This window comes from Carboxydocella sporoproducens DSM 16521 (genome assembly GCF_900167165.1).
Classification (GTDB): Bacteria; Bacillota.
The window spans coordinates 1-56,643 of sequence record NZ_FUXM01000004.1 but is presented as its reverse complement, the minus strand read 5'-3'; the positions used below and the strand labels follow the sequence as shown (position 1 = coordinate 56,643).

61 protein-coding genes, 2 tRNA genes and 1 riboswitch (1 of these 64 only partly in view) are annotated in these 56,643 nt (G+C 50.9%); of the genes, 56 read left to right on the top strand and 7 right to left on the bottom strand.

Annotated elements, in window-relative coordinates; translation table 11 throughout:
• From B5D20_RS02715 to B5D20_RS02620, 21 genes are all read left to right on the top strand, one after another.
• A protein-coding gene (locus B5D20_RS02715) for a hypothetical protein (RefSeq protein ID WP_078664696.1) crosses the window boundary here: on the top strand, positions 1-271 show its end. The gene continues 395 nt to the left of window position 1, outside the view; 271 of the gene's 666 nt are visible here — the last part of the coding sequence; its start codon lies off the left edge, out of view; it ends in the stop codon at positions 269-271.
• Positions 272-317: 46 nt separating this feature from the next.
• Positions 318-1,403, top strand: a complete 1,086-nt coding sequence (locus tag B5D20_RS02710) for a transketolase C-terminal domain-containing protein (RefSeq protein WP_078664695.1) — start codon at positions 318-320, stop codon at positions 1,401-1,403.
• 31 nt (positions 1,404-1,434) lie between these two features.
• Positions 1,435-2,187 carry a thiamine pyrophosphate-dependent enzyme gene (locus B5D20_RS02705; RefSeq protein WP_078664694.1) on the top strand — a complete coding sequence of 251 codons (753 nt, stop codon included), beginning with the start codon at positions 1,435-1,437 and terminating at the stop codon, positions 2,185-2,187.
• A 4-nt stretch (positions 2,188-2,191) separates the two neighbouring features.
• A complete protein-coding gene (locus B5D20_RS02700; protein WP_078664693.1) occupies positions 2,192-2,758 on the top strand; it encodes a 2-oxoacid:acceptor oxidoreductase family protein in 567 nt (188 codons plus the stop codon).
• 18 nt (positions 2,759-2,776) lie between these two features.
• Positions 2,777-3,022: a 4Fe-4S dicluster domain-containing protein gene (locus B5D20_RS02695; protein WP_078664692.1), complete on the top strand. Its 246-nt coding sequence runs from the start codon at positions 2,777-2,779 to the stop codon at positions 3,020-3,022.
• A 124-nt stretch (positions 3,023-3,146) separates the two neighbouring features.
• Positions 3,147-3,494 (top strand): type II toxin-antitoxin system Phd/YefM family antitoxin, encoded by a 348-nt coding sequence (locus B5D20_RS02690; protein ID WP_242946593.1) that lies wholly within the window; start codon positions 3,147-3,149, stop codon positions 3,492-3,494.
• Positions 3,495-3,496: 2 nt separating this feature from the next.
• Positions 3,497-3,691, top strand: coding sequence for a hypothetical protein (locus B5D20_RS02685; RefSeq protein WP_078664691.1), 195 nt, complete (start codon positions 3,497-3,499; stop codon positions 3,689-3,691).
• Positions 3,692-3,942: 251 nt separating this feature from the next.
• Complete coding sequence (locus B5D20_RS02680; RefSeq protein WP_078664690.1) at positions 3,943-5,277, top strand: PhoH family protein; 1,335 nt, start codon at positions 3,943-3,945, stop codon at positions 5,275-5,277.
• Positions 5,272-5,407: riboswitch (molybdenum cofactor riboswitch) on the top strand. (Overlaps the previous gene by 6 nt.)
• Positions 5,408-5,472: 65 nt before the next feature.
• A complete protein-coding gene (locus B5D20_RS13980) occupies positions 5,473-5,649 on the top strand; it encodes a hypothetical protein (RefSeq protein WP_174182999.1) in 177 nt (58 codons plus the stop codon).
• 9 nt (positions 5,650-5,658) lie between these two features.
• Positions 5,659-6,918, top strand: a complete 1,260-nt coding sequence (locus B5D20_RS02675; RefSeq protein WP_078664689.1) for a molybdopterin molybdotransferase MoeA — start codon at positions 5,659-5,661, stop codon at positions 6,916-6,918.
• Positions 6,919-6,920: 2 nt separating this feature from the next.
• On the top strand, positions 6,921-8,573 hold the full coding sequence (locus B5D20_RS02670) for a molybdopterin-binding protein (protein WP_078664688.1): 1,653 nt from the start codon (positions 6,921-6,923) through the stop codon (positions 8,571-8,573).
• 1 nt (position 8,574) lies between these two features.
• Positions 8,575-9,555, top strand: a complete 981-nt coding sequence (moaA, locus tag B5D20_RS02665) for a GTP 3',8-cyclase MoaA (protein ID WP_078664687.1) — start codon at positions 8,575-8,577, stop codon at positions 9,553-9,555.
• Between the two features lie 43 nt (positions 9,556-9,598).
• Positions 9,599-10,054 carry a cyclic pyranopterin monophosphate synthase MoaC gene (moaC, locus tag B5D20_RS02660; protein WP_242947935.1) on the top strand — a complete coding sequence of 152 codons (456 nt, stop codon included), beginning with the start codon at positions 9,599-9,601 and terminating at the stop codon, positions 10,052-10,054.
• Complete coding sequence (locus B5D20_RS02655) at positions 10,042-10,482, top strand: MOSC domain-containing protein (protein WP_078664685.1); 441 nt, start codon at positions 10,042-10,044, stop codon at positions 10,480-10,482. The genes moaC and B5D20_RS02655 overlap by 13 nt, the downstream gene beginning before the upstream one ends.
• Entirely contained in the window at positions 10,475-10,972 is a 498-nt protein-coding gene (locus B5D20_RS02650; RefSeq protein ID WP_078664684.1) for a MogA/MoaB family molybdenum cofactor biosynthesis protein, read from the top strand. The genes B5D20_RS02655 and B5D20_RS02650 overlap by 8 nt, the downstream gene beginning before the upstream one ends.
• Before the next feature lie 103 nt (positions 10,973-11,075).
• Entirely contained in the window at positions 11,076-12,269 is a 1,194-nt protein-coding gene (gene dinB, locus B5D20_RS02645; protein ID WP_174182998.1) for a DNA polymerase IV, read from the top strand.
• 19 nt (positions 12,270-12,288) lie between these two features.
• Positions 12,289-12,582, top strand: coding sequence for a hypothetical protein (locus B5D20_RS02640; RefSeq protein WP_078664683.1), 294 nt, complete (start codon positions 12,289-12,291; stop codon positions 12,580-12,582).
• Between the two features lie 109 nt (positions 12,583-12,691).
• A complete protein-coding gene (locus B5D20_RS02635) occupies positions 12,692-13,366 on the top strand; it encodes an IS1096 element passenger TnpR family protein (RefSeq protein ID WP_078664682.1) in 675 nt (224 codons plus the stop codon).
• A 108-nt stretch (positions 13,367-13,474) separates the two neighbouring features.
• The gene (locus tag B5D20_RS02630) at positions 13,475-14,365 is read left to right on the top strand and encodes a DMT family transporter (RefSeq protein WP_078664681.1); all 891 of its coding nucleotides are present in this window, start codon (positions 13,475-13,477) and stop codon (positions 14,363-14,365) included.
• A 5-nt stretch (positions 14,366-14,370) separates the two neighbouring features.
• Positions 14,371-15,090 carry a PIG-L deacetylase family protein gene (locus B5D20_RS02625; RefSeq protein ID WP_159071940.1) on the top strand — a complete coding sequence of 240 codons (720 nt, stop codon included), beginning with the start codon at positions 14,371-14,373 and terminating at the stop codon, positions 15,088-15,090.
• Between the two features lie 61 nt (positions 15,091-15,151).
• Positions 15,152-17,143 (top strand): HD-GYP domain-containing protein, encoded by a 1,992-nt coding sequence (locus B5D20_RS02620; protein ID WP_078664679.1) that lies wholly within the window; start codon positions 15,152-15,154, stop codon positions 17,141-17,143.
• On the opposite strand, the gene B5D20_RS02615 is transcribed toward B5D20_RS02620, so the two are convergent.
• On the bottom strand, positions 17,124-17,717 hold the full coding sequence (locus B5D20_RS02615; RefSeq protein WP_159071939.1) for a flavodoxin family protein: 594 nt from the start codon (positions 17,715-17,717) through the stop codon (positions 17,124-17,126). The two genes, B5D20_RS02620 and B5D20_RS02615, sit on opposite strands and share 20 nt — an antisense overlap.
• Before the next feature lie 132 nt (positions 17,718-17,849).
• Here B5D20_RS02615 and B5D20_RS02610 point away from each other — a divergent pair, with 132 nt between their 5' ends.
• The 12 genes from B5D20_RS02610 (at position 17,850) to B5D20_RS02555 (ending at position 30,209) form a co-directional block, all read left to right on the top strand.
• Positions 17,850-20,075 carry an HD domain-containing phosphohydrolase gene (locus B5D20_RS02610; RefSeq protein WP_159071938.1) on the top strand — a complete coding sequence of 742 codons (2,226 nt, stop codon included), beginning with the start codon at positions 17,850-17,852 and terminating at the stop codon, positions 20,073-20,075.
• Positions 19,957-21,384: a DUF342 domain-containing protein gene (locus B5D20_RS02605; RefSeq protein ID WP_078664676.1), complete on the top strand. Its 1,428-nt coding sequence runs from the start codon at positions 19,957-19,959 to the stop codon at positions 21,382-21,384. Before B5D20_RS02610 ends, B5D20_RS02605 begins: the two co-directional genes overlap by 119 nt.
• Positions 21,348-21,959: a FapA family protein gene (locus B5D20_RS02600; protein WP_078664675.1), complete on the top strand. Its 612-nt coding sequence runs from the start codon at positions 21,348-21,350 to the stop codon at positions 21,957-21,959. Before B5D20_RS02605 ends, B5D20_RS02600 begins: the two co-directional genes overlap by 37 nt.
• 11 nt (positions 21,960-21,970) lie before the next feature.
• A complete protein-coding gene (locus B5D20_RS02595) occupies positions 21,971-22,330 on the top strand; it encodes an STAS domain-containing protein (protein ID WP_159071937.1) in 360 nt (119 codons plus the stop codon).
• Entirely contained in the window at positions 22,330-24,489 is a 2,160-nt protein-coding gene (locus B5D20_RS02590) for an HD domain-containing phosphohydrolase (protein WP_078664673.1), read from the top strand. Before B5D20_RS02595 ends, B5D20_RS02590 begins: the two co-directional genes overlap by 1 nt.
• The gene (locus B5D20_RS02585) at positions 24,486-24,893 is read left to right on the top strand and encodes a hypothetical protein (RefSeq protein ID WP_078664672.1); all 408 of its coding nucleotides are present in this window, start codon (positions 24,486-24,488) and stop codon (positions 24,891-24,893) included. Before B5D20_RS02590 ends, B5D20_RS02585 begins: the two co-directional genes overlap by 4 nt.
• Before the next feature lie 16 nt (positions 24,894-24,909).
• Positions 24,910-26,103 (top strand): pyridoxal phosphate-dependent aminotransferase, encoded by a 1,194-nt coding sequence (locus tag B5D20_RS02580; protein WP_078664671.1) that lies wholly within the window; start codon positions 24,910-24,912, stop codon positions 26,101-26,103.
• Between the two features lie 135 nt (positions 26,104-26,238).
• The gene (locus B5D20_RS02575; RefSeq protein WP_159071936.1) at positions 26,239-26,805 is read left to right on the top strand and encodes a GNAT family N-acetyltransferase; all 567 of its coding nucleotides are present in this window, start codon (positions 26,239-26,241) and stop codon (positions 26,803-26,805) included.
• Between the two features lie 124 nt (positions 26,806-26,929).
• Positions 26,930-27,325, top strand: coding sequence for an RrF2 family transcriptional regulator (locus B5D20_RS02570; protein WP_078664669.1), 396 nt, complete (start codon positions 26,930-26,932; stop codon positions 27,323-27,325).
• Between the two features lie 70 nt (positions 27,326-27,395).
• Positions 27,396-28,718 carry a cytochrome ubiquinol oxidase subunit I gene (locus B5D20_RS02565; RefSeq protein ID WP_078664668.1) on the top strand — a complete coding sequence of 441 codons (1,323 nt, stop codon included), beginning with the start codon at positions 27,396-27,398 and terminating at the stop codon, positions 28,716-28,718.
• Position 28,719: 1 nt separating this feature from the next.
• Positions 28,720-29,736, top strand: coding sequence for a cytochrome d ubiquinol oxidase subunit II (gene cydB, locus B5D20_RS02560; protein ID WP_078664667.1), 1,017 nt, complete (start codon positions 28,720-28,722; stop codon positions 29,734-29,736).
• A gap of 53 nt (positions 29,737-29,789) precedes the next feature.
• Positions 29,790-30,209, top strand: coding sequence for an Hsp20/alpha crystallin family protein (locus tag B5D20_RS02555; RefSeq protein ID WP_078664666.1), 420 nt, complete (start codon positions 29,790-29,792; stop codon positions 30,207-30,209).
• A 232-nt stretch (positions 30,210-30,441) separates the two neighbouring features.
• On the opposite strand, the gene B5D20_RS02550 is transcribed toward B5D20_RS02555, so the two are convergent.
• Positions 30,442-30,528: transfer RNA gene (locus B5D20_RS02550), tRNA-Leu, on the bottom strand.
• A gap of 6 nt (positions 30,529-30,534) precedes the next feature.
• A tRNA-Pro gene (locus B5D20_RS02545) sits at positions 30,535-30,611 on the bottom strand.
• 251 nt (positions 30,612-30,862) lie between these two features.
• Between B5D20_RS02545 and B5D20_RS02540 the strand changes: the two genes are divergently transcribed.
• The 8 genes from B5D20_RS02540 (at position 30,863) to B5D20_RS02505 (ending at position 38,826) form a co-directional block, all read left to right on the top strand.
• On the top strand, positions 30,863-31,477 hold the full coding sequence (locus tag B5D20_RS02540) for a succinate dehydrogenase cytochrome b558 subunit (protein ID WP_078664665.1): 615 nt from the start codon (positions 30,863-30,865) through the stop codon (positions 31,475-31,477).
• Between the two features lie 16 nt (positions 31,478-31,493).
• Positions 31,494-33,254 (top strand): succinate dehydrogenase flavoprotein subunit, encoded by a 1,761-nt coding sequence (gene sdhA, locus B5D20_RS02535; protein WP_078664664.1) that lies wholly within the window; start codon positions 31,494-31,496, stop codon positions 33,252-33,254.
• Positions 33,254-34,006, top strand: a complete 753-nt coding sequence (sdhB, locus tag B5D20_RS02530) for a succinate dehydrogenase iron-sulfur subunit (protein ID WP_078664663.1) — start codon at positions 33,254-33,256, stop codon at positions 34,004-34,006. The genes sdhA and sdhB overlap by 1 nt, the downstream gene beginning before the upstream one ends.
• Positions 34,007-34,095: 89 nt before the next feature.
• Complete coding sequence (locus tag B5D20_RS02525) at positions 34,096-34,407, top strand: carbohydrate-binding protein (protein WP_107753860.1); 312 nt, start codon at positions 34,096-34,098, stop codon at positions 34,405-34,407.
• 14 nt (positions 34,408-34,421) lie between these two features.
• The gene (locus tag B5D20_RS02520; protein ID WP_242946644.1) at positions 34,422-34,745 is read left to right on the top strand and encodes a carbohydrate-binding protein; all 324 of its coding nucleotides are present in this window, start codon (positions 34,422-34,424) and stop codon (positions 34,743-34,745) included.
• A gap of 12 nt (positions 34,746-34,757) precedes the next feature.
• Positions 34,758-35,135 carry a carbohydrate-binding protein gene (locus tag B5D20_RS02515; RefSeq protein ID WP_242946645.1) on the top strand — a complete coding sequence of 126 codons (378 nt, stop codon included), beginning with the start codon at positions 34,758-34,760 and terminating at the stop codon, positions 35,133-35,135.
• Between the two features lie 80 nt (positions 35,136-35,215).
• The gene (locus B5D20_RS02510; RefSeq protein ID WP_174182997.1) at positions 35,216-36,388 is read left to right on the top strand and encodes a glycosyltransferase family 4 protein; all 1,173 of its coding nucleotides are present in this window, start codon (positions 35,216-35,218) and stop codon (positions 36,386-36,388) included.
• Between the two features lie 20 nt (positions 36,389-36,408).
• Positions 36,409-38,826: a sugar phosphate nucleotidyltransferase gene (locus B5D20_RS02505; protein ID WP_078664659.1), complete on the top strand. Its 2,418-nt coding sequence runs from the start codon at positions 36,409-36,411 to the stop codon at positions 38,824-38,826.
• Here the strand turns inward: B5D20_RS02505 and B5D20_RS02500 are convergent.
• From B5D20_RS02500 to B5D20_RS02490, 3 genes are read right to left on the bottom strand one after another with little or no spacing between them, the layout of a single operon-like run.
• A complete protein-coding gene (locus B5D20_RS02500; protein ID WP_078664658.1) occupies positions 38,823-40,442 on the bottom strand; it encodes a glycoside hydrolase family 57 protein in 1,620 nt (539 codons plus the stop codon). The genes B5D20_RS02505 and B5D20_RS02500 overlap by 4 nt on opposite strands.
• A complete protein-coding gene (locus tag B5D20_RS02495) occupies positions 40,435-40,872 on the bottom strand; it encodes a DUF4912 domain-containing protein (RefSeq protein ID WP_078664657.1) in 438 nt (145 codons plus the stop codon). The genes B5D20_RS02500 and B5D20_RS02495 overlap by 8 nt, the downstream gene beginning before the upstream one ends.
• Complete coding sequence (locus B5D20_RS02490) at positions 40,841-41,476, bottom strand: DUF4912 domain-containing protein (protein ID WP_159071935.1); 636 nt, start codon at positions 41,474-41,476, stop codon at positions 40,841-40,843. Before B5D20_RS02490 ends, B5D20_RS02495 begins: the two co-directional genes overlap by 32 nt.
• 112 nt (positions 41,477-41,588) lie before the next feature.
• Between B5D20_RS02490 and B5D20_RS02485 the strand changes: the two genes are divergently transcribed.
• The 15 genes from B5D20_RS02485 (at position 41,589) to B5D20_RS02415 (ending at position 56,367) form a co-directional block, all read left to right on the top strand.
• Entirely contained in the window at positions 41,589-42,110 is a 522-nt protein-coding gene (locus tag B5D20_RS02485) for a CPBP family intramembrane glutamic endopeptidase (RefSeq protein ID WP_078664655.1), read from the top strand.
• A gap of 123 nt (positions 42,111-42,233) precedes the next feature.
• Positions 42,234-43,031 carry a basic amino acid ABC transporter substrate-binding protein gene (locus B5D20_RS02480; RefSeq protein WP_078664654.1) on the top strand — a complete coding sequence of 266 codons (798 nt, stop codon included), beginning with the start codon at positions 42,234-42,236 and terminating at the stop codon, positions 43,029-43,031.
• 57 nt (positions 43,032-43,088) lie between these two features.
• A complete protein-coding gene (locus B5D20_RS02475; protein ID WP_078664757.1) occupies positions 43,089-43,769 on the top strand; it encodes an amino acid ABC transporter permease in 681 nt (226 codons plus the stop codon).
• Complete coding sequence (locus B5D20_RS02470) at positions 43,756-44,475, top strand: amino acid ABC transporter ATP-binding protein (RefSeq protein WP_078664653.1); 720 nt, start codon at positions 43,756-43,758, stop codon at positions 44,473-44,475. Before B5D20_RS02475 ends, B5D20_RS02470 begins: the two co-directional genes overlap by 14 nt.
• Before the next feature lie 93 nt (positions 44,476-44,568).
• The gene (gene hpf, locus B5D20_RS02465; RefSeq protein ID WP_078664652.1) at positions 44,569-45,093 is read left to right on the top strand and encodes a ribosome hibernation-promoting factor, HPF/YfiA family; all 525 of its coding nucleotides are present in this window, start codon (positions 44,569-44,571) and stop codon (positions 45,091-45,093) included.
• Positions 45,094-45,252: 159 nt separating this feature from the next.
• Positions 45,253-45,897: a hypothetical protein gene (locus tag B5D20_RS02460; RefSeq protein ID WP_078664651.1), complete on the top strand. Its 645-nt coding sequence runs from the start codon at positions 45,253-45,255 to the stop codon at positions 45,895-45,897.
• A 194-nt stretch (positions 45,898-46,091) separates the two neighbouring features.
• On the top strand, positions 46,092-47,405 hold the full coding sequence (locus B5D20_RS14240; RefSeq protein WP_078664650.1) for an HD-GYP domain-containing protein: 1,314 nt from the start codon (positions 46,092-46,094) through the stop codon (positions 47,403-47,405).
• A 241-nt stretch (positions 47,406-47,646) separates the two neighbouring features.
• Positions 47,647-48,228, top strand: coding sequence for an HD-GYP domain-containing protein (locus tag B5D20_RS02450; protein WP_159071933.1), 582 nt, complete (start codon positions 47,647-47,649; stop codon positions 48,226-48,228).
• A gap of 11 nt (positions 48,229-48,239) precedes the next feature.
• Positions 48,240-48,773 carry a DUF5317 domain-containing protein gene (locus B5D20_RS02445; protein ID WP_242952034.1) on the top strand — a complete coding sequence of 178 codons (534 nt, stop codon included), beginning with the start codon at positions 48,240-48,242 and terminating at the stop codon, positions 48,771-48,773.
• Positions 48,774-48,875: 102 nt separating this feature from the next.
• Positions 48,876-51,545: a preprotein translocase subunit SecA gene (gene secA / locus B5D20_RS02440; protein WP_078664647.1), complete on the top strand. Its 2,670-nt coding sequence runs from the start codon at positions 48,876-48,878 to the stop codon at positions 51,543-51,545.
• 1 nt (position 51,546) lies between these two features.
• A protein-coding gene (gene prfB, locus B5D20_RS02435) for a peptide chain release factor 2 (RefSeq protein WP_177592992.1) occupies positions 51,547-52,657 on the top strand; the annotation gives its coding sequence in 2 pieces (ribosomal slippage) (positions 51,547-51,615 and positions 51,617-52,657; 1,110 coding nt in all).
• Positions 52,658-52,725: 68 nt separating this feature from the next.
• Positions 52,726-53,577, top strand: coding sequence for a YitT family protein (locus B5D20_RS02430; protein WP_078664646.1), 852 nt, complete (start codon positions 52,726-52,728; stop codon positions 53,575-53,577).
• A gap of 22 nt (positions 53,578-53,599) precedes the next feature.
• Positions 53,600-54,418: a transketolase gene (locus tag B5D20_RS02425; RefSeq protein WP_078664756.1), complete on the top strand. Its 819-nt coding sequence runs from the start codon at positions 53,600-53,602 to the stop codon at positions 54,416-54,418.
• Between the two features lie 15 nt (positions 54,419-54,433).
• Positions 54,434-55,378 carry a transketolase family protein gene (locus B5D20_RS02420; protein WP_078664645.1) on the top strand — a complete coding sequence of 315 codons (945 nt, stop codon included), beginning with the start codon at positions 54,434-54,436 and terminating at the stop codon, positions 55,376-55,378.
• Positions 55,309-56,367, top strand: coding sequence for a Gfo/Idh/MocA family protein (locus tag B5D20_RS02415; protein ID WP_341429542.1), 1,059 nt, complete (start codon positions 55,309-55,311; stop codon positions 56,365-56,367). The genes B5D20_RS02420 and B5D20_RS02415 overlap by 70 nt, the downstream gene beginning before the upstream one ends.
• Before the next feature lie 34 nt (positions 56,368-56,401).
• Here the strand turns inward: B5D20_RS02415 and B5D20_RS02410 are convergent.
• Positions 56,402-56,643, bottom strand: a 242-nt coding sequence (locus tag B5D20_RS02410) for a sensor histidine kinase (RefSeq protein WP_143311778.1), incomplete at its 5' end; no start/stop codon positions are given.

Below are 56,643 nucleotides of genomic sequence, written 5' to 3'. Positions count from 1 at the left end.
GACTGCTGCGGTAGCCGATATCGTTCAGCATGTCCGGGAAATGGGAACTGTTCATGGCTTGATCAATAATACCCATCTGGGGGATGAAACCACCCTGGAAGTGATCGTAGAAGGTTTACGGCTGGTGGCTGAGGCAGCTGAAATTCTGGGTATGCCCATTGTTGCTACTTCAGTAGACGAGAAATTTCGCTCTGCTTTTCCGGAAGGCAGAGACCCTCTGGGAAACCCCGTGCGTTTTTTGCGAAGACTGATGCCGAAAGCCATGTGGTAAGGGTATAAACCCGCCCGTGGAGAAGTATACAGGAGGTGTAGGTTACATGGCTGAAAAGCCCATTCAAGGGGAGAAGAAAGCATTTATGACCGGTAATGAGGTCATCGCCTGGGCGGCCGTAGCTGCCAAAGCTGACATCATGTATGGTTACCCCATTACTCCCCAGAACGAAATCATGCATTACTGGACTCGTCTTGCTCCCAAGTATGACAAGAAATTCCTCCAAACTGAAGACGAATTATCTGCCGGTTTTACTACCATTGGCGGCGTGCTGGCGGGGAAAAAAGCCTTTACCGCTACTGCAGGCCCTGGTAATGTGTTGATGCAGGAACCCATGGCCATGGCAGAAATGATGCGCATTCCCACTGTCCTGATTGTCCAGCAGCGGGGTGGCCCGTCTACAGCTACCGTTATCTACTCCCAGCAGGAAGTCACTCTGACTACATATGGTGGTAACGGAGAAGGCTTCCGGATTGTATATGCTCCTGCCACTCACCAGGAGCTGTTCGACTACACCATCAAGGCCTTCAATACTGCCTGGACCTATCGCTGGCCCACCTTTGTGCTGGGGGATGGCTACCAGGCCAAGATGCGGGAATCAGTAGTTCTCTATGATCCCGAAGAAAGAGGTATCAAGCTGGTTGAACCCTATCCGTTTGTAGGTAAGGAAGGTTCCATCGGAGTTGACCGGCAGCCCAATCATATGCGCAATACCTACAACACCGAAGAAGAATTGTATGAAATCGTCATGAGCTATGCTGAGGAGTACAACCGGGTAGCACCGGAAATCATCGAATATGATGCCCGCGATTGTGAAGATGCCGATCTGGTCATCGTCTCCGCTGGCGTAGTTTCCCGGGCCGCTCTAGGGGCTTACCAGGCCCTGCGGACTGCCGGGTATAAAGTTGGATATTTCCGGCCCATCACCCTGCGGCCTTTCCCGGAGCAGCAACTGAAAGAAGTAGCTGCCAAAACCGGCAAGCTGCTGGTAGTGGAATCCGCTCTGGGTCAGCTGGATAAGCTGGTCAAGCAGGCTATTTATGGTATCAATACTCCCATTGAAGGCCTGTTCAAACCCGGTGTGGGCATTACTGCTGAAGAAGTGGAAGAAAAAGTAAAATCTTTGCTTTAGGATCGGGTAGATAACGGAAGGAGGTTAAGCCATGTCCGTGGAATTGTTGCGTATGCCTAAATGCTGGCGGAAAGAATCCAAACCCCACAAGTTTTGCCCCGGTTGCGGTCACGGTGATGTGTTAAAGGCTCTGGGGGAAGCTATTGATGAACTGGGGATTCAGGATAGAGTAGTTTTCGGTTGTGATATCGGTTGCTCCCTGCTGGCCTGGGACTTTTTTGATGTAGATAGTGTACAGACCCACCATGGCCGGACAACTCCGGTGATGACCGGGATCAAACGGGCCCGCCCCGACCGGATTGTAGTTGCTTATATGGGGGATGGTGGCGGTTATGCCATCGGTTCTCAGCACCTTTTCAATGCTGCTGCTCGCAACGAAAATGTAACTGTTATCCTGGTCAACAACACCAACTACGGTATGACCGGTGGTCAGATGGCTCCTACTACCCTGCCGGGCCAGAAAACTGAAACTTCTCCATACGGTCGCGATGTAGAAACTATGGGTTATCCCACCCAGGGGCCGGAAGCGGTAGCCGCCATTACCCAGGATGGAGCCTATGTGGCCAGGGGCACAGTAGCCAATATGCGGCAGCTGAAGGGCTTCATCAAGAAAGCTCTGCAAAACCAGATGGAAGGCAATGGTTTCTCCTTTGTGGAAGCTCTCTCTGGCTGTCCCACCAACTGGCGGACCAATGCCCGGGATACCTGGAACTTTATTGAAAAGGAAATGACCAAGTACTTCAAAGTAGGGGAAATCAAGACCCCGGCACAGAAGGAGGGCTAAGAATATGTCCAGCAAACTGGTGAAAATCGCTCTGGCCGGTGAAGGGGGCCAGGGGGTTCAATCCGTAGCGGAAATTATCGCTGAGGCCGCCAACCAGGCCGGGCGGGAAGCCCTCTATATTCCCAACTTCGGCGTGGAGCAACGGGGTGGCGTATCCATTGCCTTTTTGCAGATCGATGATGAAAAAATTGCTGCACCCAAATTCGTTAAAGGTGATATCGTAGTGGCTTTGAGCGACCGGGCAGTAGTTCGCACTCAGCAATATGTAGGGCCTAATACCCTGTTTGTTTATGATACATCTATCGAAGAGGTAGAAGAATACCTCCCTAAAAATGCTAAGAAAGTCATGGGCATTCCGGCTCTGGAAATTTCCAAAAACGAGTTGCACCCCCGGGTTTTCAATATCCTTATTATGGGTGCAGTTATCGGGGCAACCGGGGTGGTAACTTTAGAACAGGCTAAAAATGCTATTGAAAAGAAACTCGGTTACAAGTTTGAACAAAACCCCAAACTGAGAGACTTGAACTTCGCTGCCCTGGAGAAGGGCTATGCCCTGGCCCAGCAGGCTTAACCGAGGAGGGAAAAAACAGTGGACTACTTGAAGAAGGTTGAAATCCACGAGGGACAAAAAGGGCAGTGGGCCATTTTTCCGCGCCTTTGCAAAGGCTGTGGGTTGTGCATCGAAAAATGCCCGGTTTCCTGTATTTCCTGGTCCAAAACCCTGGGTGTATATGGGACTCCGGCCGTAGTGGCTGATATGGAAAAATGCATCCTCTGCGGCATTTGTCAGACCGTATGTCCTGATTGTGCCCTGTCAGTGGAAAAGAAAAAATAGGACGAAAAGCGAAAATCGCCCCCTGTGCAGGGGCGATTTTTATATTCTCCGGCAGGAGAGAAATATCAATAAAAATATTGACAAATTTATCAATCAAACATACAATATTTTCAGGAAGTCTATTATGAAAGGGGCTGATATTATGTTTGAAAAAATCACCGTAAGCAGGGTGTTAAATTCTCTAGTGCCAATTTCCAGGTTTAATAAAGGGGAGGCTAATAAAATCTTTGAAGAGGTCAGGGAAACGGGATTTAAGATTGTGGTGAAAAATAACACTCCGGCATGCGTGCTTTTAAAGCCTGAGCTGTATGAACAAATGCTTGAAGCTATAGAGGAGTACCGTCTGTTGCTGGAAGCCGAAAGGCGTATGGAAAAAGCCAAAGAGGATGATTTTATCCCTCAGGAAAAAGTTTTATCTGATCTTGGTATAATTAGCACGGATTTAGAAAATGTAGATGTGGAGATAGAATAACTATGTGGCAGGTAGAATACTTGAAAGAAGCAATCAAGGACTTGATGCGCCTTGACCACAGCCAGCGCTTACAGGTGCTTGGCCTTCGAGTGGTATATAAGCTGGTAAGAGAAAAAGAGGTTATGAAGATTATTATTATTTCTGCCAGGGCAGATGATGAGGTTTACTTACTGGCACAGAAAAGAATAGACAAATAAAGGGACAGTAGTATAGCTTACTACTGTCCCTTTCAATCTTCAACCTCGAACTTCGAACGTCCTTAATCATGGAGAACTTATAGGGCAGCTTACGACCATCCATACGAGGATGTCGTATTTACAGTTATATTATAAGCTGTTTTTCGATAAGCGTAAAGATGGCGAAAAAAGAAATAATATTCAGGCAGGAAGGAAAAACTGCAGCTGATGGCGAATTTAACAGGAAATAGATACAGAAAGGGGTAGGCGGCTTGAAAAAACTCTTCATACTGGATACCAATGTTTTGCTGCATGATCCGCAATCCCTGTTTCGCTTTCAGGAGCATGAGGTGGTTTTACCCCTGCTGGTGATTGAGGAGCTGGATGAACAGAAAAGACGCATGGATGAGGTGGGGCGCAATGCCCGGCGGGTTGCCAAAGCTCTGGATCAGCTGCGCCAATCCGGTAAATTGCATGAAGGCATTCCCACTCCTGGTGGAGGCTTCCTGCGGGTGGAACTGGCCATCGATTTGCCCAAAATCCCGGAAATCAAAAGCCACAAAGCGGATAACTCCATCCTGGCTCTGGCCAAAATGTATGCTGACAAATATCCGGAACGGGAAGTTACCCTGGTGACCAAGGATATTTACCTGCGCATCAAGGCTGATGCCCTGGGCATCAAGACCGAGGATTACAAAACCGACCGGGTCAATGTGGAAGAGATGTACTCCGGTACCACTACCCTTAAGGTAGCAGGAGACCAGATTGATCGGTTCTATCAGGAGGGACAGCTGGTTGATTTCACCGGCGGGGAGCTGGTTGCCAACCAGTTTGTTACCTTGCTCTGTGAAGAGACGGGACAGTCTGCTCTGGGACGGTTTGACCATAGCAAAAAGGCGATTGTGCCTTTGCGCTATGGCAACAAAGATGCTTTTGGCATCAGAGCCCGTAACAAGGAACAGCGTTTTGCCATGGAATTGCTGTTTGATCCTAACATCAAACTGGTGACTCTGGTAGGCCAGGCCGGAACCGGTAAGACCCTGCTGGCTGTTGCCGCCGGTCTGGAACAGGTGGTAGAAACAGAGGATTACAAAAAATTGCTGGTAACCCGGCCCATCGTGCCCCTGGGCAATGATATCGGTTTTCTGCCCGGGGAGAAGGATGAGAAACTGCGTCCCTGGATGAGTCCCATTTATGATAATATCGAATATATACTGAGTGGAGTCAAAGAAGGCAAAAAGGAAAAGGACAGCAAACCTACCAGTATTGAAACCACTTTGCGCTATTTCAAGGAAAGGGGCCAGCTGGAGCTGGAAGCCATAACCTATATTCGGGGCCGCAGCATCCCTCATCAGTTTGTTATTGTGGATGAGGCCCAGAACCTGACCCCTCATGAAGTTAAAACCATTTTGACAAGGGTGGGAGAAGGTACTAAAATAGTCTTAACCGGTGATCCATTCCAGGTGGATCATCCTTATCTGGATTCCAATAGCAATGGCCTCACTTTTGTGGCCGAAAAATTCAAGGACCAGCCTATCGCCGGCCATGTGGTCTTCACCAAAGGGGAAAGGTCAGAGCTGGCTGAGCTGGCGGCAACCATAATTTAACTTATGTTCCGAGTCAAAGGACCTACAGGCTGTTTGCCCAAGGCCTTTGGCCAGAGCCATGCTTGAGGCTCGAGGGTAAAGGGGGAAACCCTTTTGCCTCCCGGTGGAAAGGAACAGTCTGCTGTGGATGGAAGGAAAACAGTCGGCTGACACCGGGAAGCCGGCTGTTTTATTTTGATCACAGGAGGGAGAAAGATGGACAAGGTAGAAAAATTGCGGCAATTATTAAAAGAAGCTGCGCCTGAAGGCAGAATCACCTGTGCCCAGGCCTGGGCTCTGGCGGAAGAGCTGGGCGTAGAAAAGGGACTGGTGGGGAAAATATGCAATGAACTGGGAATTCGTATTAAGGCCTGTCAGCTGGGCTGTTTCTAGGAGGTTTATATGGCTGAGTTCGGGAAGGTAATCACTGTGCCAGAGGCACTGGCCAGATTGGAACAACATTTGCAGGACTTTCGCCCTCGCCCGGAACGGGTGCCCCTGCTGGCAGCCCGGGGCCGGGTGCTGGCAGAAAAGGTAGTCAGTCCGACGGCAGTGCCGGGGTTTTACCGTTCTACCGTGGATGGTTATGCGGTGCGGGGAGCGGATACCTTCGGGGCTACGGAGGATTTGCCGGTCTTTTTGCCCCTGTTGGGGGAGGTCTTGATGGGACAGGCCCCTCCCGGGCCCCTGCCGCCCGGCAGTGCCATGGCCATCAGCACCGGTGGCATGTTACCTGAGGGGGCGGATGCCATTGTGATGCTGGAATATACGGAAATGGCACCGGGAATGGTGGCGGTACTGAAACCGGTAGCGCCGGGGGAAAATGTGGTGCGGCCGGGGGAGGATGTGACTCCTGGTCAGGAGGTATTGCCGGCGGGACGGCGCCTGCGGGCCCAGGATCTGGGGCTGTTGGCCGGGCTGGGCATCACCGAGGTTACGGTAGCGGTCAAACCCCGGGTAGCTCTGATTTCCACCGGAGACGAGATTGTGGCTCCTGAACAGGAACCGGGACCGGGCCAGGTGCGGGATATGAATTCCTATACCCTATATGCCCTGGTGGACGAACTGGGGGGTGAACCCCGGCTGTATGGTGTTATCCGGGACCAGAAAGAGCAGTTGCTGGCGGTGGCCCGCCAGGCCCTGGAGGAAAATGATGTGCTGATCGTTTCCGGGGGCAGTTCGGTGGGAACCAGGGATGCTACCGGGGAAGTGCTGGCCTCCCTGGGGGAACCGGGGGTATTTGTGCACGGCATCTCGGTGCGGCCGGGCAAGCCCACTATTCTGGCCCGCTGTGGCCAGAAACTGGCGGTGGGTTTACCCGGACATCCGGTTTCGGCGATGGTGACTTTTGACCTGTTCCTGCGCCCCATTTTACGGGCTCTGCTGGGGCTACCCGCTCCTGCTCCCTACCGGGACCGGGAAGGCAGACTGACAGTCACTGCCCGGCTGGAGCGGAATGTCCTCTCCGGTCCGGCCCGGGAGGATCATGTGCGCTGTGCCCTGGAGTGGCGGGAGGGGGAATTGTGGGCAGTCCCCATTCTGGGCAAATCCAGCCTATTATCCACCATGGTCAAAGCCGATGGCATTTTGCGCATTCCTCTGGAACAGGATGGCATCAGTGCCGGGGAACTGGTCAGTATCGGCTTGTTTGAGGAGGGTTAAATTTGGGCAAGAAAGTCTATCTGGATAATTTACCGCGGCAGGAAACCCTGGCCAATTATCTGAGCCAGCTGGAGCAGGCAGGGGTAAGACCGCTGCTTCCAGAGCGGCTGGCGGTAGAACAGGCCCTGGGCCGGACGGTAGCCAGGGCCATTCGGGCCCAGCTGGCCAATCCCCATTATCCGGCTTCAGCTATGGATGGGTATGCGGTCAGAGCGGAAACCACCTTTGGGGCCAGCGAGACCAAACCGGCCCGGCTCCTGGTGGGGTCGGAGGCGGTTTATGTGGATACCGGGGATGTGATTCCCGCCGGTTATGATGCAGTGGTAATGATTGAACAGGCGACTCCCCGGGGAGAGTATGTGGAAATCAATGGGGCGGCTGCGCCCTGGCAGCACATACGCCTGGTAGGGGAGGATATTGCTGCCGGTGAAGTGCTGGCCTGGCCGGGGGATCGCATTACTCCATATCTGGCGGCGGCTTTGCTGGCTGCCAATGTAACTGAGGTAGAAGTACGGGCCCGGCCCCGGGTGGCCGTCTTCCCCACCGGTACGGAACTGGTGGAACCAGGGAGTAAAGTGAAGCCTGGGGATATCCTGGAATTCAATTCCCGTTTGCTGGCCGGTTTGATCGAGGAATGGGATGCAGTGGCAGAACGGCAACCCGCTCTGCCTGACGACTATGAGCTGCTCAAGGCCAGGGTGGCGGAAGCGGCAGCAAACTATGACCTGGTAGTCATCAATGCCGGCTCTTCTGCCGGTTCCGAGGATTTTACCGCCCGGGTGATTGCGGAACTGGGCACCCTGGTCAGTCACGGGGTAGCCATCAAGCCCGGCAAACCGGTGATTCTGGGCGAGGTTCAGGGTAAGCCGGTGATCGGTCTGCCCGGTTATCCCGTATCCGCGGCCCTTACCTGTGAACTTTTCGTGAAACCGGTGCTGGAACTGCTGCGGGGCGGGCAGTTGCCAGGGCGGGCGACGGCCCGGGCCCGCCTGGTCCGCAAGGTGGTATCTCCCCTGGGCCAGGAGGAGTTTGTGCGGGTTAAACTGCTGGCCCAGGAAGCGGAGCTGGTCGCTGTGCCCCTGGGCCGGGGAGCAGGAGCCATTTCTTCCCTGGTCCAGGCCGATGGTTTGCTGGTGGTTCCGCGCCTCAGTGAGGGCTTTGAAGCCGGGACGGAAGTGGAAGTCCAGCTTTTCCGCCCCCTGGCGGAAATCCAGGAACAGTGGTGGTTTGGCGGTACTTACTGGCAGCCCTTTGAAGAAAAGTTGCTGGAACTGGCTCAGCAAGGGCAAAAAGTGGGCTATTACCCCACCGGCTCCCAGGCCGGTTTTCTCGCCCTCAGCCGGGGGGAAGTTCATGGAACTCTCTGGGCGGGAGAACAGCCCCCGGCTGCTTTTCCCGCCCGGTTGCTGGGAAAACGGCTGATGGGCTGGGCTTACCGGGAGAGCGAGCCTGGCCCGGAACCGGGCAGGGAGGAGAGTCATCTCCTTAAAGGTGCGGCAGCAGTGATGGCGGGGCTGTGGCCCAGGGCCTGGTGCAGTCAGGAAGTGGCTGAACTTTATCAGTTGCAATTTAAACCGGTACAGGAGGAACAGGTCTGGCTTTTGGTACGGCCGGAAAAGGCCTTCCTGCTGGACCGCTGGGAAGGCGGGACCTGAGATGAAGGACACCTTTGAACGGGAAATTAATTATTTACGCATTTCCATTACTGATCGCTGCAATTTGCGCTGCCTTTACTGCATGCCGGCAGACGGAGTGGAGCTAAAGGAACATGAGGACATTTTGCGCCTGGAGGAAATCACTGAAATAGTGCGAGCCGGGGCGGCAGTAGGTATCAGCAAAATCCGCATTACCGGCGGTGAGCCCCTGGTCCGACGGGGTGTGGTGGAGTTTATCCGCCAGCTCAAGGCTATTCCCGGCATAGACGATATTGCCCTGACCACCAATGGGGTTTTGCTGGCTCCTCTGGCAGCAGAACTGAAAGCTGCCGGGTTAAACCGGGTAAATGTTTCCCTGGATACCCTGCGCTCTGACCGGTTTCGGGAACTGACCAGGGGGGGACAAATTGAAAAAGTCTGGGAGGGGCTGGCGGCGGCCCTGGAGCATGGTCTCACTCCTGTGAAGCTCAATATGGTAGTCATGCGCGGCTTCAATGATGATGAATTGTTTGATTTTGTGGAACTAACCAGGGAGCGGGAATTGCACGTCCGCTTTATCGAGCTGATGCCTATTGGCACGGCCGATGCCTGGGCCCATCAGCGCCGTCTGACGATGGAAGAGATTCTTTTGCAGCTGGGCCGTCGCTATACCTTAGAACCAGGGCCCAGGGTTGCCGGCTGGGGACCGGCTCGCTATTATCAGGTGCCGGGTTACCGGGGGACGGTGGGATTTATCAGCCCCATCAGCCAGCATTTCTGTGGCACCTGTAACCGTCTGCGCCTGACAGCCGAAGGGATGCTCAGACCTTGCCTCCATGCCAGACGGGAAGTGGATATCAAAACCCCCCTCCGGCAGGGGGCCAGGTTCGAGGAACTGGTGGCAATTTTTCAGGATGTCATCGGCCAGAAGCCCCAGGCCCACAGCATGGGGGAAACGGGCTGGGGTGAAAATGAGCGCAAAATGTTTCAGATAGGAGGGTGAAGCGGTGGAACTGACCCATTTTGATTCCCAGGGCCGGGCGCGTATGGTGGATGTTTCTGCCAAGGAAGTGACCCGGCGGGAGGCGGTAGCCCGCGGGGAAGTACGAATGCACCCCCGGACCCTGGCTTTGATCAAGGAGGGGAAAATGGCCAAGGGGGATGTGCTGGCTGTAGCCCAGGTAGCGGGCATCATGGGTGCCAAGGCTACTGCCAGCCTGATTCCCATGTGTCATCCTCTTTTTATCAGCGGGGCGCGCCTGGATTTTCAGCTGGATGAAAACAATTCCCGGGTGCTGATCGAGGCCCGGGTCAAGACGGCCGGGCAAACGGGAGTGGAGATGGAAGCCCTGACGGCAGTAAGCATTGCGGCTCTGACCATCTATGATATGTGCAAGGCCGTGGACAAGGACATGGTTATCGGCGAAATTCGCCTGGTGGAAAAAACGGGGGGCAAAAGCGGCCACTATCTACGGGAAGGGGAAGAACAATGGGGAAAATAGTAGCAGTGTGTATCAGTGAGAAAAAAGGCATGCGCAAGAAAAATGTGGGTGCCGGGGAACTGGTGCCTGATTTCGGTCTGGCCGGAGATGCCCATGGCGGACCCTGGCACCGCCAGGTTAGCCTGCTGGCTCTGGAGAGCATTGAGAAAATGCGGCAGCTGGGACTGGAGGTAGGCCCCGGAGATTTTGCCGAAAACCTGACCACAGAAGGGATTGACCTGCTCAGCTTGCCGGTGGGCACCAAATTGCGCCTGGGTCCGCAGGCTGTGGCGGAGGTAACCCAGATCGGCAAAGAGTGCCACACCCGTTGCGCTATTTATTATCAGGCGGGGGATTGTGTCATGCCCAAAGAGGGGATTTTTGTCAAAATCCTGACCGGTGGTCCCATCAAGGTAGGGGACCAGGTGGAGGTGCTGCAGGATGGCTAAATTCACCTTTGCGGTGTTGACCGCCTCGGACAAAGGCTCCCGGGGGGAGCGCCAGGATATGAGCGGCCAGGTCATCCGGGAGCTGGTGGAAGAAATCGGCGGAGAACTGGCAGAATATCTGGTGATTCCCGATGAGCTGGAAGTAATTAAGGAAAAACTGCTCTGGCTGGTGGATGAACGAGGAGTGGATCTTATCCTTACCACCGGTGGCACCGGGCTGGGGCCGCGGGATGTTACCCCCGATGCTACCCTGCAGGTAATAGACCGCCTGGTTCCTGGAATTGCAGAAGTGATGCGGATGGAAAGCCTGAAAAAAACCAGCCGGGCCATGCTGTCCCGGGCGGTAGCCGGGCAGCGGAAACGGTCCCTGATCATTAACCTTCCCGGCAGTCCCAAGGCGGTACAGGAATGCCTGGAAGTTATCCTGCCCGCCCTGCCCCATGGGATTGAGATTATGAAGGGACAAACAGGGGAGTGTGCCCGGCAATAAAACAGAGGTGCGAACCTCTGTTTTATTTTTGGGCTTGACAGAACAGATGTTCAAAGATTATAATAGAGCTGAAACGGAACATTTGTTCAGAGGAGGGGTTGCGTTGGAGCCCACTATTCTACTGATTGATATGAATGCCTTTTTTGCCTCGGTTCACCAGGCCCTGGACCCGGGCTTACGGGGTAAGCCGGTGGTGGTATGCGGGGACCGGGAGCAGCGGCGCGGGATTGTGCTGGCAGCATCCTATGAAGCCAAAAAATACGGGGTCAAAACGGGGATGACTGCCTGGGAGGCCCGAACCCTTTTGCCCCATGGTATCTATGTCCGTCCTGACTATGGCCAGTATCTGGCTTTCTCCCGCCGCATCCTGCAAATCATCCGGGAATATTCGCCCCTGGTGGAGCCCTTTTCCATTGATGAAGCCTTTGTTGATCTCAAGGGGTGTGAGGGGTTATTTGGTGATGTTCTTACAGTGGCCCGGGAGATGAAGCGGCGGATTCGGGAGGAAGTAGGAGTGACCTGTTCGGTCGGGATTGGGCCCAATAAGCTGGTAGCCAAAATGGCGGCAGAACTGGAAAAACCCGATGGTTTAACTTTGCTGCGCGGGGAAGATGTGCCCCGGCGGCTTTGGCCCCTGCCGGTGCGGGAGCTTTTTGGCGTGGGTAGCAGAACGGAGCGGAAATTGCAGGCTATGGGCATCAAGACCATCGGTGACCTGGCCAATTTCCCGGTAGAGGTGCTGGAGCGGCGGTTTGGCATCATCGGGCGGGTATTACATATGTCAGCCAATGGCATTGATTACAGCCCGGTCAGTCCGGGGTCCCTGGAAACGGCCAAATCCATTGGCAATCAGATGACTTTGCCCCGGGACTATGCCAGTTACCGGGAGTTGAGGGCAGCGATTCTGGAACTGGCGGAAATGGTAGGGCGGCGGGTACGTCAGGGAGGATATGAAGGCAAAACCGTTTCCCTGACCCTGCGGGATAGTGAACTCCATTTCTATTCCTGGTCGGCCAGCCTCTGGGAATATTCGGATTTGACCGAGGATATTTACCGCCAGGCCTGCACTTTGCTGGAGCGCTACTGGCCGGAAGGGAAAAGGGTACGGCTGGTAGGAGTGGGCCTTTCTAAATTGCGCCCCAAAACCGCCTTGCAGCTGGATGTTTTCGGGGAAAAGCTGAAACTGGAGCGGTTAAACCAGACCTGTGATCTGATTCGGGAACGCTTTGGCCGTTACAGCATCATGCGGGGAGGAACCTTGACTGAGGCGGGGATTCATTATGGACAGAGGGAATAAGCTGTGGGAGGGACATCGCATGTTATTGCCGGAAATGCGGGAACTGGTTATTCACGAACAGGCAGGCAAACCGCCCTGGAAAAGGCTGGAGGAAGCGGACAGGGAAAAAATCAGGGGCCTGTTGCAGCAGGCCTGGCAGGAAGGAAAAGGCATCCGGATCATATATTACTGGCAGGGGCAGGCCAAAGAGTTGCTTTTTTCCTCCTTTCGCCTGCAGGGAGGGGTGCTGGAAGGGGTCACTCCCCAGAGCAGGATACGGCGGCTCAGGGAACGATATATTATTGAAGTACAACTGGTTGATTGGGAATGGTAATTAATGATATAAAAGAGTAATAAACCATGGAAATGGCAAGGTGAATTTGATAAAATACTGCTAAAAAGGTGTAAAAGTAAACACAAAGGAAATAGAAGGAAGGAATAAAATGAAGAAGAAAAATGAAGGTATCAAATGTAATTATTGTGGGGAACTTTTCGGAAAGGTTGCCATCAAGAGGCATCTGGAGAAGTGTGAGGTTAGAAAAGAAAAAACTCAGCCCGGGGAAGAGGTGTATTATTGGGTCCAGGTTCAGGGTTACTATCAGAAAGAATATTGTATGTATTTGGATGTGTCTGCGAAAGCTTCTTTAAAGGATCTGGATCAGTTTTTAAGAGACAGGTGGCTGGAGTGTTGTGGTCATTTGAGCAGATTCAGAATTGAGGGCAAAATTTATGATTCAGACCCTGACCCAGATATCATGTTTGGAAGAAATAAGAGTATGAAAGTGAAGTTGAATGATGTTTTGTATGAAGGACTTGAATTTATACATGAATATGATTTTGGCTCAACTACAGTATTAAAATTAAAGGTAATATCAACAAAGACAGGAGCAAAGCGCAAAGAAAAAGTAATACTAATGGCCCGCAACCTTCCACCTGAGTTTGTTTGTGTAGAGTGTGGGAGACCGGCGGTACAATTGTGCAGTTGCTGTATTTATAAAGAAGATGCCTTTTATTGTACTGAATGTGGCGAGGAACATGAATGTGGTGAGGATATGATGCTACCTGTAGTCAATTCTCCCAGGATGGGGGTTTGCGGTTATTGCGGGGAAAAAGGATGACATTAGGATTTTGTACTGGGTACAGGGAATGATATAATAGCTATTATAGAATGGTAACATGGTAGCATCCTAACAGGGGTGCTTTTTTCTTTACTGGAGGTGTAAGCATTGAACAAAAACCGTCTGGCCATGCTGATACTGGTGTTAACCAACCTGCTCTGGGGCGGTAATTTCGTTTTTGGCAAATTCCTGGTTAAAATGATTCCGCCCTGGACCCTGGCCGCTTTGCGCTGGACAGTAGCTTCCTTGATTTTGCTGCCCTGGGCCTGGTGGCAGGAAAAACTGGCCTGGCCCCAGATAAAAAAATACCAGAAGCATTTACTGTTAATGGGGATAAGCGGGGTATTTTTGTTCAACTCCCTGGTGTATCTGGCCTTGAAATATACTACTCCGACTAATGCAGCTTTGATCAGCAGTGCTAATCCGGTAGTGATCGCTGCCCTGGCCTATTTCCTGTTTCGGGAGAAACTGAACCGCCGCCAGCTGCTGGGGCTGGGCCTGTCCCTCACCGGGGTGGTCTGGGTAGTGAGCCAGGGTTCCTGGCAGCGCTTGACCCGGCTGGGTTTGAACTGGGGCGACCTGACCATGGTGCTGGATTTGTTCATCTGGACAGTCTATATTTTCAGCAGCCGCCAGGTGATGAAGGAAATACCGGTATTGAGTGCCACCGCCTGGAGTACAGCTATTGGAACTGTGTTGCTCTATCCGGTGGCAGGCTGGGAACTGGGGCAAATCAATATCATGGCCCTGCCCTGGCAGCGGCCAGAGGTGATTACTGGCATCCTCTATATCGGGATTTTTGCTTCAGTGCTGGCCTTTATCGGCTGGAATAAGGGAGTACAGGGCCTGGGGCCGGCCCGGGCCGCTGTTTTTCTTAACCTGATACCGGTATTTGCTGCCCTCTTATCCTGGCTGGTCTGGCAGCAGCCCTTGCAACAGGCCCAGCTTATAGGTGGCCTCCTGGTAGCTGGAGGCGTCTATCTTACCAATCGGGGGTGAGGATGATGGCTACATTAATGTTTGTGCTGGCCCATCCGGATGATGAATCCTTTGGGGCCGGTGGCACCATTGCCCGCTATGCCCGGCGGGGACACCGGGTGGTGCTGGTGTGCGCTACCCGCGGGGAAGCGGGTAAATGCGGTGACCCACCTCTTTGTCGCCAGGAAGAATTGGGAGAAGTGCGGGAACGGGAACTGCGGGCAGCGGCTGAGGTGTTAGGAATCAGCCGGGTGGAGTTTTTGGGTTATCGGGATAAGGAGGTACTGCTGGCTAACCCGGCAGAAATTGTGGGGAAAATAGTGCAACTGCTCAAGGAAGAAAGGCCGGAAGCACTGGTGACCTTCGGGCCGGATGGCATCAGCGGCCATGTTGACCACCGGGCCATCAGTCATTTTGCCACCCTGGCTTTCTGGAGCCTGCCGGAGGAAGAGCGGCCGGCCCGTCTCTACTATTATGCCTGGGAGCAGGGAGTGCGGGAACATTTGCAGTTAAGACAGGCTTTGCCTTCTCTGCCGGTTACAACGGTACTGGATGTCGGGGAATGGGTGGAAGTGAAAAAACAGGCTCTGTTATGTCACCGTACCCAGCACCTGTCTCTGGAGCGGGTCTTTTTCAGCCTGACGGAGGAACAGTTGCAGAAAGCCCTATCCAAAGAGGGTTTTCACCGGGTGTGGCCGGTATGGACGGGCGGAGAAAAAGAAAGGGGAATCTTGAACAATAAATAAAAAAATGGTAAAATAAAACAAAAAAAAAAAAAGGTAATACCTAACAGCGGAGGTGGCAGCTATGGTCTATTTTTTTACTCAAAATGTGAAACAAAGACAGGTATGGCTGGCTATCATCCGCTGTTTGCGTTTTTGCTTTTATCTGGGTATGATTTTGGCGGGATATTTATATTTCCATAAACCCACAACCTGGATAGTAGCAGCGCTGGTTATTTTAGCAATATGGTTCATTATTATATATCGGATCTGGATACGAAGACTGGCGGGGACAGTGTTCTGGAGCGTACTGGTTATTGAGCATTTGCTCGGTTTGGGTCTGGTGTGGAATGGTCATGGTTTTGCTGATTATGGTGTGATTCCCCTTATTTTATTAGCGTTATATAGTTATGACTTTGTGGAACTTACACCGATAGTAATTGCTCAACAAATATTAGTGGTCGTGCTGAAAATAACTGGCTTAATTAGTTCAAATTTTTTGCTTCTTTACTTTATCTTTACGATTTTGGCCTTTGGATTGATTTTTTTTCGATGGCGTAATCTGGTCGACAGTTATCTACATGCTGTACATAAACAGGCTTTTGCCAATCTTGTCCGTATACTGGTGGAAATAGAGAGAAAGCAGTATTCAGGCGAAGGAGTAGAAAAAGACCTAAAACAAGCTGCAAGCGCTATTTTGGTTTATGTTACAACGTGTCCGGGTGGACTGGTGATAAAAAAAATGGGAGGTAGCTGGCAGCCTGTACTGGCTTTTGGCGTTCTGAGTGAACAGGAAAAGGATTTCTGGCCGGAAATTCGTGACTGTGTAGAGCGAGCATGCTATGAAAAAAAGATTATAATTTCAGAATTTGATTATTCTTTAAACCCGATTAAGGAAATTGTTGCAGAAGAATTATATCTTGTGACTTTGCGGTCATCGGTCAGGCTAAAAGAAAAAGACCTGAGCAGTATTATTCCCCGGGTGCTGACTCTGGAAGCTGCTTTTTACCATTCATGGGACGAGTTCTGGTTTCAGACTTTACTGGCATGCACTGAAGCGCAAACCGGAATCCTGTTGTTTTCCAGCACTAACGGTCAGCTGGAACTGGCAAAAGCAGAAGCTGGCAAAGAGCCAGCCAATATCCAGGAAATTATCAAGCGGGACTATTTTCAGGGGTTACTGGCTCTAACGAAAACCCATGCTGAGGGAATAGTAATCAACGCTCCCGCTATTCTCGGGTTGCAGGAACTGGCAGGCAAGATAAATAATTTAATGTTGTTTCCTCTTGCCAATGGCGGATATCTGATTGCTGCCAATAAGGCAAATAATATGCCCTTTACCAGTTTGGACTGGGAATGTGGCAAAATGTTAGCCAATTTCATCAGCCGGACCCTGGATAAGCAAAAGTTTGCAGTATTGTTAAACAATATGGAAAAACAGCGTTTGCTCGCTTTGACCGAAATTGCTGGCCACTTTGCCCCCTATTTACAAAGTCACCTGGAAAAAACAGCAAAAATGGCGGTAAAAATAGGGGAAAAATTAAAATTGGCCGGGCGCGAACTGGAATTATTGTTTCAGGCTGCGCTGGTCCATGATATCGGTATGATCGGGATCAGGCAGGATATAGTTTTAAAACCGGACCTATTGACCACCGGAGAAAGGCTGGAAATAAAAAAGCATCCTCTGTTTGGAGGTGAGATCCTGAAAAAATACGGCCTGCCGCCGGAGGTGCTGCTGGCGGTGGAACAACACCATGAATACTGGAATGGACTGGGTTATCCCCGGGGATTACACGGTGAGGAAATTCATCTATATGCCCGCATACTGGCAGTAGCCGATGTCTATTCGGCTATGACATCTTTTCGGCACTATCGTATGCCGAAAAGCAAAGAAGAAGCGGTTGCAGAAATCAGCAGTCAGGCTGGGGCTCAGTTTGACCCCCGGGTAGTGGATGCCTTTCTGGAAGTGCTGGAGGAGGAAGAAAAGGCTTACGGGCGCGATTTGGCCAGCAGCTTTCCCTGGGCTAGAAAACTGGCAGGAGAGGCAGAGGTGGCGGTTAATTCCCGGCGGCAATAAGGGACACTGCCGCTTTTTTTATTTCTGCCAGCAATTCGGGTCTATGCAGGACAGCATCCTTATCTTCCAGCTGTTTGACCAGGAAAGAAGGGAATTTTTTCATTTCCAGCATCTTAAAGGCATAGTTTACTACTTGTTCTGCGCCCTGAAACACATCCGGCAAATTGGAGCCGGCCACACCGATATACCAGGCCCGGCGACGGGAAGCCAGAAGCGGATCGGCGATGACTGCCTGTTTTTGCACATATTTTTTGCCCCAGAAAGGCTGCAGACGATCGATCAGGATTTTGGTCTGGGCATTGAGGCCCATGGCATAAATTGGGGCTGCCAGTAGAAGATACTGACAGGATAGCAGTTTGGGGTAGAGGGATTGCATATCATCCTGCTGGATACATTGAGTGGTAGTTACACAGGCATTGCAGCCCAGGCAAGGGTGAAGCTGCAAACGGTGCAGTTCTATCATTTCTACCTTAATCCCCTGTTCGCTCAGAATTTGACAGGCGGTGTTGAGCAGGGTCCAGGAATTGCCGTGGCGGGGGCTGCCCAGCAGGGCCAGAGCAGCAACTGAGGTCATAGCTATCCTCTCCTTTCTAGTTAACATTTTATTCTAGCTTAAAAGGGCTGTCTACGGCAGGAATTCTGTTACATATTGTCGAAGATTATCTAATCAGGAAAAAGAGCGGTAAGCGGCAAAGGTGGAATGAAAATGTTCGAACCAGTCTGGCAATGGCTGAAAACCCGCAACAAACGGTTCTGGGCGATAACTATGGCCTGGTTGCGCTGGCTGGGTTATGGCGGGTTTCTTTATCTAACTGCAATGGATAAAAGCGAAGGCTGGTGGCAGCTGGCCTTGCTGGGCTGGTTGGTTTTGCTGGGTTTGCAGTATCTCCGCTACCTGCGGGCTCCTCTGCATGGGCCCATGATGTGGATGGTTTTTCTGGGAGAACTGGGTTACCTGGTCTGGCTAACAGCTCATCATTCCGGACAGGCTGGCGCCCTGATTATTTTTTATTATCTCCATCTTCTTACCATTCTGCTGGCCTATGAACAGCTGGAAGCGGCCTTGATGTTTATGGTTCATCAAGGGGTAGTTTTGATTGCTTATTACTCAGGCTGGATTTCAGGAGAATTTCTCGCCCGCTATTTGCTGGGTCTGCTGGTGATGGCCGGGGCTAATTTCTGGCAATGGGATAAAATCATCAGGGAGCGCCAGTTCTGGGCAGCGAAGAGAAACTATCAGCGCCTGGCTTTGCGTCTGGCCGATCATTCTACCCGGCTGTTACAGCATCAGCTGACTGAAAATGAGTATAAAGACCTGTTGCAGGAAATGCTGGAATTATTATGCGGCTTGCCGGGCGGTGCGGTTTTTCGCCGCCAGGAACAGGGAACCTGGGAGCTTTACCTGGCTTTCGGGGTAGCAGTCCGGGGGCAGCAGGAACTGCTTCCTTTGCCCCGGGGGATCAGGACCATCAGGATTGAACATATTCCTTATTTGCTAGGGGAATTACAGGAACTGCCTGTTAAATTCAAGGGAAAAAAAGAAAAATATGCTTTTGCTCCCCTGGTGAATATCAACCAGGTGCCGGAAACCCTGGCACCGGAGACAGGCTGGCGGCTGGCCCGGGTGATAGAGTTATGGCAGCAGGGACCAGTTTTAAAGGCGGCTAACAGGGCTTATATCACGGGGATTGCCGGCCCGGGGGAAGCAGGCGCTCCCATCAGGATCGAAAGAGAACTGGAGCTGGCTTTGCCCCGCATGGTCCTCAGATTTTTAACTGCTGCTACCGGGGCCAGACAGGCTTTTATCATTGCCAGGAACCAGGTGACTGTGGCGGTAGATGAAGAACATGAATTGCCCATTATCTGTCTGGACCAGACCCTGGAGGCCCTGTTGCTGCTGGCTCAAAGCAGGGAGGAGGGCTTGCTGGTAAATAACCTGGCCGTGTTAGGACTATGGTCCAGAGAACAGGAAGATTCCCTGCACAACATCATGGTCTATCCCTTATTGTCCAACAATGAAGTTCAGGGTTATCTGGTGTTGCAAAACAAGTGGGGGTATCATCCTTTCACTGAAGAAGAATGGCAGCTGGGGGGGACCGTGGCCCGCAGCCTGGGGCTCAATCTGGGTATCAAAAATTTTGTGGCCAGCTTGTTGCAAAAACAGGATGATGCCTACCGATTGCTGGCCTCTGCCTGCCAGGCCTATGTCTCCTTTCTGGGTGGCCATTTGCGTCGTACTGCCGATTTGGCAGAAAAAATGGCCCTGGCCCTGGGCTTGCCGGCGGATCAGGCCCGCAAAATCTGGCGGGCGGGATTGATCCACGATATCGGAATGCTGGCCATAGAGCGCCAGCTGCTGACCAAACCGGGTCCCCTCAGTTTTCTGGAAAAAAATCTGGTTCAGGACCATGTCAAGTATGCTCGCAAGATTTTACAGGGCCAGAAGATGGTGGATAAAGAAATCCTGGAAATGGTTGAACAACACCATGAGCGCTGGGACGGCCGGGGCTATCCTGCTGGTCTGAAGGGGGATGAAATTTCCCTGGGGGCGCGAATCCTGGCGGTGGCGGAAACTTTTGATGCCATCCTCAATTTCCGGCATTACCAGCCTCCCCGCAGTTTGGTGGAGGCTCTGGAAGAGCTGATGCGGGAAGCCGGTCAGCAATTTGACCCCTTGCTGGTGGATGTTTTAATTATTATTATTAATGAAGAACAACACAAAGGCAATGACCTGATGCGAGACTTGCGCTGGGTACAGGAACTGGCCCAGGAAGCAGCCGTGGCCGCTTCCTGGCTGAGCGGAGGTGATAGAGATGGCAGTCAGGGAATGGATTTTTCAGGACAGGACAATAGAAGCGGCAATAGCCCGGGCGGCAGTGGAACTGGGCCGGCACCCGGAGGAACTGGAAGTGCAGGTGCTGGTTCAGAATGAACAGGATGAGCTGGTAAAAATCAAGGTGAAGTTGCCGGAAGGGAAGACAGAACTGGATGAACATCAGCTGGCGGAACTGGTAGAATCGGTACTGGAAGAAAAGACCCAGGATGGCACTGTGGCTATCAGCAATGGTCAGGTGGTGGTACGGGCACCGGTAAAAGGGGGACGCTATCCCAGTATCACACCGGGACCCGAGACCAGGGTAATGGTCAATGGCCAGCTGATTCAGAAGGAAACCATGGTCAGTCCCCGGGACCGGGTGGTGGTCAGTGCTGAGGACAGGCCACCTTTACGTCTGGCGGAAGTGCAGCTGACCCCGGACAAACTGGAGGCCTATCTGGCCATCACTTACGCTTCAGGGGCGAAAATGAAAATTCCAGACCAACCGCCCCAAACCCGTTTGACTGTCAGGGCCGAAGCAGTTCAGATCCTTGAACCGGTTCCTTTCACCACTACCGAGCTGGTAAACATCCTCAAGGAGCATGGGGTTGTATATGGAGTGGATATCCAGGCGGTGGAGCAGGCCCGTATCAATGGGGGTCGCTATCTGGTGGCCAGAGGACGCCCCATGGTTCCAGGCGAGGCTGGAAAAATCGAGTATTATTTTCTGGATGAAACCCAGCAGGCACGACTGGATGAGATGGAAGAGGAGCAGCGGATTAACTTCTATGAACACCGGACCATTCCCAGTGTGGAAGCCGGGGAGATTCTGGCCCGCAAATATCCGGCCAGGCCGGGGCGGCCCGGGATGACAGTAACCGGGGAAATTATTCCTGTGCCGGAATACAAAGAACCACAGCTGCTGGTGAAGCAGGGGGCCACGTTGATGGAAGATGGCCAGGTGGCGGTAGCGGTAACGGCTGGACGGCCGATTTTGAAAAACTCGGTCATCAGTGTTTTACCCATCTACACGGTGCAGGGGGATGTTAACCTGGCTTCCGGCAATGTGCGCTTTGATGGCCACGTAGTAGTTTGGGGCAATGTCATGGATGGTGCCAGTGTCATCGCCGGAGGCGATGTGGAAATCCATGGCAGTGTCACCCAGGGTTCAGTGCAGGCCAGAGGCAATATCACCGTCCATAAGAACGTGGTCGGGGCAACCCTGGTGGCAGGGGGTATGGATGCCATTAACAGTGAAATTATCTACCGTCTGCGGGAAATCAAGGGGGAACTGGAATCCCTCCTGCTGGCAGTAGTACAGCTCAAACAGCATCCGGCCTTTGGCAGTGAAGACCTGGCTCGCTATGGCTTAGGACGTTTGCTGCGCATTTGCTGGATCAGAAATTTGCTACTTTACCGAAACTGATTTTACAAATTGTTCAGATGTTACAAAACCAGAGCCCCAGTGACAGTTTGAACGAAATCATCCGCCTGGTGGCTCGCAAGTTTGTGGGATTAGGTGTACTGGAAGTGGCTGATGAGCTGGAAATTCAGGAAGCCATTTTGCGGCTGGAAAAGGAGATTATTGACCTGGAGGCCACCATCAATTCCGCTTCTGATATTAAGCTGGCTTATGCCCATAACAGTAAACTGGAGGCCAGCGGTAAGATAGTCTTTACCGGCCAGGGTGCCTATATGTGTCAGGTAAGTGCCGGGGGCGATGTGCTGGCGGAGAAAAAAGACAGCATTTTTCGCGGTGGGCGTTTGATTGTGACCGGTAATGCCGTATTGAATGAACTGGGGAGCCCCATGGCCACTCCCACGATGGTGGAATTTGTTTTCGGCCGCCGCATTCTGGTTAACCGGGTCTATCCCGGGGTCAGCTTCCGGGTCGGTCGTCAGCTGTTCAAGGTCCAGGAAGGTCTGCAAGACGTTCGGGTAGCAGTAGATGAACAGGGGATTTTACGGGTGGATTACCTGTATAAAGAACACTTGCAATGAGGAGGAAGAATATGTTACAGGTGGAAAAAGAGCGGCTGGGTGAACGGGCTTTAATAAAAATTAGCGGAGCGCTGGACCTGGGTACGGCGGATGCCTTTAAGCAGCAGCTGGTACCCCTGTTGCTGGGGGAAACTGAAGTAGTATTCAATTTTTGCGGAGTTAAGTTTATTGATTCCACCGGGATGGGGGCGGTGCTGGACTTTCTGGAAGAACTGACTTTGCTGGGAGTAACCGTTACGGGCTGGGAAATCGGGCCGACCTTGTTTGAGATCCTGCAATTACTGGGAATGGTGGTGCCGGCTGAGAACGGCTGGGTACTGAAAGCGACCGACAAGGAGATACCTCTGGCACTGGTTTGCCGTGATCAGTAGTGAAAAACCGCTTCTGGCTGGTTACTACCCTCTATATCATACTTTTTTCTTTGTTACTGGCCCTGCTGTATTATGATGGTCATCGACTGGCCTCTGTATGGTTACTGACCTTTTTGCTGCTTTTGGCTCTAGGCGGTGTTTACTATCTATTATTTCAGCAACAAAAAACCTGGTGGCAGCAGCGCTGGGAGCAGGCGGAGCTGGTGCGGCTGGTGTTAAAAATTATGGACGGGCAGGTTATGGCTGAAGAAGCCTGGGAATTCTTTGTCCGCTTTCAGAAAAACCTGGTGGGTTCCTGGGCAGCTGCCATAATAAAGTTTGATGACGAGTATGAGTGGCAAATTATTGCCGGTGATCGACAAATAGCCAGCCGCTTTAGCCCGGCAATCCAGGAAGCAATCCGCAGGCTGAAAAGGGCAGAGGGAGATTATCGTTATCTTTCTGAGCCTATTCCCCTGGGCTGGAATAAGTTATATGCTTCCTGCTACGGGGACTTGTTACTGGTAAATATCTGCTGCCGGCAAAAATGTCTGCTGGATGATTCCGAACTGGCTAATCATTTTCGCCAGAATCTACGAAGGTTTTTACAAGCCAGAATTATCACTCCTGTATTACAGGCAGAACAGGCCTATTCGCTGGGTTTATTGTTTCTAATGCTAATGTCCGGCAGCCAGATAGGGACGGTGGTGGTCAGGGAAGAAGGAGAAGAAGGCTTTCGCCTGCTGGCCCACTGGGGGCTGGGGGAGGAAGCCAGCCTGAGCCGCCAGACTGTCGGGCTGCTTTCCCTGGTCTGCGCTTCCGGGGAAACACTGAATCTGGGGACTGCGTCCCAAACTGTGCAACTGGATTTGCTTTCCCCGGAATACAGCGATATTCTGGTGGTTCCCATCCGCATTGATGGTACTACCCGGGGAGCTTTGCTTATAGGCAACCGGGTAAAAGCGGAAGACAGCAAGAGACCCTATCCTCCGGAGATAGTGATGGTGGCTACTTTAATTGCGGAAAAAATGGGAGCTATCCTCAAACACGAACTGATGCACCAGGCCATTAAAGCCCGTTTTCTGGCTACCATCCAGGCTCTGGTACAGGCTCTGGAGGCCCGGGACCGCTATACCAAAGGTCATTCCGAGAATGTGGCCCGCTATGCTCGTATTATTGCCGAGGAAATGGGGTTGACGGCACAGCAAAAGGAAAATATTTATCTGGCCGGTTTGTTGCATGATATCGGTAAAATCGGGGTGCCGGAGCTGATTTTGAATAAACCGGGCCGGCTGACGGAAGAGGAACGGGTGGTGATCAGACAGCATCCTGTAACATCCCGGCGTATTCTGGAAGCCATCCCGGAAATGCAGGGGATCCTGCAGGCGGTGGAACAACATCATGAGCGCTGGGATGGCCTGGGTTATCCTGCTGGCATAGCCGGAGAGGACATTGACCTGGGGGCTCGTATTATCGCTGTCGCCGATGCCTTTGATGCCATGACCAGTGACCGGATTTATCAGAAGGGGCAGACGGCTGAACAGGCCTTAGAGGAGCTGGTCCGAGGAGCAGGGGCCCAGTGGGACCCGCAAATAGTGGATGTTTTCCTCAACTGGTGGGAGCGTACGAACAAAAAATCGGTGGTTAACTGGAAATTGAAGTTCACCCGCCGCATCTACCGCGATATTCTGGCCAGTGTCACTCAATCCAAACTGCATCTTGTTGAAAAGGAAGAAATGCTGGATTTCTGGCATAAATTAAATTTGGAAGAGTGGCTGGAGGTTAAGGAGGCCCGGGATCTGGGCCAGCTGCGGGAACATTTCCAGATTTGGTTACAGGTGCGTCAGTATCCGGAGAAACGCAGCAAGGAACTGCTGCTGATTCTCTCTGAGCTGGCCACCAATGCCCTCAAGCATGCCCGGGGCGGGCAGGTTAACTGGGGGCTGGATGATCGAGATAATCTCTATATTGTCGTCAGGGACGAAGGGAGCGGTTTTGAAGTGGAAAAACTGCCCCAGTCCTTGCTGGTCAAGGGTTTTTCTACCAAGAAATCCCTTGGGTATGGTTTCTCGGTAATACTGGAACACTGCAACAAAGTCTATCTGGCTACAGATAGTACCGGTTCTATCGTAATGGTGGAGTGCGGGAAGAGCAGGATGGAGGTTACTGGTACCTTATGAGTATTAAAGTTTTAGTAGAACAGGAAGGCAAGAAAGTTAGTCTGGAGGGAGAAATGGATTTGCTGCTGGCTGAAAATCTGGGAAATGAGAAAAAATATCAGCTGCAGCCGGAGTTTAGTCTGGACTTAAGTCATGTTACTTTTACCGACAGTTCAGGGATTAATATTTTGCTGGAATGGCTGCTGGAATTGCAGCAACAGCAGATCTATGCCAGTTCCTGTCTTTTAGGAGAGGATACCTTCCGTTTGCTATTTGACATGGGGTTGATTGTACTGGTAGATGGCCGCATCTTCCTGGCTCCGGAAGGTTTGCAACGGCCCATTGCTTTAAGTTTTTTGCATACATTCGCTGAAGAGAAAGGAAAACGCCAATCGCTGTCGAAAGACCTTCTTGTGAATACATAAAACGGGAGGTACTTTCATGGAACTGGCAGAACGGGCGCTGAGAATTTCTCCATCACCTACCCTGGCGCTGGATAGTAAAGCCAAGGCAATGGCCAGAGCCGGGGCAAAGGTGATCAATTTCGGGGTTGGAGAACCGGATTTTGATACCCCTGAACACATCAAGACTGCGGCCATGCGGGCCATAGAGCGGGGGATGACCAAATATACCGCAGTAGCAGGGATAGAAGAACTGAAGGAAGCGATTGTGACCAAACTGGCTCAGGAGAATGGCCTTTTATATAGTCCGGCCCAGGTAGTAGTTTCCTGTGGGGCCAAACACAGTTTGTATAATGCCCTGCAGGTTATAATTAACCCCGGGGATGAGGTGCTGATGCCTGTACCTTACTGGGTGAGTTATGAGGAACAGATCAAGCTGGCCGGTGGGGTACCGGTACCGGTGCCAGCCAGCCGGGAAAATAATTATAAAGTCAGGGTGGAAGACCTGGAAAGGGCAATAACTGGACGAACGAAAGCCTTGATATTAAACAGCCCCAATAACCCTACAGGAGCAGTGTACAGTCGGGAAGAACTGGAAAGTATCGGAAAATGGCTGCTGGAACGGGGTTTGGCGGTGATTTCTGATGAAATCTATGAGAAACTGGTTTATGATGGTAACCAGCATCACAGCATCGTGGCAGTAGTGCCGGAATTGAGCGGGCAGGCCATTGTTATCAACGGGGTGTCCAAAGCCTATGCCATGACCGGATGGCGGATCGGTTATGCAGCTGCTCCTTTGCCCTGGGCCAAAGCAATGGCGGACTTACAGAGCCATTGTACCAGCAACCCCACTTCTATCGCCCAGGCGGCGGCTCTGGCTGCTTTAACCGGGCCCCAGCAGCCCTTGCAGGAGATGGTGGCAGCTTTTGACCGACGGCGGCAGCGGGGCTGGGAACTGTTGCAGCAAATCCCCGGAATCTACTGCTCTCGGCCAGCTGGTGCTTTTTACCTGTTCCCCGATGTCAGTGGCGTTCTGGGCAAAAGCTGGCAGGGGCGGCCAATAGAGAGCAGCGCTCAGCTGGCTGAACTGTTACTGGAAGAGGTCCAGGTGGCTGCTGTACCCGGGGAGGCTTTTGGTCAACCGGGAACCATGCGCCTTTCCTATGCCGTTAGTCTGGAAGTACTGGAGGAGGGCATCAGGCGGATTGGGCAATTAATATCGGAAGTTAAATAATACAAAAAAATGGGACGGTTTTTCCGTCCTAATTTTTTGTGCCCTATTGCGCTTTTGCAGGTGAATGGTATATATTATAAGTGAACGGTATATATTTTAGTGTGAATGGTTATTCAGCGATCAGGGGTGGGGGCTATGTTGCGCGTGAGAGAAGTGAAAAGTCCACAGACTGTGGATTATCTGGAATCCATCCGTTATTGCCAGTTGATGTTTGACCTGTCCAACTATGAGGTCAGGGAAATTACCCAGAAACTGCTGGATCATTCCCTGATTGCCCCCAATGAGATGCATTACCTGGTCCTGAAAGAGGATGAAGAACTGGTAGGCTATGCTGTCTACTATTATCTCCAGGATTTGCAGCTGGCCTTTCTGGATTATATCGGCATTTTGCCTGCCTTTCAGAGTCAGGGTTATGGAGCCCGACTTTATCAGGCTATGCTGCAGGAAATCCGGCAACAGCATCCTGAGGCACAGGGACTGATAATGGAAGTGAAGAGCACTGATGATGATTTTGACCGCCGTTGTCGGTTCTTTCAGAGACTGGGAGCTTCCCTGATTGATTTGCAATCAATGGATGTGCCGGCCAAACTCAAGGAATCCGGTCTGGTGTTGATGATACATCCTTTTCAGCAGGATTTACAGCTGGACCGGGAGATGCTGATGAGATTCTTTCGGGTACTGGCCCGCACCCTCTGGCACTAACAGCCTGCACGAGACCCTCCGGGTCTCTTTTTTTTTTTTTTGCATCTTGACAGAAGGCTGGAAAAGTGGTATTATTTAACCAGAAAGTTTACTGATATAGTAAACAATGAACGGAGAATGGGTTATGGTACTCAATCAGGCCACCGATTACGCTTTACGGGCTGTAGCCTGTCTGGTCCGGCACCAGGGGGAAAAAGTGGAGGCCCAGCAAATAGCCAGAGAGGAAGTGATCCCGATGCGCTTTTTGCTGAAAATCATGCCTTCCTTGATCAAAGCTGGAATTGTCCGATCTATCCGCGGGGCGGGTGGAGGCTACCAGCTGGCCAAAAAGCCGAAAGAAATTACCTTTCTGGAGGTAGTGGAAGCCATCGAGGGGCCGCTGGCCATCAATAAGTGTTTACTGGATTATGCTGCCTGCAATAAAAAAGGAGCGCCTGCCTGTTCCATTCACCAGGCTCTGGCCAGGATCCAGGGGAAACTGGTGGAGGCATTGAGGGAGCAGAACTTTGCCAACCTTTAGCCTGCGGGCGCTTCTTTTTGAGCATAAACTTCACTAATTTAGTATACAATAGCGACAAGGAGGGGTTTTGATGGATGCTGTTTTGCTTTCGCGGATTCAGTTTGGTCTGACCGCCTTTTTTCACTTCTTTTTTCCGCCTTTGACCATCGGTCTGGCGGCCCTGCTGGCCTTTATTGAGTACAAACACTGGCGCACAGGGAAAAAAGTTTATGATGAAATGTCCCGCTTCTGGACCAAATTGTTTGTGGCCTGTTTTGCCGTTGGGGTAGCTTCTGGCATCACGATGGAGTTTCAGTTCGGCACCAACTGGTCGGAATACTCTAAATTCGTGGGGGATATTTTTGGTGCTCCGCTGGCAGCGGAAGGGGTCTTTGCCTTTTTCCTGGAATCCACCTTTATTGCTCTGCTCATCTTTGGCCGGGAACGAATCTCTGCTGGCTTGCGTTTCTTTGCGGCTCTGATGGTAGCTCTGGGCAGCAGTCTGTCAGCTTTCTGGATTATTGTAGCTAACTCCTGGCAGCAAACCCCTGCTGGTTTCAAAGTGGAAGGCGGGCGGGCCATTCTTACCGATTTTGCTGCTGCTGTCTTCAACCCATCCACTATCCCCCGCTATCTACACACTCTGGATGGGGCTTATATCACCGGTGCCTTTTTCATGATGGCAATCAGTGCCTATCTCCTGCTGAAAAAGAAACGGGTGGAATTGGCCCGGCACTCCTTGAAACTGGCTTTGGTAGTGGCACTAGTAGCCAGCTTGCTCCAGGTATTTCTGGGTGACATTCACGCCAAGCAGGTGGCGGAAACGCAACCGGCCAAACTGGCCGCTTTTGAAGGGTTATGGGAGACCAAAAAACAGGCACCACTGTTGCTGATAGGTATTCCTGCCCCGTCCCAGGAGCGCAATTTGCTGGAAATTGGTGTGCCCGGGGCGCTGAGCTGGCTGGCCTTTGGGGATCCTCAGGCGGAAGTAAAAGGCTTGAAGGATTTTCCCCGCGAAGAACGGCCGCCGGTGGCTGCCAGTTTCTATTCCTTCCGTCTGATGGTGGTGTTAGGCAGCTTTTTCGCTGTACTTCTGCTCTGGGCTCTCTGGCTGCTGTATCGGGGCAAACTCTATGAACATACTTTTACCCTGAAAGCTTTACTCTGGTCTTTGCCCCTGCCCTTTCTGGCCAATGAGCTGGGCTGGATGGCGGCAGAAATTGGGCGGCAGCCCTGGATTGTTTATGGTTTGTTAAAAACTCAAGCTGCTGCTTCTCCATTGCCGGCGGGACAGATATTGCTGACCATCCTGGCCTTTGTGCTCATCTATTCCTTCCTTTTCGGGATGCTGGTATATCTGATTCGCCGCATCATTAACAAGGCCATGGCTGAAGATGTACAGGAGGTGAAGTAGGATGGACCTCAACACTGCCTGGTTTTTGCTGGTAGGGATACTGATCGTTGGTTATGCCATTCTGGATGGGTTTGATCTGGGGGTAGGTACCATCTATTATCTGCTGGCCAAAAATGATGACGAAAAGCGCCAGCTTCTCAATGCTATTGGTCCTTTCTGGGATGCCAATGAGGTTTGGCTGTTAACCGGTGGTGGAGCTCTTTTTGCCGCCTTTCCCCTGGTTTATGCTACCGTCTTCAGCGGATTTTACCTGGCCCTGATGCTGGTTTTGTTTGCCCTTATCTTCCGGGCTGTAGCCATCGAGTTTCGGAATAAGGATGAAAGTCCGGCCTGGCATAATTTATGGGATAGGGCCTTTTTCCTGGGCAGTGCTTTACCAGCTCTTCTCTTCGGGGTAGCTCTGGGCAATGTACTCAAAGGCCTGCCTCTCGATAGCCAGCAATATTATACAGGTGGCTTTTTCGGTTTACTTAATCCTTTTGCCTTGCTGGTAGGGGTGCTGGGACTGGCAGCTTTCCTGCAGCAAGGGGCAACCTATGTGATGATGAAAACAGGAGAGCCGCTGGCAGGGCGGGCCCGGCAGCTCCTGCCTGGTATCTGGGGCGGAGTGGTTGCACTCTATCTGGCGGTTACCCTCTTCAGCTGGCTGGTTGCGCCCCATCTTTTTACCAATTTCAGCAAATATCCCTGGTTGTGGATATTGCCGCTTCTGACCTGGTTGGCGATGGGAGCTGTAATCTATTTTGGACGCCGGGGTCAGGGAACATCCGCTTTTCTGGCTTCATCTCTTACTATGGCTGGTCTGGTGCTGATCGCCGCTGCTGGTCTTTATCCCAATCTGGTTCCCGCCCTGGATCCGGCCCGCAGTCTGACTATCTATAATGCATCTTCTTCGCCCCTAACCCTTAAGGTCATGCTGATTATCGCCCTTTGTGGCGTGCCGATTGTTCTGGGTTATACCGTTTTTGTCCACTGGCTGTTCCGTGGAAAAGTTAAACCTGATGCTCAAGGTTATTAAATCTGCATAATTCTGCCCGTCACGGGAAAAGAGTATAAGGGGAGGTGATGAAGATGACCCTTATACCCTTTGACCCTTTTCGCGAGTTCAACCGCTTTGTCCAGGAAGCGGTAGGCCGCAGCCGGGAGGGCTTTCTGGGCTATCAGGTAGCGGGGCCACGGGTGGACATCTATCAGACGGAAAATGAAGTGGTGGTGGTAGCGGAAATCCCCGGCCTTGAGTCCAGGGAGGATCTGGATGTGCGGGTTACCGAAGATGCGGTTACCATCCGGGGAGAAATCAAGCGCAGTGCGGAAACCAGAGATGAAGACTACCATCATGCTGAACGGTTCTATGGCGCCTTTGCCCGCACCTTTACCCTGCCGGCGGCGGTAAAGGCAGAAGAAGCCCGGGCATCCTACCGCAATGGCATCCTGGAAATCCGGATCCCCAAAGCGGGACGAGGACGCAGCATCAAAGTGGATATTAACTGAAAAGGTCGGTTACTACCGGCCTTTTTCTTTTGTTTTGGCGGGAAATAGGGTAAAATATGGATATAAGCAGATTAGTGAGGGATGAGAAATGCAAGGCCTGGGTGAAAAAGAAATTAAGTTCAGCAAATTATAGACAAACACCTGGTTGATTTACTGGATTATAGCACGATTATGTTAAATCTAAAAATATAAAAAACCGTTGCTTTTCGGCAACGGTTTTTTGCGTGGGATTTGGTGCGGACAAGAGGACTTGAACCTCCACGGGCGTAAGCCCACTAGAACCTGAATCTAGCGCGTCTGCCAATTCCGCCATGTCCGCAGGCACTGGTCGGGGCGACAGGATTCGAACCTGCGGCCTCCACATCCCGAATGTGGCGCGCTACCAAACTGCGCTACGCCCCGCAGACAAAGGTTATTATAGCAAAGGCGGTGGCAGAAGTCAATACCTTAATCAGGAACAAGCAGCATAGGTTAAAAATTTTAGAAAATAGAAAAGAAAAGACGATTCATTAGCCACATTTTTATAAAAACAAGAAATAAGAATAAAGGCCGGTGAGTCTGAGGCTTAACCTGTCTAATTTTTTTATGGCATGCTTTTTGCAAGTAAACGATATCACTGAAAAGCAATCATCATGGGAGGAGGTTTTGGCTTTATGGCGGATAATCATTTTTTCATCCGCAAGCTCCATTCCCTTCTGGGGGTGATTCCAGTTGGTTTGTTCCTGCTGGAGCATTTGTTTACCAATTCCTTTGCCCTGAAAGGGGCACAAGCCTTTAATGAAAAGGTGGAGTTTTTTCAGAGTATTCCTTATCTTATCTTCATTGAGTTACTCCTGATTTTTTTGCCGCTTCTGTTCCATGGTATTTACGGGACCTGGATTGTTCTGACGGGAGAGAGCAATGTTTTTCAATACCGGTATTATCGTAACTGGTTTTACTGGATTCAGCGGCTTTCCGGTATCATCACTTTAATTTTTGTCATCTGGCATGTCTGGAATACCCGTTTGCAAACCCTGTTCTTTGGCACTGAAATGAGTTTTGAGTTTATGCATAATTTGCTTTCCAATCCAGTTAATGCTGTTCTTTATGCTATCGGGTTGATTGCTGCTACTTTCCATTTTGCCAATGGCATGTGGGCTTTTCTGGTTTCCTGGGGGATTACCATTGGGCCTAAAGCTCAGAGAACCAGTACTATCATCTGGAGCATATTCTTTATCGTTATTACTGCTGTAGGCTTGAATGCGCTGTTCGGCTTTATCAGAGGCTAAAGGGGTGAGAAGGAAGATGGCGGAAAAGAAGATTATCGTTGTTGGTGGCGGCCTGGCCGGCCTGATGGCTACCATTAAGGCAGCAGAGGCTGGCTTCAAGGTTGATCTTTTCTCTCTGGTACCGGTAAAACGCAGTCACTCCGTTTGTGCCCAGGGGGGGATTAATGGTGCCGTTAACACCAAGGGGGAAGGGGATTCTCCCTGGGAGCATTTTGATGATACCATTTATGGCGGGGACTTTCTGGCCAATCAACCACCGGTGCTGAAAATGTGTGAAGCGGCACCTGGAATTATCCATTTGATGGACCGGATGGGAGTAATGTTCAACCGCACACCGGAAGGACATCTGGATTTCCGGCGTTTTGGTGGTACCAAACACCATCGTACCGCTTTTGCTGGAGCGACCACCGGCCAGCAATTACTTTATGCCTGTGATGAACAGGTACGGCGCTGGGAAGCAGCTGGTCTGGTGCAAAAGTATGAGGGCTGGGATTTCCTTTCCATTGTGCTGGATGAGCAGGGGATTTGCCGGGGGATTACCGCCCAGAACCTGGCTAGCATGGAAATCAGGGCCTTCCGGGGTGAAGCGGTGATTATGGCCACCGGTGGCCCGGGCATGATCTTTGGCAAGAGTACCAACTCCACTATCAATACCGGCTGGGCGGCGGCGGCAGTTTACATGCAAGGCGCCTGCTATGCCAACGGGGAGTTTATTCAGATCCATCCTACTGCTATTCCAGGAGAGGATAAATTGCGTTTGATGTCCGAATCGGCCCGCGGTGAAGGCGGTCGGGTCTGGACTTACAAGGATGGTAAACCCTGGTATTTCCTGGAAGAAAAATATCCGGCCTATGGGAACCTGGTACCGCGGGATATCGCTACCCGGGAGATTTTCTATGTCTGTGTGGATTTGAAACTGGGGATAAATGGTCAGAACATGGTTTATCTGGATGTTTCCCATATAGATCCTAAAGTGCTGGACCGCAAGCTGGGCGGGATTCTGGAGATCTATGAAAAATTTGTTGGGGAAGATCCCCGCAAAGTGCCGATGAAGATATTCCCGGGTGTCCACTATTCCATGGGCGGGCTCTGGGTGGATTACAATCATATGACCAATATTCCCGGATTGTTTGCTGCCGGGGAATGTGACTACCAGTACCATGGTGCTAACCGCCTGGGTGCCAACTCCCTGCTTTCTGCCATTTATAGTGGCATGATAGTGGGACCGGCAGCAGTGGCCTATGCCAGCGGTTTGAGCAAGTCGGCCTTTGCTCTGGAGGAAAGGCTGTTTGAACAGGAGCGCAAACGGCAGGAGGAAAAGGTGGAAGCCATTTACCGGATGAATGGCAAGGAAAATCCCTATCTGCTTCATGAAGAGCTGGGTAAATGGATGACCGATAATGTCACGGTAGTGCGCTATAATGACCGGATGGAAAAAACCGATGCCAAAATTCAGGAATTGATGGAGCGCTACCAGAATATCAATCTGGCGGATACCGGCCGCTGGTCCAACCAGTGTGTGATGTTTGTGCGCCATCTCTGGGGTATGCTGCAGCTGGCCCGGGTGATTACCAGAGGGGCTATTGCCCGCAATGAAAGCCGGGGTGCCCATTATAAGCCGGAGTTTCCCAACCGGGATGATGAAAACTGGCTGAAGACCACCAAGGCCTTCTATACTCCCGCTGGGCCACGGCTGGAATATGAGCCGGTGGATGTCTCCCTGATCAAGCCCCGGCCGCGCAAATACGATGTGGATAAATCGGAGGTGAAGGCCTGATGGCTGAACAAAAATACATTCACCTGCGGGTACGGCGGCAGGAAAGTCCCCAGGCCAAACCCTACTGGGAAGAGTTTAAAATCCCGTATAAGCCCAATATGAATGTAATTTCCGCCTTGATGGAAATTCAAAAAAATCCCGTCAATGCCCAGGGGGAAAAAACTACGCCGGTAGTGTGGGAATGCAATTGTCTGGAAGAAGTTTGCGGGGCCTGTACAATGCTAATAAACGGGGTTCCCAGACAGGCTTGCTCGGCTTTGATTGACCAGTTACAACAGCCTGTTGAATTGAGACCTCTGACCAAGTTTCCCCTGATTCGCGATTTGATGGTAGACCGCAGCATCATGTTTGAAAATCTGAAAAAAGTCAAAGCATGGATTCCTATCGATGGTACCTATGATCTGGGGCCAGGGCCCAAACTGGCGGCCAAAACCCAGGAATGGGCCTATGAATTATCCCGCTGTATGACCTGTGGTTGCTGCATGGAAGCCTGTCCCCAGGTGAACAGCAAATCCAAATTCATCGGTCCGGCAGCTATCTCCCAGGTGCGCTTGTTCAACACTCATCCGACCGGGGAAATGAACAAGGAAGAGCGGTTGGAAGCCATTATGGGAGATGGGGGGATTACGGATTGTGGTAATTCCCAGAACTGTGTGCGGGTTTGTCCCAAACAGATTCCCCTGACTACCTCCATTGCGGATATGAATAAAGAAACGGTAAAATATGCCATTAAACGCTGGTTAAGAAAATAGCCAGTTTTTTGCCCTCGGTTAAACCGAGGGCTATTTTTTTAGCATAGATTTGCCCTGCTGGTATCATACTAATGCCGGAGGTGATTTATATGCGGATTGAACAACAGGGAATTGAGGTTACTCCGGACATTATCAAGGCGGGTGATCTGGTCCGGATTCAGTACAATGGCTTACTGGCCCGGTCGGGAGCTGACCAGGTGTACTTGCATGTGGGTTATGGGGATAAATGGGAATATGTTTGTGATTACCCCATGCAGAAAACGGCCAATGGCTGGCAGAAGGTGCTGTCAGTAGAACATCCCGGCAGCCTCAATTTCTGCTTCAAGGACAGTGCCAATAACTGGGATAACAATAATGGCCTCAACTGGTCAGTAGCTATCAACAACAATTTGCGAGCCTAATGGAGGTGAAGACGGTGCATCATATCGCCATTGAGGGCACAGGGCACCTGGTCAATGGTGTAGTAGCCGGGCCCCTGCCGGTAGCCCGCGGGGGTTCAGTGACCATTATCTACAATGGCCTCCTGGCCAATAGCGGTGCTAGCCAGGTATATTTGCATGCCGGCTATGGTCCGGACTGGCATGATTCCCTGGACATGCCTATGGTGCGGACTGCCCGGGGCTGGGAAAATACCATCCAGGTCCAGGATGTCCATGAATTGAATTTTTGCTTCCGGGATGCGGCCAATAACTGGGATAACAACAATGGCCACAATTGGCGGCTGGAAGTTATCTCCTGAGGAGGTGAAATGATGGTGGAAATGAAACACACCAATTTCCGCGATAGTGATCACCGCTTGAAGGAGATGGCAGAAAGCCAGCTACAGGGCGGTGTGACTGTGGATCCTACCCCGATTACGGCTGGTCAGGAAGTGACAATCCTGTATAACGGCCTGCTGGCTAAAAGCGGAGCCCAGCAAATCTACCTGCATGTAGGGTATGGTTCCAATGACAACTGGCAGATGGTAACCGACTATCCCATGTATTTTACCGGCCATGGCTGGGAAAAAACCATAACCGTGGCCGAAGGGACCAGGCTTAATTTCTGCTTCAAGGACAGTGCCAATAACTGGGATAATAACAATGGCAATAACTGGTCCTTTATTGTTCACAATGGGCGCATGGTGTAAACCATGCCCTTTTTTTATCATATTTTTCCGTCCCGCTGGATAAACTAATCAAGTAAATCCAGAACGAAAGGGGGATGACAGTGCGTATATTAATGTATTCCTGGGAGTTTCCGCCCAAAAGCGTAGGCGGTCTGGCCCGGCATGTGCATGATTTGACTCTGGCCACGGCCAAACAGGGCCATGAAATTCAGGTTGTCACCTGCGGGGGAGATAACCTGCCTGCCTATGAAAATATAGAGGGGGTGGAGGTTTATCGCGTCCAGCCATATCATTTGCGGGCTCCGGATTTTCGCACCTGGATTTTGCAGTTGAACCTGGCCATGCTGGAATTCACCATGACTTTGCGGGATAGCCAATCAGCCCCCTGGGATATTGTTCACTGCCATGACTGGTTAACTGCATATGTCAGCCGGGCGGTTAAACACGCTCAGAACATTCCACTGGTAGCTACCATTCATGCCACTGAATTCGGGCGCAACTGGGGGCTGCATGATGATAACCAGCGCTATATCAGTGATGTGGAGTGGTGGCTGACTTATGAAGCCTGGCGGGTGATTGTTTGCAGTCAATATATGCATAATGAGGTGAGATACATATTCTCTCTGCCGGAAGACAAAATCCGTATCATACCGAACGGCGTAAGGCCGGAGGATTTTCAAACCGAACCTGAACCGGATTTTCGCAATCGATATGCCCATCCTACCGAAAAAATCGTCTTTTTCGTAGGACGGCTGGTGCATGAAAAAGGGGCGCATGTCTTGCTGGATGCCATTCCGAAAATTCTCCATTACCATCCCCAGACCAAGTTCGTTATCGCCGGTCGAGGGCCGGCGGAAGGTTATTTGCGGCAAAAGGCCTGGGAGATGGGCGTGACAGAGAGAATTTATTTTACCGGTTATATCGATGATGTGACCCGTAATAAACTGTACCGTTCTGCTTCCGTTGCGGTTTTTCCCAGCCTGTATGAACCTTTTGGTATTGTGGCCCTGGAAGCTATGGCGGCCCGGACGCCAGTGGTAGTCAGTGATACCGGTGGACTGGGGGAAATTATTAAACATGGCGTAAATGGTTTGAAATGCTATGTAGGTTCTCCTGATTCCCTGGCCGATAATGTGCTGAAAATTCTCTGTGATCCGCCCTTTGCCCGGCAGGTGGAAGAAAGGGCCTACCGGGAGGTGCTGGAAATCTATAACTGGGACAAAATTGCCCGCACTACGGTAGCAGTTTATGAAGAAATTCTGGCAGAACAATAATAGAGAACGGAGGTCTGGCTATGAAAGCCATTATTATGGCGGGAGGGGAAGGTTCCCGACTGAGACCATTAACCTGTGACCGGCCCAAACCTCTGACGCCTTTACTGAACCGGCCGGTGATGGAACACATTGTCAATCTCCTGAAAAAACATGGCATCCGTCAGATTGGGGTTACCTTGCAGTATCTGCCGGAGGCCATTATGGAATATTTTGGCGATGGCAGTGACTGGGGGGTGGAAATGCGCTATTTTCTGGAGGAAACTCCCCTGGGCACTGCTGGCAGTGTCAAAAATGCAGAAGAATTTTTGGATGAACCTTTTATTGTTATCAGTGGTGATGCGCTGACGGATTTTGACCTGAGCCGGGCCATTGAGTTTCATCGGCAAAAGGGTGCCTGGGCAACCCTGGTTTTGACCCGGGTCCAGACACCTCTGGAATACGGGGTAGTGATGACTGATAAAAATGGCAGTATCTATCGTTTCCTGGAAAAACCCAGCTGGAGTGAGGTTTTCAGTGATACGGTCAATACCGGGATCTATATCCTGGAACCCCGGGTATTGCAATATATTCCGGCAGGTCAGCAGTTTGATTTCAGTAAAGATCTCTTTCCCCGCTTGCTGGCGGAAGGGAGACCGCTCTTCGGCTGTATCCTGGCGGGGTACTGGTGTGATATCGGCAATTTGCAACAATATGCAGAAGCCCATTATGCCGTGCTGGCCGGTGGGGTGCAGCTGGAACTGGGCGGTCAACAGGTAGCTCCGGGGGTCTGGGCTGAGGCAGGGGCAAAAATCCATCCCCGGGCCTATCTGGAAGGGCCGGCTTTTATCGGAGCGGATACCGTTATTGATGCGGAGGCCTATGTGGGGCCTTTTACGGTGATTGGCCGCAATTGTCATCTCGGCAGCAAAGCCAGCCTTAAACGGGCTGTTCTCTGGGAAGGGGTAAATATAGGTGCCGGAGCAGAAATCCGCGGGGCTATCCTCTGCCGTCAGGTCAAGGTGGGTCAGGGGAGCCGGATTTATCAAGGTGCGGTGATCGGAGATGGTACGGTACTGGGCGAACGGGTTTATGTAGATGCCGGGGTAAAAATCTGGCCCCAGAAACGGGTGGAAAGCGGAGCCCGCCTGCGGGAAAACCTGGTTTGGGGAGAACGCCAGCCCCGTACGCTCTTCGGGCGCGAGGGGATTGTGGGAGAAATTAACCGGGAACTGACTCCGGAACAGGCGGTGAAAGTGGCGGCTGCTTTTGCCACTCTATTCCAGCCGGAAACTGCCCTGTTAGTCAGCACTGACCATTCTCCGGCGGCAGCAATGCTGAAACATGCTGTTCTGGCGGGATTGCTGGGAGCAGGGATGGTGGTCTGGGATGCCGGCATTCTGACCGGTGGTGCCAGCCGCTACTTGATTCGCAGTCTGGCTGCCAGTGGCGGGGTGCATATTCAGGGCAGCGGGCAGGGCAACCGGGCCCGGGTTTTGCTCCTCAATCAGCAGGGAGCCAGCTTAACTCCGGCAGAAGAACGCAAGGTGGAAAATCTGCTGGGACGGGAAGGGATGCGGCGCACAGCTGCCGGACATCTGGGGCGGGTTATGCCTTTGCCCAGTGGACTGGATGAATATACCGGCTTTTTGCTCAATTTCCGTCCGCGGGGACAAAATTATCAATGGCGAATTGGGGTAGGGGCCCTGACTCCGGCTCTGGCCCAGATTTTACCCCGGATCTTTCAGGATACCGGTTTTCGTCTCATCTATCTCCAGGACGGGGAACAGCAGCTGGAACAGCTGATCAGTCTGGTACAAACAGAAAGATTGGACCTGGGGCTCTGGTTTGGGGAAGAAGGGGAACGCTTATCCCTGGTTCTGCCCGGGGGAATGTATTTGGCTCCCGCTCAGGTTCAGATACTGAAAACCTGGCTCTATGCCCAAAGGAAAGAGCAAGCTGTTATTCCCTATCCTGTTCACTGGCCCCAGGCCCTGGCCCGCCGCCTGCAAGAGCGGGGGGCGGTGATTCAGCCGGTCAAGACTAATCCCGGCCTGATTCAGAATCAGTGGGCGCAGGATGAAGAGGGGTTCTACCTGCTGGCCGATGATCTCTATACCCTGCTGGTTCTGCTCAGGCAGGCGGAAGAGCAAGGGCTGGAAAGGCTGTTACAGGAGCTGCCTGACTTTAACTGGGTTGCTAAATCCACAGCCTGTCCCTGGGAAGCCAAGGGCCTGGTCATGCGTCGCTTGATGGAAGAATTGCAGGATCGGGAGTTGGAGTTGCTGGATGGCATCAAGCTCTGGGACAATGGCGCCTGGGCCCTGGTTTTGCCCGATTCGGAGGAACCCGTTTGCCGTATTTATGCGGAAGGACCTGACATGGAAATAGCAGAAAGCTTGACTGAGCAGTTGCTGCAAAAAATTACGGAAATCCAGAAAGAAAGCGAGGGTGTCGGTTAAACCGACGCCCTCGCTTTTTGAGGAGGAGCTTCCCAGGCATAAATGCGGTAATTGAGCCAGGGGAAAAGATTGTTATTAATTTCCAGTTCTTGAAGCCAGTGGAGATCCAGCTGGTTTTGCAACAATTGTTCATAAAGTCTGGTGAAATTATGGATATGATTTTTGGTACGTCTGATGGCATAATTCACCATGGTGCCTGTTTTCATAATAAAGGCCCAGTCACTGGCCTGAGCCAGTAAGAGTTCACGAGCGGCCTGGTTGAGGGCCCGTTCCTGTTCTGCCGTAGGATTAGTAAACCGGCGGGCCAATTCGGTCATCCGTTCGGCGGCTTTGTGTAAATGCCGATAAATCCAGTCATTACTGCCTTCCAGCCACACTTCATGGTATCCTTTATGGCCCCAGGAAGAGATGCAGGGTTCGGTAACCTGATTACGGGGATATTCGGCCAGATAGTCAGAAGGGGTAGCAGTTTTCAGGATTTTGGAATCATAATGGATTTTACGCAAGAGAAAATCCAGGAACTGAGGCCCTTCAAACCACCAGTGACCGAACAATTCCGCATCATAGGGAGCTACCACAATGGGTTTACGGTCCATCAGGGACGCCAGGTATTCAACCTGGCGTTCCCGGTTGAACATGAAGTTGCCGGCGTGGATGGCTGCCTTTTCTGTAGCCCACTCGGGCACATAGGGTTCTTTCCATTCGCTCTTCTTGCCCGTAATCCGGTAATATTTGATGCCGGTATGTAAGCGGATACCGGAGGGGTGAATATAGTCCTTGATATAGTCATAATCCAAATCATAACCGATGTCCCGGTAGAATTCCCGGTAATCGAAATCGCCGGGATAACCTTCATCGGCACTCCAGACCTGTTTGGAAGATTCCACATCCCGTCCGAAAGCTGCTACCCCGGCGGGAGTGACAATGGGAGCATAGACCCCGTAACGGGGTCGGGTGGAAGCAAACAATACACCATGGGTATCCAGGAAAAAGTATCTAATGCCGAATTCCGCCAGAAATTCATCATCTCCGGGATGATAGGCACACTCTGGCAACCACATCCCCTGGGGTTGACTGCCAAACACCCGCCAGTGGTTTTCTACGGCCAGAGCCACCTGGGCCCGTACAGCCTGACGGGTCAAACCATTTAAAGGGAAATAGGCATGGGTAGCACCACAGGTGATCAATTCCAATCGTCCGGCTTCCTGTAAGCGACGATAGCCGGTTAATAAATTACCGGCATATTTTTCAAAGAAATAATAAAAACACTGGTTAACCAGATAATGATACATCTGAGCCAGGCGATGGAAACGAGGATCGCCATAGGTACGGTCCAGTTCTTTGTAGATAAGCTCTCTTAATTTGCTTAAATAAACATAATACCTTTCTTGCAACAGAGGATCCAGGAGCATGGAGGTCAGGGTGGGGCTGAAAGACATGGTCAGCCGAAAATCCACCCCATCCTCCACCAGTTTTTCAAATTTGGCCAGTAAAGGTATATAAGTTTCAGTGATGCCTTCAAACAGCCAGCGTTCTTCCAGAGCATCAGGATCTTCCGGATGCCGGACATAGGGTAAATGGGCATGTAACACTAAAGCCAAATAGCCTTTAGGCATGTTTTTCACCTGCTTTCCAGAAACCGGGAGAAGTTCCCCAGCCTGAAGCTGTACCGGCTTTAATTTCCGGCCCTACGCCCAGAGGGGGCCAGTCGGGATCCCAGCGGCCGGAGGCTTCTGCCCGCGGGGTCAGGGCGGGATTGGAGGTAAGCCAGGGTACAAACTGCCCCTGTTCCAGATGCCCCAGCTGGGCGACATATGTGGAGTTAGCGGCCGGAACCCGCAGGTAATAATTGTTGGCCATGGGATGTACCGGATAATCAAAATGGGGGCCGTTCAAGCCCCCGCGATAAAGGCGAATAAACCGGGGCAAATCAGGCGGCCCGATAGGATGGCGCAGGTCCCAGTAGGCAAACAGCCACCAGGGATCCCGGGTTAACAGGACCAGACGGTTCTCCTCATACATCTGGGGCAATTGTGAAATGGACATAGGAGCCAATCATCCTTTCTTTCTGCGGTAATTGTTGATATAAAGGCAGCAAGGGGGGCCAGTTCTCATCAATCAGAGCTGAAAAATAAGCTCTGGGTGTAACTACTTCATTGCTAACCAGCAAGCAATAAAAGAGTTGATTGTTGAGCAATCGCCCTAACTCCACCTTATATCTGGCATCGGGGCGGGCCAGATGGAAATAAAAACTGGTCACAAAACTGGTCAGGTTTTTACAATTTTCCAGCAGCCATTGCCCGGTAGTTTCATCATATCGATAAAGACGAAGCTGGGTTATGCCGCTTTTCAGGGCTGGTAATTCCGCCTCCAGGCTTTCCAGGTAAACCGGATCCAGCTGCCAGTAGACAAAAATAGTTTCCGGGTCGCGGGCCACAGCTACTAGCCGATTATCTCCCTGGTAATAGGTGGGCAAATCTGTTACAATTTCTTTGACCGGGAAGGCTGGGGCCAGTTCACTGGCGAACTCCTGGTCCTGCCGTTCAGGTTTGGGCGCTGGCCTGGGCCAGGTGGGGATGAAAAGATAATACAAAAGAGCCACTAGAGCCAGCAGGCCGGTGAAAAAAATCAACCAATCGATGGTAGTCACCCCGCATCCTCCTTTGCTGCAAATTTGCCATTCTTAAGCTTTATTTAGTATTGCCCCGCTCAAAGTCCATTATGTCTGCAGTCAGGAGGAAGCTGAAGGAAGGGATAGTAAGATGAAAAATTACTGGCAGGAAATGTTTAACCAACAAATATTATGGCTGTTTTTTTTAATTATATTGCAGCTTATCAGCAAAAAAAGAATAAAATTTTTTCCCACTCAGGGTTTCAGGGCTAAACTGGGAATGATTGCGGTATTAAGCGGTTTACTCATTGGCCAGGGGATGCTCTGGCTGGCTCCCTATTTTCCTCGCCAGCAATCAGTGGAACAACTGGGATTGAGTACAAACTGGTACTGGCCGGCACTGGCTTTGATTGGCCTGGGACCACTGGTGGAAGAAATTTTCTTTCGCGGTCTGCTGGGCAATTTTTTGCTATACCGGTTCTCATTCTGGCCGGCAGCCTGTGGGAATGGGCTGATTTTTGCCGCTTTTCATGGTGGTGGCTGGTTGCTTTTGCCTTTTACCCTGGCTGGGATGGTCCTGTTCTGGCTTTTTTACAGGGAAAGGGCGATTTTTTACCCCTGGTTGGCGCACACTTCGTGGAATTTGCTGGTATTTTTCGCTTACTGGCAATAATTGCAGGGTCAAAGGTTGTCTTTTTGGGATGAATAAACATAAAATTTTATTGATTTTTGTGCACGGCAGATGTATAATTATAAAACGTACAGAATAAATACAAGGCTTTGGAGGACTGATAACATGGTATTTTACAAAAAGCTGGCTTCCATGTTGCTTGCAGCCAGCCTGGTGCTGACTCTGGCCGGTTGTGGCGGCGGACAGGCTACCCAGGAGAAAAAACAAGGAAATGAAGGTGGCAAGCAGAAAATTGTTGTCGGTACTGATGCAGCTTATGCTCCATTCGAATATGTAGAAGAAGGTACTGGCAAAATCGTCGGTTTCGATGCCGAATTAATGCAGGCCATTGGTGAAGCCGTTGGTCTGGAAGTGGAAATGAAAAACATAGGCTGGGATGGCCTGATTCCCGGGTTAAAGAGTGGTAGTGTTGATGCCGTCATTTCAGCTATGACCATTACCGAGGAAAGAGCCAAGGAAGTTTCCTTCTCTGACTCTTACTTCAAGGCTGTTCAGTATATTGCCATTAGGGAAGGGGCTCCTTACAGCAAGCCTGAAGACCTGGTAGGTAAGAAAATCGGGGTTCAGCTCAATACCACCGGTCATTTTGCTGCTGAAAAAATTCCCGGTGTGAACAAGGCTGATATCCGTACTTTTGATACTACCCCGGCCGCTTTGACTGAGCTGGTTAATGGCGGGGTTGAGGCTGTAGTGGCTGATAGCCCGGTGGTGCTGGAGTTCATCAAAAAGAACCCCAATGCTAAAGTGACTTACTTTGACCCCAAATTTCCGCAGGAAGACAACTATGGTATTGCGGTTAAAAAGGAAAACACCGAGCTGTTGAACAAAATCAACGAAGGTTTGAAGAAGGTAAAAGAAAGCGGCAAATATGACGAACTGTATAAAAAATACTTTGGCGTTTAAAAATAAATAAAAAGCAGGGATTTCCCTGCTTTTTTCATCGATGGAGGAAAAAGTATGCTGGATTTGGATTTTGGCATTGCCCTGCGTAACCTGCCGGTTTTGCTGCAGGGCACCTGGTTGACGCTGGAATTGACCATTGTTTCAGTGTTCCTCGGCACTTTCCTGGGCCTGTTCCTGGCCCTCTGTCGCCTGTCTCACTGGCGGGTCCTGTCCTGGGGAGCTGCTGCCTATGTGGACTTTTTCCGCGGAACTCCTTTGCTGGTACAGATCTTGATCATCCATTACGGTATACCCCAGCTGGTCCAGGGAACTTCCTGGGAATATGTTCCTAATCCTTTTCTTTCCGGTATTCTTGCCTTTACCCTCAATAGCGGTGCCTATGTGGCGGAAATCTTCCGGGCCGGTATTCAGTCTATTGATAAAGGGCAAATGGAAGCAGCCCGCTCCCTGGGCATGTCCTATGGCCAGGCAATGCGTTTTGTTATCCTTCCTCAGGCTTTTAAACGGGTAATTCCGCCATTGGGCAATGAATTTATAGCTTTGCTCAAGGACTCATCCCTGGTTTCCGTCATCGCTTTGCCGGAATTGATGATGCAGGCCAAGAACGTAGCTGGCCGGGAATACAAGTTCTTTGAAATCTATATTGCAGCTGCTGTGATCTATCTTATCATGACCATGACCATTTCCCGGTGGGTGGCCTATATGGAAAGGAGGTTGAGGGTCAGTGATCGTCATTAAAAACCTCTATAAACGCTTCGGTGACCTGGAAGTGTTAAAGGACATCAACCTCCATGTCCGGGAGGGGGAAGTGGTGGTGGTTATCGGTCCTTCCGGTTCCGGCAAAAGCACCATGTTGCGTTGTATCAATAAACTGGAAGAAGCTACTGCTGGTGAAATTATCGTGGACAATATTCCCCTGACCTCCAAGGCCAACATCAATGCCATTCGCCAGGAAGTGGGCATGGTTTTTCAGCGCTTCAATCTTTTTCCCCATATGACCGCTTTGCAGAACATTACCCTGGCGCCCATTCAGGTTCGGAAGCAGAGTAAGGCAGAAGCGGAAAAAATCGCCCGGGAACTGCTGGCTAAAGTCGGCCTTTCCGACAAAGCCGATTCCTATCCGGACCAGCTTTCCGGCGGTCAGCAGCAGCGGGTGGCGATTGCCCGGGCCCTGGCCATGCGGCCCAAAGTAATGCTTTTTGATGAGCCCACTTCTGCGCTTGACCCGGAGATGGTGGGTGAGGTACTGAACGTAATGAAGGATCTGGCCCGGGAAGGGATGACCATGGTGGTGGTTACCCATGAAATGGGGTTTGCCCGGGAAGTGGGTGACCGGGTCATCTTTATGGATGAAGGGCGGATAGTGGAAGAAGGAACCCCGGAACAGATTTTCCAGAACCCCCAGCAGGAACGGACTCGCTCTTTTCTCAGCAAAGTTCTGTAAGAAAAATTTTCTACTTTCTGTTTTAAATTAGCAGGATTTTTTAACAGGCAAACAGAAAATATTATACTTACAGACGAGAAAGGAGTGACTGTTATGAAGTTTGTTGTACGGGGGAAAAACATTGAAGTAACGGACGCACTCAGAGATTATGTGGAAAAGCGGATTGGTAAGCTGGAGAAATATCTGGGTGAAATAACCAATGTGCAGGTAACTCTGGTAGTGGAAAAGAACATGCATCGGGTAGAAGTGACCATTCCCGTTGAAGGTATGATTATCCGCGGCGAGGAAGCCAGCAACGATATGTATGCTTCTATCGACCTGGTAGTGGAAAAACTGGAACGTCAGGTCCAAAAATATCGCGCCCGCCTCAGCAAAAAGCTGCGCAACCTGGCTTCCCTGGAGCCAGTTGCAGCTGATGTGGAGACAGCCGATATTGATGACAGTGTGGTCAAGACCAAACGCTTTGCGGTCAAACCGATGCCTGTCGAGGAAGCCATTTTGCAAATGAATCTGGTAGGTCATTCCTTCTACGTTTTCCGTAATGCAGATACCAATGAGGTGAATGTGGTTTACCGGCGGCGCGATGGCAAATATGGTCTGATCGAACCTGAATTTTAAAGTTTTGGCAGTAAGGAAATAGGCCGGTCCACAGGGACTGGCCTTTTTTAAAAAAGTTGTATTTTTTGAATTAACAAGCAGGAAAAATTGAAATTTTGTAGAAAATATTACACTAATCGAGAGTGAGCGAGAATACCAGGAGAGGACGGATGATAGAAAATGGGTGTAACTCCGGAAATGATCAGAGAATTTGAAGCTATTATTCGCCAGATAAAGGATGTAGTTTCTGCTAAAATAGTTTCCAATGAATACGGTGAAGTTCAGGAAGTCCATGTTCTGGCCAAGCAAAACCGCAGCCCCAAGCAACTGGTACGGGATATAGAATCGGCGGTGATGGCCCAGTTTGGCGTGGCCCTGGACCACAAGAAAATTTCCGTAGCTCAAATGGCTAATGAAGAAGAGATTCCCGTCACCGAGGTTCGCCCCAAACTGATACGGGCTGAGCTGTTTACTGAAGGGGTACAAGCCAAGGCGGAAGTGGAACTTCAGCTCGGTGATGATACCATGTTTGGTCGAGCCCAGGGCCCGGGAGCCTATAACAATAAACTGCGCCTGGTGGCTCAGGCCACTCTGGATGCGCTGGAGCGCTATCTGCGCGGCAATTGCACCTTCGCTGTGGATGATGTAGCCATCATTCACCTGGGACGCAAGCAAGCCGCAGTGGTAGCTGTAACCCTGGTTACCCCGGAAGAGGAAGAGGCCTTGATTGGTTCCGCCTACGTCCGGGTTGATGAGTGGGAGACTGTGGTAAAGGCTACCCTCAATGCCGTAAACCGGCGTCTGTCATTGCTGGTTAAACCCTAAACAGGGCCATTCGTCTCCTTGATGGGAGACATGGCATAAATGAGAGTGAGAGGAGCGGTCACCTAAAATAAAAAAACAGAAGGAGGTGTACCGCGATGCAAAAAGTACTGAAAGTTGTATTGGCTCTGATCGCTGTTGTACTGGTAGGTGGGGCTAGTACTCGGTGGGTTTAACTATTTAACTGAGGTGAGCATATGTATTCGTCTATGAAAGCGAAGATGCTAAATATATATATTTTTTTGGTTGATATAGCTGCGGTAATATTATTAGCATACGCAATTACACATACAAATTTTGAAAAAAATAGTCTATTCGATATAGTATTATTTGCTTTGGTCTATTGGATTATTGAAATGTTTCCTGTTTTTTTGCCAAGAGGTGCAAGTATTACAGTTGGAATCGCTTTAAATGTTGCAATTTTATATTTTTTTAATCCTCCCGCAGCAATTCTTTCCGTTTTCATAGGCGAATGTCTAAACAGTTTTACAATCAAAAATAAAAACATTTTTAAAATTCTATTTAACATTGGACAGTTTATAATATCAATTAGTTTAGCTGCTTTTGCAAAATTGTTCTTCATAAATTTATGGAGTTTAGTGCCTGCAACTATAATTAGCGCGATTATTTTTGTTGTATTGAATATTTTTTTAGTATCAATAGCATTGGCAATGGCCCAAAACTTGAAACTATATGATATTTGGATGATAAATTATAAATGGGTTGTTCCAAATTTTCTTGCCCTTACCCCAATGGGTATTTTAATGGCCAAAATATATGAAGCATGGGGGGCACTAGGCATATTAATGTTCATCCTGCCCCTCATGCTGGCCCGCCATTCCTTCAAACTCTACATGGACACCCGGCAAATGTACCTGGACACAGTCCAGGCCCTGGTTACCGCTATTGAGGCCAAGGATCTCTATACCAAAGGACATTCCGAGCGAGTAGCTGAATTCGCAGTGGAAACCGCCCGAGAACTGGATTGGCCGGAACATAAAATTGAGACTTTGCGCTATATGGCTTTGCTCCATGATATTGACAAAATTGCCATTCCTGATGTTATCCTTAACAAAAGTACCCGTCTTAGCCCCCAGGAATATAATCGCATCAAGGACCATGCCCTAGTTGGGGCTGAGATTCTAAAGCAGGTCAAAAATCTGGGAGATGCTTATCTTATGGTCCGTTACCACCATGAACGCATGGATGGATCCGGCTATCCTGATGGACTACGTGGTGAAGAAATTCCCATGGGGGCCCGGATTATTGCGGTGGCAGATTGCTTTGATGCCATGACGTCTAACCGGGTCTATCGGGCTGGACGATCTCCCCGGGAGGCCATTCAGGAACTGCAAAAATGCGGTGGTGCTGAACTGGACAGCCAGGTGGTTCAGGCATTTGTGCAGGCCTGGGAAAAGCGGTTAGCCCCGAAGTGGGAAAAACAAATATTAACGGAAATAGAAACCGGTGCAGCCAGGGGTGAAATAGCAGCAGCACAAGCGGAAGAATAGACATTTACATAAATTGAGATGCGGTACATAGAAAGCCTTACAGTGGAGTGAGCTAAATGCGAAACAAGGAGAGTAAGGCTATATGCAATCAGGCAGAAAGCCGTCCCAAACCAACGGGAAGGGCTTTTTTCTATGGTTTCTGTTGTCGAAAAATAGAGAAAAAATAATTATTATGTTGTTTAGTTTTATAATAATTTTTATACTTTCGTTAAAATGGCAAACCAGCATAACACAAGGGATGATGCTTCTTAGTTTTTATCTAATTCCTCTCGCACTGGCTGGCTATGCCTATTACAGCTACCGGCGCATGAAAGTTCAGTTGCTGCAGACCCTGGAAGTACTGGCATCTATAACCGAGCGCACAGTAGACGGCAAGGAAGGCCATAACCAGCGGGTCGCCCAACTGGCGGACTGGCTGGCTTTACAAAAGGGAATGACAGAACCGGAGCGCAAAAAGCTACGGAGGGCTGCTCTCTACCACGATATCGGTAAACTGGTTCTAAGAGGCGATGAGCTGGATCAGGATGCGCATGCGCTGGCTGGCCAGCGCATACTGGAGCGCATTCCTTTTCTGGTTGATGTCAGCCGCTGGGTAGGGATGCACCATCTGCGCTATGATGGGGCTAACTGTTACTTTGGTTTACAGGGAGAGAAAATTGAATTAGCTGCACGCATCTTGCATGTAGCTGATTTTGTTGATACATTGTTAGTTCAGGGTAAGAACAGAGAGGAAATTAAACAAATCCTCGCCTCGGAGAAAGGCAAGCTGATTGACCCCGAACTGGTGGACCTGATTATTTCCGGGTGGTGGAGGGAGGAATAAAAGTGTTCTGGATGGCACTGGTGGCTGCCTTGATTTTTGGCTGGCTGCGCCGGGGCAGCCTGGCCAGACTGGGTGAACTGGAATTACGGGGATTGATGCTGGTGGTGATTGCCTTCGCCCTGCAATTTCTGCTGGATATTCTGGCCCGGGCCCGATTTTATCCCGTTATTCTCTGGGGGGGCTGGGTCCATGTGGTCAGTTATTTTTTTCTTTTCTACTGGCTCTATCTTAACCGGCATTTGATTGGGGTCAGAATACTGGGGCTGGGCTTGTTTCTTAACTTCCTGGTGATTCTGTTTAATGGTGGCTATATGCCGGTCAGTGGCCGCTTTTTACCGGCCCATGTCAAAGAGAGGCTGGCCCTCTATGAAGATGGTACCCACCGTCTGTTACAGGTAGATGATGCCCTGCCTTTTCTGGGAGACATTTTCTATATTCCCGGATTGAATGAAGTTTTCAGCATTGGTGATGTCTTGCTGGCGGTAGGGCTTTTCTGGATTATTGCTGAAGGAATGGTGGGCAATGGCCGGAAAAAAAGCAGCTGAAAGTTGCGCCAATCCTGAGGTAATGATAAAATTATATATTGCAAGAGTTCAGGCAAAAGGGACCCTTGTGGGTTCCTTCGTTATTATAAGGGGGCAAACGGAGTGGTATTAAATTTTTTAAAAAACTTACTAGACGATAATGCCAGAGAGATTAAGAAATTGCGCAAAGTGGTGGATGTAATTAACGGTTTGGAGCCGGAAATGGAAAAACTGTCTGATCAAGAACTGGCGGCCAGGACTGGTGAATTTAAACAACGGCTGGCCAGTGGGGCCAGTCTGGATGACCTTTTACCAGAGGCTTTTGCGGTTGTTCGCGAAGCGTCCAAACGGGTTCTGGGGATGCGCCATTTTGATGTGCAGCTTATCGGCGGTATGGTATTGCATCAAGGGAAGATTGCGGAGATGCGAACCGGGGAAGGAAAAACCCTGGTTGCTACTTTACCTGCCTATCTCAATGCCCTGGAGGGCAAGGGGGTTCATGTAGTCACTGTAAACGACTATCTGGCCAGGCGGGACTCGGAATGGATGGGTCAGGTTTATCGTTTCCTGGGATTGGAAGTTGGCTTGATTGTTCACGGCCTGGATTATGCGGAACGGAAGCGAGCCTATGCTGCTGATATTACTTATGGTACCAATAATGAATTCGGTTTTGACTATCTAAGGGATAATATGGTTATGCACGCTGACCATATGGTACAGCGGCCCTTGAATTATGCCATTGTGGATGAGGTGGACTCCATTTTGATAGATGAGGCCAGGACGCCCCTGATCATTTCCGGAGCCGGGGACAAGGCAACTGACCTCTACTATGTTTTTGCCCGCATTGCCGAAAAGCTGGTGGAAAATGAAGACTATACCGTAGATGAAAAGGCTCATACTATTGCCATGACGGAAAAAGGCATCGAGAAAGTAGAGAAAATGCTGGGAGTGGATAACCTCTACGAAGATGACCATACGGAGTTAACCCACCACCTGCACAATGCCGTCAAGGCCAAGGCCTTGATGAAGCGGGACCGGGATTATGTGGTAAAAGATGGGGAAGTCATCATCGTGGATGAATTTACCGGGCGCCTGATGTTTGGCCGCCGCTACAGTGATGGCCTGCACCAGGCCATTGAGGCCAAGGAAGGGGTAAAAATAGAGCGAGAAAGCCAGACACTGGCTACCATTACCTTCCAGAACTATTTCCGCATGTACAAAAAGCTGGCGGGTATGACCGGTACAGCGGCAACGGAAGAAATGGAATTCCGCAAGATCTACAACCTGGATGTAGTGGTCATACCCACCAACCGGCCCAACCGCCGGGTGGATTTGCCGGATTTGATTTTTAAAACTGAAAAGGCCAAATACAAGGCTGTTGTTGAGGAAATAGTGGAACGCCACCGTACCGGACAGCCAGTTCTGGTTGGTACTACTTCCATTGAAAAATCGGAAATGCTGAGTGAGATGCTGCGCAAGCGCGGAGTACCGCATCAGGTGCTGAATGCCAAATACCATGAAAAAGAGGCAGAGATAGTAGCTCAGGCCGGTCGTTTGGGGGCGGTAACGATTGCAACCAATATGGCTGGTCGGGGTACCGACATTTTGCTGGGGGGTAACCCGGAGTTTCTGGCTAAACAGCGCCTGCGGCAAATGGGTTATGATGAAAGAATCGTCCATCTGGCAGCGGAAAAGGTGCCGCCCAATATTCCCGAAGTGCTGGAGGCCAGAGAGCATTTCTTAAGGCTGTATGAGGAAGCCAAACGGGAAACCGATGCCGAACAGGAAAAGGTAGTGGCGTTAGGTGGCCTGCATATTATCGGGACAGAAAGGCATGAGAGCCGCCGAATCGATAACCAGCTGCGGGGACGGGCTGGCCGGCAGGGAGACCCGGGGAGCAGCCGCTTTTATCTGTCTCTGGAAGATGACTTAATGCGTAAATTCGGTTCAGATAATATAGCTGGCTTAATGGACAAGCTGGGGATGGAAGAAGATGTACCTATCGAACATCCTCTGGTCACCCGTTCCCTGGAAACAGCACAGAAGCGGGTGGAAGCCCGTAACTTCGAAATTCGTAAACACGTGCTGGAATATGATGATGTTATGAACCAGCAGCGGGAAGTGATTTATGAACAGCGGCGCCGGGTGCTGTTCGGGGAAAACCTGCGGGAAACAGTGCTGGGCATGGTGGAGGACCTGATCGACCGGGCCCTGGATATCTACTGCAATGCCGGTGTCCATCCGGAAGAGTGGGATCTGGCCGGGTTGTTACGCTACAGTGAGCAATTCTATCTGCCAGAGCATAATCTGACTGTGGAAGCTCTGCAGGATGTTGGGCGGGAAGAAATCCGCCGCCAGCTGCTGGAAGCGGCCCTGGCTTATTATGAAAACAAGGAAAAGGCATTGGGCCAGGAGACCATGCGGGAGCTGGAACGCATTATCATGCTGCGGGTTGTAGACGAAAAATGGATGGACCACTTAGATGCCATGGACCAGCTGCGCCAGGGCATTGGTCTCAGAGCCTATGGTCAAAAAGACCCGCTGGTTGAGTACAAGTTTGAAGGCTATGAAATGTTCCAGAACATGATTGAAAGCATTAAAGAAGATGTGGTCCGCTATGTTTATCGCCTTACCGTGGTAGAGGAACCGGAGGAACGCCAGGATGTCCAGGAAAATCTCTACCAGGACCAGCCCAAAGCACCGGTAAGAGGTGAAAAGACAGTAGGCCGCAATGATCCCTGCCCCTGTGGCAGTGGCAAGAAATATAAACGCTGCTGTGGAAGGAGTGCATAACATGCTGGGTGACTGGAAGCGCCCACTGGAAGAATTGCAGGAAAGACTGGAAGAAATGAGGGTTTCTCTTTGACCTGGCTGGTAAAGAAGCTCGTTTGAAGGAACTGGAACCGAAAACAATGGCTCCGGATTTCTGGGACCAGCCGGAGGAAGCGCAAAAACTGATGCAACAGATTACTTCCTTACAGGAACAAATTCGGGAATTCCAGGACTTATACCGGGAATGGGAAGATGCCTGGACCCTCTACCAGCTGGCAACGGAAGAAGACCTGGAAGAGATGGAGGCAGAAGTAGCCCAGGCTGTCCGGCAGCTGACCCGGGCGGTGGAAAAGAAAGAGCTGGAGGTTTTGCTCTCCGGACCCTATGATCAGAATGATGCTCTGCTCAGTCTGCATGCCGGTGCCGGTGGTACAGAGGCCCAGGACTGGTGTCAGATGCTGCTCAGGATGTATACCCGCTGGGCCGAAAACCGGGGATATAAAGTGGAGGTTTTGGATTTATTGCCGGGAGATGAAGCGGGTATCAAAAGTGCTACCCTGGAAATCAGTGGCCCTCATGCTTATGGTTATCTAAAGGCAGAAAAAGGGGTGCACCGCCTGGTGCGCATCTCCCCCTTTGATGCCTCCGGGCGCAGGCATACCTCTTTCGCTTCTGTGGATGTCATACCGGAAGTGGAAGATGAAGTTGAGGTTGAAATTAACCCTGAGGATCTGCGCATCGATACTTACCGGTCCGGGGGAGCGGGGGGACAGCATGTCAATAAAACCGACTCGGCTGTGCGAATTACCCATATTCCTACTGGCATCGTGGTACAGTGCCAGAGCGAGCGCAGTCAGATCAGCAACCGCACCAAGGCAATGAAAATGCTAAAGGCCAAACTCCTGGACCTGAAACTGAAGGAACAGGAAGCCAAACTGGCAGCCTTACGGGGAGAGCAACAGGATATCGCCTGGGGGAGTCAGATTCGTTCCTATGTTTTTCAACCCTATCGTCTGGTTAAAGATCATCGAACCAATGTGGAAATCGGCAATGTTGAGGCAGTAATGGATGGAGAAATCGATGAATTTATCAGTGCTTATCTTATTCAACAGGCCCGCCAGCGCAAGGAATAGAGAGAGGGGAAAGGGGAAAGTGCATTTCCCCTTTCCTTTTGGGGGATAACATTAAATGAGGTGATAACTTGACAACCTGGAGAAAAAGCAAATTCATATTGCAATCCCTTGGCACCCTGCTGGGCTCTCTGATCACTGCTGCCGGGATAGTCTGGTTTTTGGCCCCCAACCAGATTGCAGCCGGAGGTGTGAGCGGGATCGCCATTATCCTCAATAAGCTGTTTGGTTTTCCGGTTGGCCGCTCGATGCTGGCCATGGAAATTCCCCTGTTTATTGCCAGTACGCTGGCTCTGGGCTGGGGTTTTGCAGCTCGCACATTCCTGGGTGCCCTTACCCTGCCTATTTTTGTTGATTTGCTTACTCCCTATCTTCAGCCGGCAACCAGCAATTTGCTTCTGGCCAGCCTTTATGGCGGAGTGGTAACCGGGGCGGGGATTGGTCTGGTTTTTCGCAGCAAGGGCAGTACCGGTGGTACCGATGAACTGGCGGCCTTATTACATAAATTTGTAGGTTTACCGCTGGGGCAGATTCTGTTGTTTATTGATGGGCTGGTTATCCTGGGGGCGACCCTGGTTTTTGGGGTAGAAAAAGCCCTTTATGCGCTGATTACGGTTTTTGTGGCAGCCCGGGTAATTGATCTGGTCCAGGAAGGAATAATCTCGGCGAAAGCAGCTTTTATTATTTCAGATCATAGTGAGGAAATTGCCTGCAACATTATGACCCGCCTGGACAGGGGCGTAACTTCTCTGGCTGGTAAAGGAGCCTATACGGGCATCAGTCGGCATGTCCTTTTATCTGTTGTCAGTCAATCCGAGGTCAGCCGGCTGAAAGAGGTGGTCTATGAAACCGACCCGCAGGCATTTGTGATTGTTACAGATGTACACGAAGTTCTGGGCGAAGGATTTAAAAAATTCAACTAATGGAGGGCTTTGCATGATGACAATGGTAGAGGCAGATGTCAGGTTGATAGCGGAAAAAGCCAAAGAAATGCGCCGTCAAATAATCCGTATGATCGGAGCGGCCCAGTCCGGACACCCCGGCGGCTCCCTTTCGGCTGCGGATATCGTGGCTACCCTTTATTTCCATGAAATGCGGGTAGACCCGGCCCAACCTCACTGGCCAGAACGAGACAGGTTTGTACTGTGTAAAGGCCACGCTGCCCCGGTTCTCTATGCGGCTCTAGCGGAAAAGGGCTTCTTCCCCAAAGAAGAGCTGTTAACCCTGCGTCGCATTAATTCCCGCTTACAGGGTCACCCTGATATGAAAAAACTGCCCGGAGTAGAAATGTCTACTGGCTCTCTGGGACAGGGACTTTCAGTCAGCGTAGGCATGGCTCTGGCGGCAAGACTGGATCAGGTTGCCTGGCGGGTCTATGCCCTGCTAGGTGACGGAGAAATCCAGGAAGGACAGGTCTGGGAAGCGGCCATGGCTGCTGCTCATTACAAGCTGGATAATTTGTGCGCTATTCTGGACTATAACGGTCTGCAGATAGATGGGCCCTGCTGCGAAGTGATGAATTCCGAACCAGTTGCCGAGAAGTGGCGGGCTTTTGGCTGGCACGTCCTGGAGATTGATGGCCATGATATTACGGCCATAATCGGGGCCCTGGCTCAGGCCCGGCAGACCAAGGGGCAGCCGACAATTATCATAGCCAGAACCATTAAGGGTAAAGGGGTTTCCTTCATGGAAAAACAGGTGGGCTGGCATGGTACTGCTCCCAAACCGGAACAAGTTGAAGCAGCACTGGCTGAATTGGCTTGATGAGGAGGAAGACAGATGAGTAAAATTGCAACGAGAGAAGCTTATGGGAAAGCGCTGGCCCAGCTGGGAGCCCAGAATCCTGCGGTAGTGGTCCTGGACGCTGATTTGTCTAAATCCACCAAGACAGCAGACTTTGCCAAAGTGTTTCCGGAACGTTTTTTCAATGTTGGTATAGCTGAACAAAATCTCATGGGTATTGCCGCCGGTCTGGCCGCTGCCGGAAAAATTCCTTTTGCCAGTACTTTCGCTATGTTTGCTACCGGCAGAGCCTTTGAACAGATTCGTAACTCCATCGCCTATCCCAGGCTGAATGTTAAGATTGCCGCTACTCATGCAGGGATCACCGTTGGCGAGGACGGGGGTTCCCACCAGACGGTGGAGGACATAGCCCTGATGCGGGTATTACCAGGAATGACAGTGATTGTACCTGCTGATGGCATAGAAGCGGAGCAGGCAGTATTTGCAGCTGCTGTCCATCAGGGCCCGGTTTATCTCCGCTTTGGCCGCTCGGCAGTACCTCAGGTCAATGCGGATAACTATCGCTTTGAAATCGGCAAAATCTATGAACTGCGCCCAGGTCGGGATGTAACCATTTTTGCCTGTGGTATCATGGTAGCCGAAGCCCTGAATGCTGCGGAAAACCTGGCAGCTGACGGTATTGAGGCCCAGGTCATCAATGTGCCCACCATTAAGCCGCTGGATGCTGAGGCTGTGGTTCAGGCTGCCCGGTTGACAGGAGCGGTAGTAACTGCAGAAGAGCACAGTATCATTGGTGGTCTGGGCAGCGCTATTACCGAGACCCTGGCTGAGCATTATCCTGTCCTGGTGGAAAGGGTAGGGATTAAAGATACTTTTGGCGAGTCGGGACAACCGGCCGAACTTCTGCAAAAATATGGTTTGACTGCAGAAGCTATAAGAGCAGCAGTATTCCGGGTGTTGAAACGGAGGGAAGGAAAATAAAAAGAATTCGCTGGGGTATCCTGGGCATGGCCCGTATTGCCAGGGAAAAATTCATTCCTGCTTTGCACGTTACTGAGGATGGTGAACTTCTGGCAGTTGCTAGCTCCAGTCAACAAGGGCAGGCACAGGCCCGGCAGCTGGGCAGTAAGCGGGTATATTCCAGTTATGAGGAACTACTGCAGGACCCCGAAATAGATGCAGTCTATATACCCCTGCCTAACGCTCTGCATAAAGAGTGGGTAATTCGGGCCGCAGCAGCGAAAAAACATATCCTGTGTGAAAAACCCCTGGCTTTGACAGCTGCTGATGCCGAGGAGATGGTTTCAGTCTGTAAACGGAATGGGGTTTTTCTGGCAGAGGCTTTTATGTATCGCTACCATCCGCAGCTTCAGAGGGTAAAGATGCTTCTGGCCCAGGGTGTGATTGGAGAGGTCAAATACTTTCGCGCTGGTTTCAGCTATCTTATGAATTGGGAAAAGAAAAATATCCGTTTAGATCCACAATTGGGCGGAGGCTGTCTGTTTGATATCGGTTGCTATTGTCTCGATGCCTTGAATTTCCTACTCGGGATGAAACCTGAGGAGATTTATGCTACTGGAGTCTTTCACCCTGAGTACAAAATAGACATAGCAGCGGCTGTCAATTTGAAGCTGGAAAAGGGTATTCTAGCCCAATTACAATTCAGCTTTCAACAGCCCTTTAGCGATTATTGTGAGATTTTCGGCGAACGGGGAACGATCACGTTACCCCGGGCCTTTCGCCCCGATAAAGCCGGCGGCCAGGGTATCATCCTGTTCACTGATGCCGGGGGCAAACAACAAGAGGAAGTCTATCAAGGCGATCCCTATCTGTTGCAGCTACAGGTTTATCATGCTAACTTGCGAACAGAGGACAATGACGGGGCTGCAATGTCCCGGCTGATCGAACAGGCTCGCTTACTGGAAGCCTGCTTTGCTTCTCTACAACAGGAACAGGTGGTTCACTTATAAAAAAGGCTCTTCCTGCTATGCAGGAGGAGCCTTTTCAGCTTAGAGGGAGAGTAAATTCCACCAGCGTCCGGCCAGGATGGCTATCTATCCGGATTTGACCGCCATGAGCATTTATCAGCTGGCGACAGATGGTGAGTCCCAGACCGGTACCGTATTCTTTGGTGGTATAGAAAGGGTCAAAAATGCGCTCCTGCAAGTCAGGAGGAATACCAGGACCGTTGTCTCTTACCCGCACTATAACCTGTGGACCGTTCCGAACAGTTTCCAGAAGCACTT

Excerpts from the sequence above, each read along its gene's own strand:
- B5D20_RS02710 (WP_078664695.1), top strand. The coding sequence starts at position 318 with ATGGCTGAAAAGCCCATTCAAGGGGAGAAGAAAGCATTTATGACCGGT.
- B5D20_RS02705 (WP_078664694.1), top strand. The coding sequence starts at position 1,435 with ATGTCCGTGGAATTGTTGCGTATGCCTAAATGCTGGCGGAAAGAATCC.
- B5D20_RS02700 (WP_078664693.1), top strand. The coding sequence starts at position 2,192 with ATGTCCAGCAAACTGGTGAAAATCGCTCTGGCCGGTGAAGGGGGCCAG.
- B5D20_RS02690 (WP_242946593.1), top strand. The coding sequence starts at position 3,147 with ATGAAAGGGGCTGATATTATGTTTGAAAAAATCACCGTAAGCAGGGTG.
- B5D20_RS02685 (WP_078664691.1), top strand. The coding sequence starts at position 3,497 with ATGTGGCAGGTAGAATACTTGAAAGAAGCAATCAAGGACTTGATGCGC.
- B5D20_RS13980 (WP_174182999.1), top strand. The coding sequence starts at position 5,473 with ATGGACAAGGTAGAAAAATTGCGGCAATTATTAAAAGAAGCTGCGCCT.
- B5D20_RS02675 (WP_078664689.1), top strand. The coding sequence starts at position 5,659 with ATGGCTGAGTTCGGGAAGGTAATCACTGTGCCAGAGGCACTGGCCAGA.
- moaA (WP_078664687.1), top strand. The coding sequence starts at position 8,575 with ATGAAGGACACCTTTGAACGGGAAATTAATTATTTACGCATTTCCATT.
- moaC (WP_242947935.1), top strand. The coding sequence starts at position 9,599 with ATGGTGGATGTTTCTGCCAAGGAAGTGACCCGGCGGGAGGCGGTAGCC.
- B5D20_RS02655 (WP_078664685.1), top strand. The coding sequence starts at position 10,042 with ATGGGGAAAATAGTAGCAGTGTGTATCAGTGAGAAAAAAGGCATGCGC.
- B5D20_RS02650 (WP_078664684.1), top strand. The coding sequence starts at position 10,475 with ATGGCTAAATTCACCTTTGCGGTGTTGACCGCCTCGGACAAAGGCTCC.
- B5D20_RS02640 (WP_078664683.1), top strand. The coding sequence starts at position 12,289 with ATGTTATTGCCGGAAATGCGGGAACTGGTTATTCACGAACAGGCAGGC.
- B5D20_RS02635 (WP_078664682.1), top strand. The coding sequence starts at position 12,692 with ATGAAGAAGAAAAATGAAGGTATCAAATGTAATTATTGTGGGGAACTT.
- B5D20_RS02625 (WP_159071940.1), top strand. The coding sequence starts at position 14,371 with ATGGCTACATTAATGTTTGTGCTGGCCCATCCGGATGATGAATCCTTT.
- B5D20_RS02620 (WP_078664679.1), top strand. The coding sequence starts at position 15,152 with ATGGTCTATTTTTTTACTCAAAATGTGAAACAAAGACAGGTATGGCTG.
- B5D20_RS02615 (WP_159071939.1), bottom strand. The coding sequence starts at position 17,717 with ATGACCTCAGTTGCTGCTCTGGCCCTGCTGGGCAGCCCCCGCCACGGC.
- B5D20_RS02610 (WP_159071938.1), top strand. The coding sequence starts at position 17,850 with ATGTTCGAACCAGTCTGGCAATGGCTGAAAACCCGCAACAAACGGTTC.
- B5D20_RS02605 (WP_078664676.1), top strand. The coding sequence starts at position 19,957 with ATGGCAGTCAGGGAATGGATTTTTCAGGACAGGACAATAGAAGCGGCA.
- B5D20_RS02595 (WP_159071937.1), top strand. The coding sequence starts at position 21,971 with ATGTTACAGGTGGAAAAAGAGCGGCTGGGTGAACGGGCTTTAATAAAA.
- B5D20_RS02585 (WP_078664672.1), top strand. The coding sequence starts at position 24,486 with ATGAGTATTAAAGTTTTAGTAGAACAGGAAGGCAAGAAAGTTAGTCTG.
- B5D20_RS02580 (WP_078664671.1), top strand. The coding sequence starts at position 24,910 with ATGGAACTGGCAGAACGGGCGCTGAGAATTTCTCCATCACCTACCCTG.
- B5D20_RS02575 (WP_159071936.1), top strand. The coding sequence starts at position 26,239 with ATGTTGCGCGTGAGAGAAGTGAAAAGTCCACAGACTGTGGATTATCTG.
- B5D20_RS02570 (WP_078664669.1), top strand. The coding sequence starts at position 26,930 with ATGGTACTCAATCAGGCCACCGATTACGCTTTACGGGCTGTAGCCTGT.
- B5D20_RS02565 (WP_078664668.1), top strand. The coding sequence starts at position 27,396 with ATGGATGCTGTTTTGCTTTCGCGGATTCAGTTTGGTCTGACCGCCTTT.
- cydB (WP_078664667.1), top strand. The coding sequence starts at position 28,720 with ATGGACCTCAACACTGCCTGGTTTTTGCTGGTAGGGATACTGATCGTT.
- B5D20_RS02555 (WP_078664666.1), top strand. The coding sequence starts at position 29,790 with ATGACCCTTATACCCTTTGACCCTTTTCGCGAGTTCAACCGCTTTGTC.
- B5D20_RS02540 (WP_078664665.1), top strand. The coding sequence starts at position 30,863 with ATGGCGGATAATCATTTTTTCATCCGCAAGCTCCATTCCCTTCTGGGG.
- sdhA (WP_078664664.1), top strand. The coding sequence starts at position 31,494 with ATGGCGGAAAAGAAGATTATCGTTGTTGGTGGCGGCCTGGCCGGCCTG.
- sdhB (WP_078664663.1), top strand. The coding sequence starts at position 33,254 with ATGGCTGAACAAAAATACATTCACCTGCGGGTACGGCGGCAGGAAAGT.
- B5D20_RS02525 (WP_107753860.1), top strand. The coding sequence starts at position 34,096 with ATGCGGATTGAACAACAGGGAATTGAGGTTACTCCGGACATTATCAAG.
- B5D20_RS02515 (WP_242946645.1), top strand. The coding sequence starts at position 34,758 with ATGGTGGAAATGAAACACACCAATTTCCGCGATAGTGATCACCGCTTG.
- B5D20_RS02505 (WP_078664659.1), top strand. The coding sequence starts at position 36,409 with ATGAAAGCCATTATTATGGCGGGAGGGGAAGGTTCCCGACTGAGACCA.
- B5D20_RS02500 (WP_078664658.1), bottom strand. The coding sequence starts at position 40,442 with ATGCCTAAAGGCTATTTGGCTTTAGTGTTACATGCCCATTTACCCTAT.
- B5D20_RS02495 (WP_078664657.1), bottom strand. The coding sequence starts at position 40,872 with ATGTCCATTTCACAATTGCCCCAGATGTATGAGGAGAACCGTCTGGTC.
- B5D20_RS02485 (WP_078664655.1), top strand. The coding sequence starts at position 41,589 with ATGAAAAATTACTGGCAGGAAATGTTTAACCAACAAATATTATGGCTG.
- B5D20_RS02480 (WP_078664654.1), top strand. The coding sequence starts at position 42,234 with ATGGTATTTTACAAAAAGCTGGCTTCCATGTTGCTTGCAGCCAGCCTG.
- hpf (WP_078664652.1), top strand. The coding sequence starts at position 44,569 with ATGAAGTTTGTTGTACGGGGGAAAAACATTGAAGTAACGGACGCACTC.
- B5D20_RS02460 (WP_078664651.1), top strand. The coding sequence starts at position 45,253 with ATGGGTGTAACTCCGGAAATGATCAGAGAATTTGAAGCTATTATTCGC.
- B5D20_RS14240 (WP_078664650.1), top strand. The coding sequence starts at position 46,092 with ATGTATTCGTCTATGAAAGCGAAGATGCTAAATATATATATTTTTTTG.
- B5D20_RS02450 (WP_159071933.1), top strand. The coding sequence starts at position 47,647 with ATGCTTCTTAGTTTTTATCTAATTCCTCTCGCACTGGCTGGCTATGCC.
- B5D20_RS02445 (WP_242952034.1), top strand. The coding sequence starts at position 48,240 with ATGGCACTGGTGGCTGCCTTGATTTTTGGCTGGCTGCGCCGGGGCAGC.
- B5D20_RS02425 (WP_078664756.1), top strand. The coding sequence starts at position 53,600 with ATGGTAGAGGCAGATGTCAGGTTGATAGCGGAAAAAGCCAAAGAAATG.
- B5D20_RS02420 (WP_078664645.1), top strand. The coding sequence starts at position 54,434 with ATGAGTAAAATTGCAACGAGAGAAGCTTATGGGAAAGCGCTGGCCCAG.